This window comes from Paenarthrobacter sp. PAE-2 (assembly GCF_026013155.1).
Classification (GTDB): domain Bacteria; phylum Actinomycetota; class Actinomycetes; order Actinomycetales; family Micrococcaceae; genus Arthrobacter; species Arthrobacter ureafaciens.
The window spans coordinates 1-55755 of sequence record NZ_JAPDNV010000022.1; the positions used below are offsets into that span (position 1 = coordinate 1).

Here is a 55755-nt window from a genome sequence, read left to right on the forward strand (position 1 = left end):
TCACCGCAGCCTAACCCGCCCCTACTTTCGTATTAGGTCGCATTTGTGCGCGTTTTGAACGTTCAAAACGCGCACAAATGCGACCCAGTTGGGTAGCTATAGGGAGTAGATGCTCCAGGACGCCTCATGCGTTGCGCCGGGTTCCAGACGGATCAGGTCCGTGCCGCTGTTGACGGCATCCGGCGGGCACGTCATGGGCTCCACGGCCAGTCCGATCCGGTTGGGCAGGGGAGCCGGCTTGTCCGCCGTGTGAATCTGCAGCCACGGGCAGCGTTCGTCCCACGCCATTCCGACGCCGGTGCCCGCCGGGTCCCGTAGCGACAGGCGCGCCGACCCGCCGTCGAACGCTATGTCCGTGAACGCGTGGTCAATTTCGGTAGCGCCGATCGCGCGCGGCGAGCGGAAGTCGAACTCATGACCCTCCACCGATGCCAGCTCGACGGGGAGGAGCCGGTCCGGCGTCACCTCAAGGAACGTGGCGGCAGGTACCTCCAGGATCCATTCGTCCAGTGGCGATCTGCCGGCCACCAGGTACGGATGCGGACACACGCCGTAGGGGGCTGCGGACTCCCCGATGTTCGCGGCGCTGACCGTGCTGTGCAGCCCGTTTTCATCCAAGGCGTACTGGGCCGTGAGCTCCAGCACGAAGGGGTAGCCCTCGCTTGGTCCCACCACACACGTCAGGGTGACCGAACCGGCGTCGTGCTCCTTCGCAGCCCAGTCGAGCGGGAAGGCGAGGCCATGCAAAGAAGCGCCACGCTCGGGTTCATTGACGGGGAGCTGGTGGGCGACGCCGTCGAAGGAGTACCGGCCGTCTTCGATCCTGTTGGGCCACGGCGCAGCGATGATCCCGCGGTAATCGGGGATGGGACCACCCTGCGGGAACGGAACCACCAAATCCCGGCCACGGAACTGCAGGACGCGCAGAGCCGCGGCGCGTTCCGTTACGACCGCTTTGTAACCGCCGGCTTCGAGGATGAATTCCGTGCTCACAGGCCGCCTGCCAGTTTGTAGTACGCCGCGTTCCAAGCGAGTTCCTTCTTGAACTGTTTGATGGTGGTGCCTTCGTCGATGGTGAGGAGTTCGGTTTGGGCGATTTCGGCGAAGTCCTCGAACACGTCCATACCTACCTGCGTGGACAATACCGTGTGGTGCGCCGCTCCGGCGGTGAGCCACGCGGCGGCCGAGGTGGCGAAGTCCGGCTTGGGCTCCCACAGCGCGCGGGCCACCGGGAGGTTGGGCAGCGGCTGGTCAAGGTCGACGACGTCCACGGCGTTCGCGACCAGGCGGAACCGGTCGCGCATGTCGGACAGCGCAACGACGACGCCGGACGAGGCATTGGTGTCGAACACCATCCGGACGGGGTCTTCCTTGCCGCCGATCCCCAGCGGGTGGATCTCCACCCGCGGCTTCCTGGCCGTCAACGAGGGGCAAACTTCAAGCATGTGCGCGCCGAGGATCTTTTCGCTGCCCGGTTCCAGGTGGTAGGTGTAGTCCTCCATCAGCGAGGCGCCGCCGGGAAGCCCGGATCCCATGACCTTCGCGGCGCGGACCAGGATGGCGGTCTTCCAGTCGCCCTCTGCCCCGAACCCGTAGCCGTCGGCCATGAGCCGCTGGACTGCCATGCCCGGCAGCTGGCGGAGTTCGCCCAGATCCTCGAAGGAAGTGGTGAACGCGGCCGAGCCGTTGGCTTCCAGGAAGCTCCGCAGGCCAAGTTCAATGCGGGCGCTGTAGCGCAGCGACTCGTGACGGGCACCGCCCTCCTGCAGTTCGGCGGCCACCTCATAAAGGCGCGCATACTCCGCAACCAGGGCGTCGACGTCGGACTCTTCCGCGGTGTGGACAGCGTCGGCGAGTTCGTTGACAGACCAGGTGTTGACCGAGACGCCGAAGCGGAGCTCGGCCTCGGTCTTGTCCCCCTCGGTGACAGCCACGTTGCGCATGTTGTCGCCGAACCTCGTCAGCTTCAGGTTCCGGACCGCGGCCCAACCAGCGGAGGCGCGCTGCCACGCGGCTACCTGGCGTGCCACCTCAGGGTTGGAGACATGCCCGACGACGGTCTTCCGCGGCACGCCGAGACGGGACTGGATATACCCGAATTCGCGGTCGCCGTGGGCTGCCTGGTTGAGGTTCATGAAGTCAAAGTCGATATCCGCCCACGGCAGGTCCCGGTTGGCCTGAGTGTGCAGGTGAAGGAGGGGCTTGCGGAGGGCATCCAAGCCTTGGATCCACATCTTGGCCGGGCTGAACGTGTGCATCCACGCGGTCACGCCGATCACGGAGTCGTCCGAGTTGGCTTCAAGGGCTGTCCGGCGGATGGCGTCCGAGTCGGTGAGGACGGGCTTCCACACGAGCTTGACCGGAACGTTGGCATTCAGGGCGTCGGCAATGTCCCGGGACTGGGCTGCGACCTGCTTGAGGACGTCCTCCCCGTAGAGGTGCTGGCTGCCGGTGAGGAACCAGACTTCGTACTGGTCGAGGGAAGTGCTGTTGGCCGACGTGATGTTGGTGGCTGCGGGCATGGTGGGCTCCTGGGTTTGACGGTTCGTCGGGCCGGCGTGCGGCTCCGGTGTGAAGGATGCCGCGTCAGCGGCCGTAGACGTTCTGGTAGCGGTCGAACAGCGAGGCGATCTTGGCTTCATCAATCGGCAGCGGCTCGCCAAGTTGGCGCGAAACGTGGACGGTCTTGGCCACTTCCTCGCACATCACGGCTGCCTTCACCGCCGCACGGGCGTCCTTGCCGATGGTGAAAGGCCCGTGGTTCTGCATCAGCACCGCGGGGGAGTTCGAATTCTTGAGCGTCTCCACGATTCCCTTGCCAATGGAGTCGTCACCGATCAGCGCAAACGGCCCCACGGGGATGGGACCACCGAATTCGTCCCCCATCATGGTCAGCACGCAGGGGATGTCCTCCCCGCGGGCAGCCCACGCCGTGGCGTAGGTGGAATGCGTGTGGACAACCCCGCCCACCTCGGGCATGTTCCGGTACACGTAAGCATGTGCGGCGGTATCGGAGGACGGCGACAGGGCCGGATTGTGCCAGGTGATCGTTTCACCGGTGCCGGTGGTGATGCTGTTGACCGGCACGCCATGGAGGTCGGTGACCACCATCTGTTCAGGGGTGAGCTCATCATAGGAAACGCCGGACGGTTTGATGACCATGAGCTCGTGGCCGGGAATCCTGCCCGAGACGTTGCCAGCTGTCCACACCACCAGTTGGTAGCGGGTCAGTTCGGTGTGCAGCCCGCAGACTTCCTGCCGGACTGCGGCTATGGTGTCCAAAAGGGAGCTCATGCGGTGGCACCTTCCAGTGCTTGGCTTGCATGGGCTGCGGTGTTCGACGGCGGTGCGTCGCCGGCCCTCGCTGATGCTCCGCCCTTGGATGCGGCTTTCCGTTGGATGGCCTTGAGCCGATGCATCACGTCATTGGTGCCGCGACCGAAGTAGTCATGGAGGGTCCGGTACTCGTTGAACAGTGCCTGGTAGGCCTCGACGTTCTCGGGGATGGGCGTGTACACGGCACCCGGGGCTGCAGCCATGGCCGCGGCGGCTTCACGGATGTCCTTGTACTTGCCCGCAGCCACTGCCGCGTGGATGGCCGAGCCCAGGGCCGGGCCTTGTTCCGAACCGATCGTGGAGAGCTGCAGTCCGGTGACGTCGGCGTAGATCTGCATGAGGAGCTTGTTCTTGAGGAGCCCGCCTGCCACGATGAACTCCTTTACCGGAACGCCGGAGTCACGGAAGGCGTCCACGATTGTCCGGGTGCCGAATGCCGTGGCTTCGAGCAGCGCCCGGTAGGTGTCCTCCGGCTTGGTGGCCAACGTTTGGCCCACAACAACGCCGGACAGTTCGTGATCCACCAGCACCGAGCGGTTACCGGAGTGCCAGTCCAACGCAATCAGGCCGTGCTGGCCGATTTCCTGCCTTCCTGCGAGTTCGGTCAAGTACTCGTGGACGCTGACGCCTTGAGCCGAGGCAGCTTGGTGGTATTCCGGTGGAACGCCGTTCTTGGTGAACCAGCCGAAGATGTCCCCCACACCGGACTGCCCGGCTTCGTAACCCCACAGCCCATCCACGATTCCGCCGTCGACGACTCCGCACATGCCGGGGACCTCACACAAGGCATCCCCGTTCATGACGTGGCACGTCGACGTGCCCATGATGGCCACCAACTGGCCAGGTTCGACCGCATTCGCCGCTGGGGCACAGACATGGGCATCCACGTTGCCAACAGCCACGGCGATCCCGGCGGGTAATCCGGTCCAGGCTGCAGCTTCCTCCGTCAGGGTTCCCGCCGCTTCGCCAAGGCGCCCGATCCGGTGTTCCAGCTTCGCTGACACAAAGTCGCGGAATTCAGGGTTGAGTGCCGTGAGGAAGTCTTCGGACGGGTATTGCCCGTCCTGGAGAATGCCCTTGTACCCGGCCGTGCAGGCGTTCCGAACGTAGGTGCCGCACAGCTGCCAGACGATCCAATCCGCAGCCTCCACCCAGTGGTCCATCACGGCGTAGAGCTCCGGATCTTCTTCCAGCAACTGCAGGCCCTTGGCGAACTCCCATTCGGAGGAAATCAGCCCGCCGTACCGGGGAAGCCATGCTTCCGCCCGCTCTTCCGCAAGCTGGTTTATGCGGTCCGCCTGGGGCTGCGCGGCATGGTGACGCCAGAGCTTGACGTAGGCGTGCGGCCGGTTCGCGAAGCGGTCCAGTTCGTTCAGCGGAGTGCCGTCCGCCGTCGTCGGGACCATGGTGCAGGCCGTGAAGTCAGTGGCGATGCCCACCACGTTTTTTGGATCGATGCCCGCGTCGGCGACGGCGGCAGGTACTGCGTTGCGCAGGACGTCGCGATAGTCGTTGGGCACCTGGAGGGCCCAATCGGCGGGGAGGCGCTCGCCGGTAGCGGGGAGTACCTCGGACACCACGGCGTGCGGATACTCGAAGACGCCGCTGCCGAGTTCCAGCCCGTCTAAGACGCGGACTACTACTGCGCGTCCGGACAGCGTCCCGAAATCGACGCCGATGACGTACTGCTGATCCAAGGGTGAGTTTTCTGCGGGATTCATGGGATTCTCCATCCGGCTGGCCAAGGCCTCGGTGCCGGGGGTCGGGTGAAGTGGGGAGGGGTGAAGGGGCGGACAAAGGGTCTGCTGCAATTGTTAGCGCTAACAACAAGCAAGTCAAGACCCCACCGACCACCGCCCCCATCTAGGTCGCAGCAGTGCGCGTTTTCACGGCTCAAAACGCGCAGTGCTGCGACTCAGTTGGGAGGGGGAGGGGTGGACGTCGTGTTGCGCACCACCAGGCGGGGCCTGACCGTGACCGGGGCGCCGGGTTGGCCCGTCTCCAACCGGTCAAGCAGCAGCGAGATGCAACGCTGGCCGAGTTCTTCGAAGTCCTGCGCCACGGTGGTCAGTGGCGGGATGAAATAGGCGGCCTCGGGCTGGTCGTCAAAGCCCACCACGCTGATGTCCTCCGGTACCCGCACTCCGGCTTCGTGGAAAGCGCGCAGCACGCCCAGAGCCATTTGGTCGTTGGCGACGAAGAGGGCCGTGATGGAGCGTTCCGCAGCGATTTCGAGGCCCTGCCGGTAGCCGCATTCGGCTGTCCAGTCGCCCTCGATCAACGGTGCAGGGTCCAGTCCGGCTGCGGCTACCGCATCACGCCAACCCTCGATGCGGGCCGCCGCATCAATCCAACCGGCAGGCCCGGAGAGGTGGCCGATTTTTCGGTGTCCGAGGCTCACGAGGTGTTCCACCACCAGGCGCGCGCCCTCCTGCTGATCCACCGCAGCTCCCGTGAGCTGTTCATCGCCCGCTGCTCCCACGGCCACCAAAGGGACCTGCGTGGTGATGTCCTTGAGGACATCGAATGTTCCGGGATGGGGGACGGTGACTACGATGCCATCCACGCCTTGGTCCATGAAGTGGGCTACGGCGTCCTTGATGGACTCCGGGGTCACGTCCCGCAGCCCGGCGACACTGACGAAGTAGCCCGCATCCCTTGCCGCCTGCTGGAGGCCGAGCAGTGTGTGCGACGGCCCGTACTGGGCAAGTTCGCTGCCCAACACACCAATGGTCTGGGACCGGCGTGTCACCAAACTGCGGGCAGCGGTGTTCCGCCGGTACCCGAGCTCGGTGATCGCCTGCTCGACGCGCTCTTTGGTTTTCGCGCTGACGTTCGGGTGGTTGTTCAGGACCCGGGAAACTGTTTGGTGGGAAACGCCGGCCACGCGGGCGACGTCTTCCATGACCGGAGGCCGACTGGGGGCGGATTGTTCGGGGCTCACCCTGTCACGATAGAGCACCGGCAACGCCGATCAGTGGTTGGCTGCCTTCGCGGCGTAATGACGGTACCTGGCCAGGAACTCCGGGTCCGGGGAACCGGCGGCAACGTTGGTTCCCTTCATTTGCCAGTCCGGAAGCTCTCCGGTGAGGACTCCGGCGGCCTGACGTGCTGCGCCGTCGGCGACGTACTCTCCCGGTTCCGGCACGGACACCGGCAGCCCGAACGCCGCGGCGGCCACCTGCTGCACGGCCTCGGATTGCGCGCCTCCGCCCACCAAGATGACCCGCCGGGCGGCCACGCCTTGCGTCTGAAGCGCGGCAAGGCCGTCCGCCAGCGAACACAGGACACCCTCGACGGCGGCGCGCGCCAGGTTCGCGGGCGTGTAGTTGGACACCGTAAGCCCATGGAGGGAGCCGGTGGCATTGGGAAGGTTCGGAGTGCGTTCACCCTGAAAATAAGGAATGAGCGTCAGGCCGCCGGCACCCTCCGGAGCGGACATTGCCAGCCGGCCCAGTTCGGCAAGGTTGACCCCGAGCAACGATGCGGTGACATCGAAGATCCTGGTGGCGTTGAGGGTGCAGGCGAGGGGTAGGTAGTTGCCTGAGGCGTCGGCGAACCCCGCCACCAGGCCGCTGGCGTCCTTGGCCGGAACATCGGATACGGCAAAGACTGTCCCGGAGGTGCCGATCGACACCACAACATCTCCGACGGCGGCGCTGACGCCGAGTCCCGCTGCGGCGTTGTCCCCGGCGCCGGGTCCGATCAGGGCGCCGGCGGGAGTCTTGCCGCCCGCTTCCAGTGGTCCAAGGACTACGGGCAGCAGGGGCACATGACCCAGCGTGTTCTCAAGGACCTGCGGCAGGTATTCATTGCGTTCGGTGCAGAAGTAGCCTGTCCCGGAAGCATCGGAGCGGTCTGTGCGGAGCAGGCGCAGCGACTCGAGACCCGATCCCGGACCGTGACCGGCAAGCCGCCACGACAACCAGTCATGCGGCAGGCAAACCGCAGCGGTGCGTCGGGCATTTTCCGGCTCGATGCGTGCAAGCCAGCGCAGCTTGGTGGCTGTCAGGGATGCTACCGGGACAGTTCCGGTGAGCGCGGCCCACTGCGCTGCGCCGCCAACCGGATCTCCTTCGCCTGCCTCCATAACCATGGCTTCGGCGTCGGGAGCGGAGCGCGTGTCATTCCACAGAAGCGCCGGCCGCACCACCTCGCCGGACTCGTCGAGGCACACCATGCCGTGTTGCTGGCCGCCTACGGAAACGGCATCGACGTCGTCCAAGCAGCCCGCTTGGGCAATGGCTTCCTGCAGCGCGTTCCACCAATGGTCGGGGTGGACTTCGGTGCCTTCCGGGTGGGCTGCGCGGCCCTGGCGCACCAGGGCGCCGGTTGCTGCGTCCCTGATGACCACCTTGCAGGACTGTGTGGAACTGTCGATCCCGGCGACGAGGGGCATGGCTCTCTTATCTTTCGTGTAAATGGATCGGGTGCGGCGGCCGGCGCCGGGGTCAAAGCCGGACCGGCCACCGCACCTTCACTATGGAATGAATCAGCGGGCGCCGAGGAGGTGCTCGATGGCCAACTGGTTCAGCCTGATGAAGGCGAAGGAACGCTCCGCAGCCTTGTTGGCGTCGAAGGACTCGAAGGCTGATGCGTCAGCCAGGAGGTCCGCGGTGGTCTCGCCGGCGGCCAGGGTGGATTCGCCGAGTTCGAACACGCCGGAGGTTGCGAGTGCTTCCTGGACTTCGGGGTCCGCGCGGAAGGCGACGGCACGTTCCTTGAGGAGCAGGTACATGGCCATGTTGGACTTGGCCGACTCCCAGACGCCGTCGTAACCGTCGGTGCGTGAGGGCTTGTAATCAAAGTGACGGGGGCCGTCGTACTTGGGTCCGCCGTTCGGGAAGCCGTTCTCCAGGAGGTCGACGGTGAAGAAGGCGCTGGTGAGGTCGCCGTGGCCGAACACCAGGTCCTGGTCGTACTTGATGCCGCGCTGGCCGTTGAGGTCAATGTGGAAGAGCTTGCCGGCCCACAGTGCCTGGGCGATTCCGTGGGTGAAGTTCAGGCCTGCCATTTGCTCGTGGCCGGTCTCCGGGTTGAGGCCGACAATGTCGCCGTGTTCCAGCTGGGCAATAAATGCCAGGGCGTGGCCTACGGTCGGGAGGAAAATGTCGCCCCGGGGCTCGTTCGGCTTGGGTTCCAGCGCGATGCGCAGGCCATAGCCCTTCTCCTTGATGTAGCCCGCAGCGGTGTCCACGCCTTCCTTCATGCGGTCCAGCGCTGCGGAAAGGTCCTTGGAGCCGTCGTACTCGCTGCCTTCGCGGCCGCCCCACATGACGAACGTTTCTGCGCCGAGCTCAGCGGCGAGATCGATGTTCCGCAGGACCTTGCTCAGGGCGTAGCGGCGGATGGAGCGGTCGTTTGACGTGAAGCCGCCGTCCTTGAAGACAGGGTGGCTGAACAGGTTGGTGGTGACCATGGGCACCTTGAGTCCCGTTTCTGCGAGGGCACCCTTGAAGTTCTTGAGGATGAGGTCGCGTTCCGACGCGGTGGCGTCGAACGGGACCAGATCGTTGTCATGGAACGTAATGCCATAGGCGCCAAGCTCACTCAGCTTGTGGACGGCTTCCACCGGGTCCAGCGCCTCGCGGGTGGGAACACCGAATGGATCATTGCCTGTCCAGCCAACAGTCCAGAGGCCAAAGGTAAAACGATCCTGGGGTGTGGGTTGCGGGGACATTCTTGCTCCTTTGCAATGCGTGGACGGAGGCATCTGAGAAAAGCACTCCAATTAGTTTTCAATCTGAACTATATGGGTGATGATGGATCATGGTCAATGGAGTCCGACGAGAAACTTTCAAGCCGCGAGGAAGTCCCATGCCAGTGAATGAGAACGCCGCGCCAGGGCGGGTGGGTGACGTCCGCCGTCGTAATCTTTCGCTGGTCCTGGACTCCATAGCCCGGACGGGAGACGCCAAGCCAAGCCGGGCGCAGTTGGCTGCGGCAACCGGCCTCACCAAGGCGGCCGTGTCCAGCCTGGTCGCGGAGTTGGTGGAATCCGGGCTTGTTTCCGTGGTGGGCCTCTACCGGGACGGCGAACGCGGCCGGCCAGGCCAGGGCCTGGAGCTCAGCCCCAGGCGGGGCGTGGTGGGCATGGAAATCAACGTGGACTATCTCGCGGTGGGGCTGGTGGACCTCGGGGGAAACCTCCGCTTCACCACCACTGTGGAGTCGCACAACCGCGATCTCAAACCCGGCGAGGTCATGGCCAAGCTCGCGGAACTTGCCGGCGAGGCGAAGGATGCCGCGGCTGCCCAGGACATAGCCATCCTGGGTGGCGGGCTTGCCGTTCCGGGCCTCGTGGATGAGGCCCGCAGTGTTGTCCTGTCCGCTCCCAACTTGCATTGGGAGCATGAGCAATTGAACGTGGACACGCTGCTGGGTGATGTGCCGCTGGGTGTCCGGTTGTCCAATGAGGCCAACAGCGCTGCCTTGGGCGAGCTTTGGTACGGAGCGGGCCAGTCTGATTTCCTCTACGTCTCCGGCGAAGTAGGCGTAGGTGGCGGCGTCATCATCGGCTCCGGGCTCTACACGGGCCCCGGCGGTTCGGCCGGGGAGCTCGGCCATATTGTGGTGCACCCGGAGGGGTCCGGCTGTTCCTGCGGCGGCGTGGGATGCCTGGAAACTTTCGCGGGCCAGGAGGCTGTGTTCGAGGCTGCCGGGATTGCCCCCGGTCCACTCTCCGGACGGACGGCAGCTTTGCTGGCCGCCTTGGCGGACAAGGAGCCGCGCGCCGTCAAAGCAGTGGACGACGCCGGAAAGTACTTGGGCGTCGCGCTCGCCTCATCAGCCCGGTTGATGGATATTGAAGCCGTGGTCCTGGGCGGTCACTTCGCCGAACTCGCCGAGTGGCTGCGTCCCGCGGTGTTGGCCAGCGTGGAGCGCCACGCCCCGGGCCTTGTACGCCCCGAAGACCTTAAAGTGTCCGGTCTCAAGCACGCCGGTACCTTGCTTGGAGCTGCCGGGCAGGTGATCCGCTCCGTCATCGCGTCGCCACTGGGCCTGGTGGTGGCGGACCGCACCGCATAGGACGGCCCGGCAGGCTTAGGTCGGCCCGTGAGGGCGGGCCAGCCGGCGTGGGTCGGCCGGCTTGGCGCAGCCCGTGCAGCGGAAGCCGGCCCGTGGGCGCCGGCCTGATTGGGGCAACGGACTTCCCTTCTGATAATCAGCATGCTTAGTATTATTAGGTCAGTTGTTCGCGCAAGCTATCCCCCACGGACAGGTGCCTCATGAGTACTAGCGAAACCGATAAGACCAGCACCGCGAAGGCGGCTACAGCCCCTTCTCCCGAGGACTCCCGGAAGCCGGACAGTCCCAACGACCTCGTGAAGCCCACCTGGAAGTACATTGCCAAGCGCACGCTGCGTGAGTTCACCAAGGACCAGTGCCCCGACGCGGCAGCAGGGTTGACCTACTACGCCGTCCTTTCCATGTTCCCGGCGCTGCTCGCCCTGGTTTCCCTGATCGGCATCTTTGGCGATGCCGGGAAGACCACCGGGGCGCTTCTGGACATCGTCCAGCAATTCGCGCCGGGTCCGGGGGTGGACGCGATGCGCCAGCCCATCGAAGAACTGACGAAATCCAACACCGCAGGCTTGGCCTTGGTCTTCGGTATCTTGGTGGCCTTGTGGTCAGCCTCCGGCTACACCACGGCCTTTAGCCGGGCTATGAACCGCGTGTACGAGGTGGACGAAGGCCGCGGCTTCGTCAAGCTGCGCGGCACCATGCTCGCCGTGACCGTTGTGGCCGTGGTTGGCGCTGCCCTGGTGGCGGCCATGCTTGTCCTCAGCGGCCCGGTGGCTGAAGCCGTGGGCGGGGCCATCGGAATGTCGGAGTCGTTCCTGACCATCTGGAACATTGCCAAGTGGCCGGTCCTGATCCTGATCGTCGTTGCCATCATCGCGGTGCTTTACTACTTCACTCCCAACGTGAAGCAGCCCAAGTTCCGCTGGATGAGCATGGGCTCCCTGATCGCCCTGGTGATCTTTGCCCTGGCCTCGCTTGGCTTTGGGTTCTATGTTGCCAACTTCAGCAACTACAACAAGACCTATGGCGCCCTGGCGGGTGTGATCATCATGCTGCTGTGGCTCTGGATCCTGAACATGTCCCTCCTGTTCGGTGCCGAGTTCGACGCCGAGATGGAGCGGGGCCGTCAGTTGCAGGGCGGCATCGAAGCCGAAGAGACCATTCAACTGCCTCCGCGCGACACCAAGAAGAGCGACAAGATGCAGGAAAAGGAAGACGAATTGGTGCGCAGCGGTGAGGAAATCCGTGAAACCCAGAGCGACGAATCCGATGAACGCAGAGCATAGGAAGCTCAAGTCCACGCCCTGGATAAGGGCCGCAGTTTCGAAGTGGAGTTACAAGCGTCCGACGGCGGACTGGTCACCTTCATTGGCGTGCCGGGAGCTCGGCTCGCGGTCACCACGGCGGACCGGTAAGGTACCCTCAGCTGCGCCCCGCAACAATACGGCGGCAGCGAACTCATCCGTCGCCAGATACTCCAGTTGTGAAGCCATGGATCCGAAGAGTTCCCTCACTGACTCCGACGGGCAATTCGGATCGATGGAATCAGCGAAGCTGTCCCACACCACCCCCAAAGCCTGATACTTCCGGGCTACGTCTTCACAGGGGAGCCCGCATCCTGTGGCTGCCTCCCCAAGGAAATCTGCGTAGAGGGGTCGAAGGGCTCCGGAACCGGACCATTCATCCCCGGCCAGAAATTCCTGGACCTGCGTCAGGGCCTGCCGGCGGCGATGGTCATCGGCAAAGAGTGTGGCCCAACCCTTCTTGGTGCGCGTGTCCCGAAGCCTTTCGACCCACAAATTCATACCGCTGACACCGAAGTCTCCTGCCTTTGCCGTCGCCAGGTAAACCCGGCATCAGGCTTCCGCGGGAAAACCTTGATCAGCGTCATCCCACCAGCCCTCCCAGGCACTGGAGGTGAGGCGTTCCGTCGTAAAGGCAGGAGCGGGTTCGCTGGTGGAATCGTCGGACGGCCCGCTGTGGCTGCCGCTGGCATCGAGGAAGAAATTGAGGGTCTTCAAGAGCATCATGGTGGTGTCCTTTCAGTGGTTTCGTGGACGTCTTTGTCCAGATGGAACCAGCGTAGGTGGCCATTGTTTCCTCGCATCGACGCAATGTTTCAGCTATGTACCACTTACCTCACCTGCCTGTTCCAAGGAACATAGCGGACACAAACAGTACGCGACGGCGGCACTCTCCTGGGGGCCGTCGTCGGGGCTTTTCATGTGGTTGCCCGGGTTGGGTGTGTACCGTCGCCACCTGCTTTGGAGCCCAGCCTCGTCAGATACGCCGTCTTTTGCGGTGTGTCTGTTGGTTTCCGACTCAAAGTGGGTGGCGGCCGCACACCTCCAACGGCGGCGGCATCCGGGGCGCGCGAAAGAGCGGGCCCCCGCCGTGACCTTGGCAGGAGCCCGCTGGCTTTTGGAGCGATCCTCCCGCGGGGCTTAGGGCATCCGCGGGAGGATCACGTGGTTACGCGTACGGAAGCACGAGCTCCGCGTAGCGCTGCTTCATGGTTTCCAGGACCTCGTCCCCGTCCGCATCCCAAATCTCCTGGTTGAAGATTTCCACCTCGATGTCACCCGTGTATCCGGCGTCCCTGACCCAGGTGCCGATGGTCGCGAAGTCGATGACGCCGTCGCCCATCATTCCGCGCGACAGTAGCGCGTCGGCGGCGATCGGCAGGTTGAAGTCGCACACCTGGTAGGAAGCAATGCGGTTTTCGCGGCCGGCGCGTTCGATCTGCGCCTTCAGCTCCGGATCCCACCAGACATGGAAGGTGTCGACGGCGACGCCCACCGCCTTAGCGTCGTATGGCGCGGCAAGATCCAAGGCCTGGCCGAGGGTGGAAATGAGTGCCCGGTCCGCTGCGTACATGGGGTGCAGGGGTTCCAGCACCAGGCGCACGCCGTTTTCCGAGGCGAAGGGAACCAGTTCCTCGAGTCGGTCCGCGACGCGCTGGCGGGCAGCCACCACGTCCTTCTCCCCGGGTGCGAGCCCGCCGACTACCAGGAACAGCTCCCGGGTATCCAGTGCCACGGCCTCGCGGACAGCCTCGAAGTTGTCGGCCAGTGCTGCTGCCTGGCCCTCGGGATCGGCTGCCGTGAGGAAACCGCCGCGGCACAGTGATGAGACCCGAAGACCGGCGTCTTTGATCAGCTTGGCTGCCTTGTCCAGGCCCGCTTCCGCAACGCGGTCACGCCACGGGCCGATGGCCGGGATGCCCGCCCGTGCGCAACCGTCGACTGCTTCCGCGAGCGTCCACTTCTTGGTGGTGGCGCTGTTGAGGGAAAGACGCGAGAAGTCGCTCATGCGGCCACCCCGTTGATCCGCAGGTAATCGGACATACGGAAGGCTGCCAGGGACGGGTCCTTCAAGAGCCCGGCCTTGTCTGCCAGCTCGAAGGTCTTCGCGAGGTGCAGCACGGAACGTCCGGAGTGCAGTCCGCCCACCATCTGGAAGCCGGGCTGTTTGCCGTTGAGCCAGGACAGGAAGGCGATTCCGGTCTTGTAGTAGAACGTCGGTGCGCTGAAGATGTGCTTGCCGAGTTCGCGCGTCGAGTCAAGGATGGCGCGCCCCTCTGCACCGTTGCCGGCGTCGTACTTCTGGAGGGCGACCGAGGCGGCCGGATAGATGGCCGCGAAGATGCCCAGCAGGGCGTCCGAGTGGTGGGTGGCGTCGCCGTCGATCAATTCCGGGTAGTTGAAGTCGTCACCCGTGTAGAGGCGCACGCCTTCCGGAAGGGCTGCACGGAGGCCAACCTCATGGGAAGCATCCAGCAGGGAAACCTTCACGCCGTCCACCTTGTCCGCGTGTTCGCGGATCAGGCTGAGGAACGTTTCGGTAGCCAAGGAAACGTCGTCCGAGCCCCAATAGCCGGCCAGTGCGGGATCGAACATGGTGCCCAGCCAGTGCAGGATGACCGGCTGTTCGACTTCCTGGAGGAGCGTGGAGTAGACGTGCAGGTAATCGTCGGCGCTGGTGGCCACTTTGGCCAGCGCGCGGGATGCCATCAGGATCACCTTGGGACCGGCTTCGCTGACGACGGCGATCTGCTCGCGGTAGGCCTCGATCACGGCTTTGATGCCGGCTGCGCCGTCCGGAAGGGTGGCGATGTCCAGCTGATCGGTGCCCGCGCCGCAGGACACGAGGTCACGCACGGACTTTCCGGCGATTGCGGCGTTGTTGCCGCCCACCACCGAGGCGGCCTCGGCTCCGGTGCGCTTGATCAGTTGCTGGGTTGCGGCCCAGTCCAGGCCCATGCCGCGTTGAGCGGTGTCCATGGCATCGGCAACGCCCAGGCCGTAGGACCATAGTTCATGCCGGTAGGCAAGCGTGGCTTCCCAGTCGAGCTGGGCCGGGGCGCCGGGGGTGTTGTCAGCAGCGACCTCGGGGATGACGTGGGCTGCGGCATAAGCGCGCCGTGCGGTCAGGGGAGCAGCGGGTTTGGCCCATGAGGTGGCCGCCTGAAGGCGGTATTCGCGGGTACCGCCGTCGTCGGTGGGGAGGATAAGGGACGTCATTAGAGGCTGATCTCCGGGATGTCGATGGTGCGGCGCTCGGCCGAGGACTGAAGGCCGAGTTCGGCCAGCTGCACTCCGCGGGCGGCGGAAAGCAGGCCGAAACGGTGCTCGCGTCCCGCTACGACGTCGCGCAGGAACTCTTCCCACTGCAACTTGAAGCCGTTGTCCAGTTCGGCGTTGGCGGGGACTTCCTGCCACTGGCTGCGGAAGGATTCGGTGACGGGAAGGTCCGGGTTCCAGACGGGCTTGGGGGTGTGGGCGCGCTGCTGCGCGACGCACTTGTTCAAACCTGCGACGGCGGAACCGTGCGTGCCGTCGATCTGGAACTCAACCAGTTCGTCGCGGTACACGCGCACGGCCCAGGAAGAGTTGATCTGGCCGATGACGTCGTCGCCGCCCGGGGTCTCCAGCTCGAAAATGCCGTAAGAAGCGTCATCAGCCGTTGCCTTGTACTCCTTGCCGGCTTCGTCCCAGCGGGTGGGGATGTGCGTGGCGGTCTTGGCGTTGACGCTCTTGACCTTGCCGATGATGCCTTCAAGGACGTAGTTCCAGTGGCAGAACATGTCCGTGGTCATTCCACCGCCGTCTTCCTTGCGGTAGTTCCAGGACGGGCGCTGTGCTGCCTGAACGTCACCTTCAAAGACCCAGTAGCCGAACTCGCCGCGGATGGAGAGGATGCGGCCAAAGAACCCTTCATCAACCAGGCGGCGCAGCTTCACCAGTCCCGGGAGGTACAGCTTGTCGTGGACAACGCCTGCCGTGACGCCGGCTTCCTTGCCGATCCTGGCCAGTTCGATGGCTTCTTCAAGCGTTTCGGCCGTGGGCTTTTCAGTGAAGATGTGCTTGCCAGCCTGCATGGCCTTCTTCAGTGTGGCTGCGCGGAGGCTGGTCATGGAGGCATCGAAGATGATGTCCACGGTGGGATCGTTGATCACGGCGTCGAGGTCCGTTGTCCACTCGGAAACCTTGTGCAGCTCGGCGAGTTCACGGATCTTGGCTTCGTTTCGGCCCACCAGGATGGGCTCCACCTGGACCTTGGTGCCGTCCTCCAGGGTGAAGCCGCCCGCGTCACGAATGGGGAGGATGGAACGCAGCAAGTGCTGGCGGTATCCCATTCGGCCGGTGATGCCGTTCATGGCGATGCGGATCGTCTTTGTTTCGAAGCCCATGTTTTCTCCAGGTGCCTTAAGTTGCCTGCCGCGACGGTGCGGGCAGTGGATGTCTGCAGGATGGGAAAGCGCATTCCCACTGAATCGATAATGCCTTATGGCGCGGCTGCTTGGCAAGCGCTTTCCGGGAATTGGAGGAATGCTGCCATAATTTCCCTAGCGCCAGTCCCGGGCGCACGCAGAGAAGGAGGGCCGCCGTGGCCGCCAGCACACTGAGCGAAGTAGCGCGCCTGGCAGGGGTTTCCCTGGCAACGGCGTCGCGCGTCCTGAACGGATCCTCCCGCAAGCCGGCGGAGGACATCGCCGACCGGGTTCGCCAGGCTGCGGACAAGCTCGGTTATGTCCCCAACGCGCAGGCCCAGGCGCTGGCCAAGTCCAGCTCGGGTTTGATCGGCCTCATCGTGCACGACATTGCCGACCCCTATTTCTCGGCGATTGCCCGCGGAGTACAGGGCGCGGCCCGCGAGCAAAACCGCATGGTCCTGCTGGCCAGCACCTCCGGATCGCCCGCAGAAGAACGTGAAGCAGTGGCCGCGTTTGCGGCGCGGCGGGCTGATTCGATCGTGATCGCCGGTTCACGCTCTGCCCGGGACGAAGACGCTCTGGCCAATGCCGGGCTCGCCGCGGAATTGGACCGCTATTGCCGCAATGGTGGCCATGTAGGGGTGGTGGGCCATCCCGTGGTGGGTGCTTCAACAACCGAGGGCTACCGCGTAGTGGAGGTACCCAACGAAGAACTCGCTGCCGACCTGGCCCGGGAACTTGCAGGCTCCCACGACGCTGGGTTCGTGGTGGTGGCGGGACCGGAAGGGCTCTTTACCTCGGACGACCGTGTCCGCGGATTTCAGCGTGGACTTGCGGAAGCCGGCAGGCCTGCCGCCGAGGTTATCCGGACCGGCTTCAACCGTGCAGGTGGTTACGACGCCGGGCTGGCGTTGGCCGAACGGATCACCTCAGCCAAGGACCGGCTCTGCATTTTCGCTGTCAACGACGTCATGGCCATTGGCGTTACCGCGGCCCTCCGTTCCAAGGGGGTGTGGATCCCGAGGGACGCCACCATTGCCGGGTTCGACGACATTGAAACCCTCCGCGACTTCCGTCCGGCCCTGTCCACCGTGTTCCTGCCGTTGGAGGAGATCGGACGCCTGGCTGCCGGTGCAACGGAAGGCGGTTCTGTCACAGGGTCCGTCAAGCTTCGACGCAGCACTGAGGTCCCTGCCGGCGACCCCGCCTGAGGTCGGCCGGGCGATGCTTTTTACCGCGTTCGCCGGAAACCTGCAATGACACCCCAAGCTTTCCCACGAACCGCAGCGTTGCGGCTAACTCGGCCGCTGTGCCCGGGCTTAGTCCTCGCCGAGGGTGATGCTGTGCAGGAACATGGCGTCGTTGAGCACGTTTTCCGGGAGGTCGTCCGCGACGAATTCGATCATCACGTCCATGTCTTTCCCATTGCCCCTCAGCACATCGGAGACTGCCTGCCACAGCTGCTTCCGCGACCGCAGAGGTTGGCGTTCAGCTTCCGGGCCCCAGGAGAAGCAGTGGACGCCCGCCACGTGCGGCAGGACCTTGTGGAGTGACTCCAGGGCTTGTTGGTCGGAAAGCCCGACGGCGGGCTGCCAGTAAGTGCCCACGTTGCCTTGGCCGACGCGATCCAAGAGGTCAAGGGTGGCCTCGGGGGAGTCGGTGAGGGTGTTGGCGTGGTACTCAAAAGCGATGGAGATTCCGCGTTCGGCAGCGAGCCCTGCAACCCGCCGGGCATCACGGATGACGGCGTCCCGGAGTTCGGCGTCCGCGTCGGCTGAGCTGGACCCGCCTGCCCAGATCCGGATCCTCGGTGCGCCCAGGATCTCCGCAAGCTTGAGCTCTTGCTCGAAGTCCCCGAAGGAGCCCGCGCCATAGTAGGAGCCGAGGGAAAGCGCGGTCAGGCCGGCTTCCTCCGAGGCCTCCCGGGCTTTCTCCGCGGCAGCGGTATCTGTGACATGCACGTCCGTTCCCCACTCAATGCCCGCCAGTCCCGCCTCGGCGGCAACGCTGACCACCTCTTCGATACTCGCGGAGCGGAGTGTGACGGAACAGATGCCGGGCGTGAGGTCCGCCAGCGTTGTGAGGTCGATCATCGGCCAAGGCTACCGGGAAGGCGCTTACCGGGATAGGCCTGACTGCTATGTGGACTTGTTCAGCGTTCTGCCCATGATCGCCTGGGTCAGCGCATCAATGACTTCTGCGTTGGCCAAGGGATTCCGGATCAACGTGAAGTCGACGTCCCCCACAGGTGGCAGCCCGAAGCGCTGGGTGATGACTTTGAGGTCTTCCGGAACCAAGGAGGCGGGCATGACGGCTACTCCGATGCCGGCCCGCACCGCTGCGAGGACGCCGCTGATCTGCTTGGTGCTGCACGTGATCCGCCAGGTCCGGCCCGCCGCCTCCAATGCGTCAATCGCAAGCTTCCGGCTCAGGCTCGGAGCGGGGTAGGCGATCAGCGGCACCGGAGCGCCCGGTTCCAGGACAGTCTGCTCAAGGCCTACCCAGGCGAAGTTGTCATGCCGGACCACCGTTCCGTCCTTGGCTCCTGCCACCCATTTGACGAACACCAGATCAAGTTGCCCGGCGTTGAGGCGTTTGTACAGCTGGTCGCTCTGGCTCACGGTGAGTTCGAGGTTGATTTGCGGGTAAAGCTGCCTGAACTCGCGGAGGATGCGGGGCAGGCCGGTGATGGCCAGATCGTCGGCAGTTCCGAAACGCAGGCGGCCCCTCATCGCGGAGCCTGAGAAGTAGCGGGCAGCGGAGTCGTGTGCTGCCAGAATGTTGCGTGCGAACCCGGCCATGGCGTCACCGTTGTCGGTCAGCCGGACCTCGCGGGTATCCCGGGCCACCAGCACTCGCTTCGCGGCGGTCTCAAGCTTGCGGACGTGCTGGCTCACGGTGGGTTGCGCCAGGCCCAAGCGTTCTGCGGCCTTGGTGAAGCTCAGTGTTTCCGCCACGGCGAGGAAAGAACGGAGTTGGGCAGGTTCAAACACGGATCTCCTCGAGGCCTGGTGGAAGGCGGAGTGGCGGCCGCTCCATTGCGATCCGCAATCTTAGTTATCACCGCAATACGCTTCCACAATTACTGCTGGCAACCCTAGCGTTAATGGCATTCCACTAAAACCCCTGATCCGAGGACTTCCTTTGGCACCCCCTCCGCCTTCTGCGGCAAACGTCAGCCAGCCCGTCGTCGATTCCCTCTCTGCTGGTCCCATGCCGGCCACGAACCAGCCGGGCACGAACCAGCCGGGCACGAACCAGCCGGCCACGAACCAGCCGGACACCAGCACCCAGCCACTCGCCGTCGTGAGCGAGAAGCTGCCCTGGCGCCACACATTCATTTCACTGAAGGTTCCGAACTTCCGGATCTTCGCCATCGGCCACTTCATTGCCGTCATCGCCGTATGGATGCAGCGCATCGCGCAGGACTGGATGGTGCTTCAGCTCTCCGGCTCCGTCACCGCCGTCGGAATAACCGTGGCCCTGCAGTTCCTGCCGTCGCTGTTCCTGGGACCGTGGGGCGGCATGATTGCCGACCGCTTCGCAAAGCGGAAGATCCTGATCATCTGCCAGTCCGCCGCCGCGATCCTGGCGGCAGCGCTGGCCGTCCTCTCCCTGACGCACGTGGTGGAGGTGTGGCACGTCTACGTAATCGCTCTCCTGCTGGGCTTCGTGACCGTGCTGGACCAGCCCGCACGCCAAGTGTTCGTCAACGAGCTGGTCGGTCCCAAGTACTTGCGCAACGCCATCAGCGTGAACTCCACAACGTTCCAATTGGGCGGGCTGATCGGTCCGGCCCTGGCAGGCTGGCTCCTGACCGCCGTCGGAGCCGGTTGGGCCTTCGCCGGGAACGCCGTGGCGTGCTGTTCCACGGTGACCATGCTCTTCATCCTTCGCAAGGACCAGCTCCACATCAGCCAGCCCACGCCCCGCCGGAAGGGCATGCTGCGCGAAGGATTGAACTACGCGCTCAGCAAGCCGACCATTTACTGGCCGTGGTTGATGGCCGGGTTCGTGGCAGTTTTCGCGATGAGCCTGCCCGTGCTGCTGGCCGCGTTCGCGGACCACGTGTACGACGCCGGCGCCGGAGGCTACGGCCTGCTGAACGCCATGGTTGCGCTCGGTGCGCTGACGGGGGCAGTGGCGTCAGCGCGCCGTCGCCAGCTCCGGCTGCGTTCGGTGGTGGTATCCGCGGGCCTCTACGGACTGATGCTGGTCCTGTCGGCGGCCATGCCCTCCATGGTGTGGTTCTGCGTGGCCATGGTCCTTGCAGGGTTCTGGTGCCTCATGTTCCTCACTGCCGCCAACCAAATGGTCCAGACAAGTTCGAACATGGGCATCCGTGGTCGCGTCATGAGCCTCTACCTGGTGGTGCTCATTGGCGGGCAGGCAATTGGGGGTCCGGTGATGGGCTGGCTCGCCGAACACCTCGGACCGCAGCTGGGCATCCTGATAGCAGGCGGCGTTCCGGCAACGGCAGCTGCGGTGGTCGCCGTCGTCCTCGCCCGCAGGTCCTCCCTGCAGCTGAAAGTGGACCTGCGCGACCGTCGCCGCGTGGTGCGGATCGTGGAGAGGACACAGACCGCCTGAGGCCTGGCCGGCGTCGGTGGATTACCGTGCCGCTTCAGCCGGTGCTTCCCGGGTTGCCGGCCGGCCATGCGTTACCCGGTGGCTGACCCTGTCCGCGGTGTCGACGACGCGGGGGAGATGCTCCACAGGCTCCATGTAGAAGCGGGCGCTGTTGCTGGCATGCTCTTCCACACCGAAGATCACTACGCCCGTCAGCTCGTGGGGTGTTCCGTCGCGCCAGGCACCCTGCATGTGCAGTTCCGTCCACACCTGGTCTGCGGAAACACTGTGCGAGACCATGCGGACCTTGATGTCCGGAACTCCGGTGAAGAGCTGCTCCCAGTTGCTGCGGATAGTGTCGCGGCCCGTGAATCCGCGGGTGGGGTGGGCCGGGGTTTCGTTGACGTAGCCCGGAGCGAAACACTCCGCCAGGCTTTCCAGATCGTGTTTGTTCGTGGCTTCCAACAGGCGGTGGATGACGGCGAGCGGACCCGCCCCAGCATCGTCGGTGAGAGTCATGGGGGACCTCCCGGGTAGGTGATGTACCTACGATTTTAGGCTCAGGGCGGCACAAGAAAAGACCCCTTGCCCGTGGAACCACAGGCAAGGGGTCTTCGTCTGAGCGGGCGACGGGAATCGAACCCGCGTATCGAGCTTGGGAAGCTAGCGCTCTACCATTGAGCTACGCCCGCATTCGTCCCGGTTGATGACCGGAGCGAATCCCAGCTTAGCGCAGTTCAAGAGCTGTTCCGGACAGACGCGCGAGCTACTTGAAGAGCTTCAGGCTGTTCCACCCGGAGCCGACCTGTGCATACGTCGTCCACTGCCCGCGGCCCAGTCCGTAGTTGTACAGGTTGCCTTCCATGGTCTGGGCCGTGATGCCCCGCGTTCCCGCGCCTGTCAGACCAAAGCTCGGCGTCAGAACCCGCATGTATTGCCACCCGGTGCCGACCGTCATCGCAGGCCCGTAAAACCCGGCCCAGCCATCACCGCGATAGTTGATGAGTGCTCCCGATGACCTGCGGGCAATGATGTCGTTGGCGCCATCGCCCTCCCAATCGGCCATGGTGAGTTCGAGGCCGTTCCACCCCGTGCCGATGACCTGCGGGCCGCTGAGTGCTCCACCGAACGTGTTGGGGTAATAGCGCAGGACGCCGTCGGGGAAGTACCCAACCACGGAAGGCCGGGGATGGGCGTGCGACCACTTGCCCACGGTGATGGTCATGCGGTCCCAACCGCCGTTGCCCACCACAACCTGCCCGGCGAAGCCACCTCCGGGAAGTCCCCGGTAGACGCCCAGGACACCGTTGTTCCACTGGGCCAGGATGTCGTACACGCCGTCAATATCCCAGTCCACCACGAAGCCTTGTTTCAGCCCCGTCCAGCCCGAACCGATCTGAACCGGCGCCGCGTAGCTGCCCACCGCCGTCGCCGGGTAACGCAGCAAACGGCCGGAAGAATCGGCAGCCACCAGGTCCGCTCCGGACTTGATGCTGGCCGCAGCGGCCGGGTTGCCCGCAAAGTACTGCTCCATGGTGGCGTAGCCGCGGCGGTTCATGTCCGTCGCCAGCGCCACCCCCACGTACCGCAAATGCCACGGCTCGTAGCTGTAGCCCGTGGTTCCGGTGTAGCCGTTGGGGTAGCGCACTATGAACCCGTACTTGTGCGCGTTGGCAGCCACCCACCGTCCGGCCACAGTGTCCCCGAAGCACGTGCTCAGGCCGCAGGAACCGTTCTGGTTGCCGACGTCCACCGCCAGGCCGGTCTGGTGCTCGCTGTAGCCCGGCCTCGCGGAAATGGTGTCCGCATATGCCTGGCCGTAGATGCTGACGTAGTAGGCATAGACCTGCTGCTGTTGGGCGTAGGACCGGTAGCCGCTCACGATCGACAGCCCGCCCGTACCGGCGTCCGCTGCCCCCTGGAACAGGCCGTTCAGCCACGCCGCTGCTTCGGCCCTTAGGTACTGCCCTGAGCCGCGCGCATTGATGAGGTCAGCCGGCGCGTAGCTTGCGGGGTTCAGCGGACGGGACTTGTTCACCAGCACGGAGAAACTTGCGGGGTCGCTGATGGGGTCCACGCTCGGCAACGGGTTCACGGTGGCGGGCAGGGCCGCCTTGGTAACCGACGACGGCGGTGCGGAGTTGGGCGTTGCACCCACCCGCGCCGGGGTCATGTGGGCTGCGCTTGCCGATGCGGCGGCTGTTGCGTTTGCCGGTGCGGCGACTGCTGCGCTGCCCGTCACCATGGCGAGGCCGGCAGCGAGCCCGACCAGCCGTCGTCGTACTTTTGCCGCCCGAGCGCGGTGATCGTGAAGCTGCATGTTTCCCCCAACATCTGTTTTTGCCAGCGGCACGCACTCTACCGCGCCCCGGGGTGCCATGTCAGGTAACCATTCGATCAAGGCTCGCCCGAGTGCGTGTTGGAGGCAGGTCCGGCTGATTATTCTGAAGGTGTTAGCTGCAGTGTATGGGGAACCGGGCTACGACCATTCGACCGTACGCCGAAAGAAGTTTCCGTGGCACTCGCAGCCTATGAAGTGGTGATCAACAGGGACGCCATGACCGTTTACGGGTTCCTCATGGATGGCCTTAACAATTCCCTCTGGCGTTCCGGCGTGCGCAGCATTTCGCTGCAATCAGGGGAGCGCGGCCAAAAAGGTGCCGTGTACCAGCAGACGCTGACAGGCCCCGGCGGCCGGTCGATCGCCGCAGACTTCCGGATCACTGACGCGCGGCCCGGAGCGGAAGTCCGTTTCGAAGTCATCGCCGGCCCCGCACGCCCCACGGGCGGCTACTACCTCAGCACCGAGGGGCCTGCAACGCGCCTACGGTTTGCCCTCGAATACCACCCCAAAGGCCTGCAAAAGCTGATGGTTGGCATGGTCCAAAAAACCATGGAGGCCGAGGTTGCCCAGCTGGAACAGCTCAAGGCAGTGATCGAATCGCGGCCTGCCGCCTGACGTTCGTTGCCGGCCCGGCCCCGGCTGGCTGCGCCGGTCTGCTACTGCGCAGGCCTGCTACTGCGCCAGTTTGAAGCCGGTCCAGCCGCCGCCCACGGACACGGGCGTTGTGAGTCGTCCCGAGGTGAGGTCCCAGTACTCCAGAACGCCGTTGGTGCCCAAGCCCGCGACGCCCGTGCTGCCGGGCCCGTCCACTCCCTGAAGGGAACGCAAGCCGGTGTAGTCGGTCCAGGCCGCACCGACAATCGGCCGTGCTTCCTGGCGCGGAGTGGCAAGCCCGCTGCCGCGGTACAGGCGAAGGTAACCGTTGGGCTCCACCGTGAGGAGGTCCTGGAAACCATCGGCGTTGTAGTCCACCATGCTGAGCCGCACCGCAGGATTGCCTGTGGCGATGGCGGCCTGGCTTCGGATGTACGTCATGCCGGAGTTCTTGTAGAGCCATAACCCGCCCGAACCGTCCATGGCCACGATCTGCGGCAGGCGGTTGGTCGCGCACCACTGACCCACTGCCAGGGTCAGCGATTGCCACCCATGGCCCAGGACGCCGGGCGAGCCAAACCCGCCCGAAGCCCTGCCCGGGTACACCAGGAGCTGTCCATCCGTTCGCTGGGCGATGAGGTCGAACACCCCGTCACGGTCCCAGTCCGAAACGAAGAGTTCCTTGAGCCCGGTGAAACCCTGGGCGATCTTCCGGGCCGCCCCGTACTTGGCGTTGCCCAGGGAAGGGTACGAGTACACCGAACCGTCGGCTGCGACGGACACGAGGTCCGCTCCGCTGCGGATGGCGGCTGACTTCAGGTCCACCGTGGGCGGCTGGTATTTGTCGCCGGGCTCGCAGGCGGCCACCGGATCAGCCGGAGGGGTGACCGTTCCCGGAGGCGTGACTGTTCCGCCCGGTTTGGTCACCGTTCCCGCCGGCAAGGTGGTGTAGCCGAAGAAGTTGACCACGCCCCACATGGTGAAGCGGTTGGGCGTGGTCTGCCAGTTACCGTCGGTGTACGTGATGCCGATGCCGATCACGTTGAACCGGGGATCCCTCAATACGGCATCGTGGCCGGGAGAACCCTTCCACCACTCCACCAACTGTGCGGCGTCGCGGTCCCAACGGACTGCGATCACCTCGCCGGCACCGTTGTTCGGGTTCAAAGCGCGGGGATCCGTCCAGAAGTTGGCCCTGTGCTGGATCACTTCCCGGCTGGCAATGTTGTTGGACCACTCCTGCGCGAGGCCTGCCACGGTTGCGTGGTACTTCACCGGGGCCAGGCCGAGGGAAGCCCGGTAGCTGTTGATGGAATTGAAAACAGTGAGGATCGCTGCCGTGTTGCTGTCGGGAAGCAGGGCGAGGGCGCCGTTGTCAGCGTTGGCGTCGCCGCTGGGGGTCTTGCCGGGGAACGGTGTTGGAGGGCTCGTCGGCGTTGGAGTTGCGCTGGGTCCCGTTGCCTTGGTGGGGGTCGGGGTGGCCGTTGCAGTCGGCTTGGGTGACGGGGTGGCTGTGGCCGTCGGGGTGGCTGTGGGTGTTGCCGTTGGGATTGCTGTTGCGGTGGGCTTGGGTGACGGGGTCACCGTTGCGGTGGGCGCTTCCGACGGCGGCGCGGAAGGTGCGGGTCCAGCGGCGGGTGCAGTCGGCGTCGGGACTGCGGACGCTGACGGTTCGCTCGGTGCCGGTCCTGAAGCACCAGCCCCTGCGCTTTCCGATGGCGTACCAACCGTGCCCGGGGCGTCCGGACCCCATGACGGTCCGATCGTCGGCACCGGCGGCGGGCTCTCAATGGTCGGCTCGACGGCGACTGGCCGGGTTGGTCCTGCAGGTGCCGGAATTGATCCCGGGTCCGTCGCCGGGCTGGACGTGGCATCCCCGCCAACCGCGGGCGTGTCCACCGCAGGTGAGGGTACCGGCGTCGTACTTGGTTCGGGAGCCTGAAAAGCGGAAGGTGCGCTGCTGGAGGGGGTGGTCCCGCCGCCCGGCGTGGATTCCGTCGCTGGAAGCAGCTGGCTGGATCCGACTATGACCAATGCCACTGTTCCGGCCACGACCATAGCCGCGGGCGCTGCCCATTTCCCCACAATTACCCCGCGAATGCTCGTTGCCCCCAAACCACGGGCGCGGCTTAACTTGTCCGGGAACTATCGTCCCACGGGAGCCGGAACAATCAATACTGTATTTTTGATGCTGTGCTGATCTCTGACCGCGATATTCGTGCCGAAATTGACTCCCAACGGATTGTCCTTGAACCGTACGATCCCGCGATGGTTCAGCCGTCTTCCGTGGACGTGCGGATTGACCGCTTTTTCCGGCTGTTCGACAACCACAAATACGCCCACATCGACCCCGCCGAGGAGCAGCCCGAGCTGACCCGGCTGGTGGAGGTCGAGGGCGACGAGCCGTTCATCCTGCACCCGGGTGAATTCGTCCTCGGTTCCACGTATGAAACCGTGAGCCTTCCGGATGACATCGCGGCGCGGCTGGAGGGAAAATCTTCCCTTGGCCGGCTTGGTCTTTTGACCCACTCCACCGCCGGGTTCATTGACCCGGGATTCTCCGGCCACGTCACGCTGGAGCTGTCCAACGTGGCAACCCTGCCCATCAAGCTCTGGCCCGGAATGAAGATCGGCCAGTTGTGCTTCTTCCGGCTCACGTCGGCAGCGGAGCACCCCTATGGGTCCGGCGAGTACGGCAACCGCTACCAAGGCCAGCGTGGCCCGACCGCCAGCCGCAGCCACCTGAACTTCCATAGGACGTCCATTTAGCACTTTCTGCCCGCCGAGGGGTTAGCTCTCTGGGCTTAGGTGGGGGCTTAGTGCCGGGAACTCACCCCTCGGCGTAGGGTTCTGACCGGGACTGCTCCTCCACACTGTGGGTAACCCGATCGGGGCCCTTTGGTCGTGCCAAAAATAGTTCATGAGGAAACCTGCGGCCCTGCCTTTCGACATCCAAGGACGTTCGTTCACGCTGTCCCAGCAGAGGGATGCAGGCGTTCCCGAGCACCGCGCGTGGGCCAGTGACTTGCTGGTTCCCAGCCGGGGCATCCGGGTTCCGTGGGGCCAAGCCCAGGACATCCGGCACACAGCACGTGTTCTGACGTCGGTCTGTGAGGGGACCGTTTGCGTTCGTGAAACCGCTGCAATGCTGTGGCTGTGTCCGTTGCCCTTGGCCACCCAGCGCGACTTCCTGGTGCACCTCTCCCGGCGTGATGGAACGCATCGGCCGCAACGGCGTGGAGTCCGCGGACATCGTATGGTCCTGCCCGACGCGGATGTCTGCGAGCTGGACGGCGTGCCGCTGACCACCCCGGCCCGTACGTGGTTGGACCTGGCAAACGTGCTGCCGTTCGAAGACCTGGTGGCGGCGGCCGACCATTTTATCTGCAGCCAGACCAGGAGTTTTGGACACAACAGCACCGCCCTGTGTTCGCTCGCCGACTTGGCTGCACAGATCGAAGCAAACGCTGGTCAGCGGGGAATTCGCAAGGCACGGGCCGCTTTGGAACTCGCGAGGGTAGGTGCCGACTCAGTGCCCGAGACCAAGCTTCGCCTGGCCCTGGACCGTGCATTCCTCCCCGAGCCGGTGCTTAGTTATGTGGTGTGCACTCCGGAGGGGCGGGAAATAGCGTGGCCCGACCTCGCCTTTCGGGAGTTCAAGGTGGCTGTCCACTACGACGGCGGTCATCACCTGACTGCCGAGCAGAAGGAATCCGATATTCGCCGGGACGAAGCCTTGGCCGAAAACGGATGGACGTCCATAACGGTGACGGCAAAGCACATCCGGTCCGGTGGGTATGACGCCGCGGCAAGGCGTGTGCGGGATGCCCTGATCCGCAAAGGCTGGTCGCCGAGGGGTTAGTTCTCTGGGCTTAGGCAAGGGGTTAGTGCCGGGAGCTCACTCCTCGGCGAGCGGGGCGGCGTTAGACCGGGGTGGGCTCGGTTCTCCGGGGAGGGGCCTTGGGGCTCTTGCGGATCATCTTGACCAAGGGCTCCACGAACCGGGCCGCGAGTGGGCCAAGGATGGCCATGATGAGCACGTAAGCCGTTGCGAGAGCCGCGAGCTCGCCCGGAACGGCGCCGGACGCAAGGGCAAGCCCGGCAATGACGATCGAGAATTCGCCGCGGGCAATCAAGGCCGCCCCTGCCCTGAAACGACCGGGAACTGCGATACCCGCGCGCTTGGCTGCCCAGACGCCGGTAATCACCTTGGTTGCGGCTGTGAGGACCGCCAGGACAAGCGCCCAGCCGAGGACCGGCGGAATAGATGCCGGATCGGTGTTGAGCCCGAACGCTACGAAGAAAATAGCCGCGAAAAGGTCCCGCAGGGGTTCCAGGATGCGGGTGGCGTTGTGGGCGGTTGCACCGGAGATGGCGATGCCCAGCATGAAGGCACCCACTGCGGCCGAGACCTGCAACGCCGAGGCAAGGCCCGCAACCAGGAGCGCCAGGCCGAGGACGTTGAGCAGGAACACCTCGGAGTTCTCGCTGTGGATCGCCTTCGACACCCGATGTCCGTGCCGCAGCGCCACCACCAGGACCACCGTGACAACGGCCAGTGCTATGCCCACGGTTTGCAGCCCGCCGAGGAAGCCGACGCCGGCAAGGATGGCGGTGAGGATCGGGAGGTAGACGGCCATGGCGAGGTCCTCGAAAACAAGGATCGACAACACTACGGGTGTTTCACGGTTACCGATCCGGCCAAGGTCCGTAATGACCTTCGCGGCGATGCCCGAGGACGAAATGTAGGTGACGCCGCCCATCACGATTGCCCCCACGAGTCCCCATCCCAGGAGCATGGCGATGCCCGCGCCGGGGATGAAGTTGAGGACAAGGTCCATAATTCCGGCTTGCCATGAGCGCTTGAGCCCGGTGACAAGTTCGGATGCGGTGTATTCCAGCCCGAGCATCAGCAGGAGCAGGATCACCCCGATCTCGCCGGACAGGTGCGCGAACTCATGCAGGCCATCCAAATCCACCAGTCCGCCTGCCCCAAAGGCCAGTCCGCCAACCAAGTACAGCGGAATCGGGGACATGCCGATCCTGCCGGCCAACCTGGCAAGCAGCCCCAGGCAGAAGACTACGGCGCCCAGTTCCACCAGGGTCACTGCTAAAGGATCCATGCGGGTCAGCCGTTACGGAAGATGGCGGCGGCCAGGTCAAGGCCTTCCTGCGTGCCGACCGCTACGAGCAAATCACCGGGATGAAGGACGTCTTCGGGTGACGGTGACGGGATCACCTCGCCTTCGCGCATGAGGGCCACGATGGAAACCCCGCTTCGCGTCCTGATCTGTGCCTTCCCCATGGGCTGGTTGGCAAAGGGGGAACTGGACTTGATGGAGAACTGCCGCGTGATGATGCCCGGAAGTTCCTTGTGATCTTCCGCAAGCCGCATGGCAATGTGCTGTCCGCCCAGGAGGTTGCCCAAGGTTGCAGCTTCATCGGCCGTCAGCGGGATGGAAGCCTGGCAAGTGTCAGGATCGTCCCATGTGGAAACGAATAGTTCGGTCTCACCCTCACGGTGCTCAACCACGCCGATGCGACGACCCGACGCTGTGACGAAGTCCTTGCGGACACCGAGGCCCGGGAGTTCGGTCTCTTCCACGTTCATCTCTCAACCTTAACTCTGTAGAAAATCTTCGATAGTCCGCTGGGGAGCGGCATTCGTACCCGGTTTCCGCCGGGCCTTTATTTGCTGGGGACCACGGCAATCGCGGTCTTGTTCGGCGGCCTCACCGGCAGGATCACCAGCAGGCCTGCCAGCAGGACCACCATGATCCCGAGGATGCCCCAACGTTGGGCCCCACCTTCTTCAACAAACGGAGCGGCGATTGTGATGCACAAGGTGAAAAGACTGGGAGCGAGGAAGCTGACAGCCCGGCCCGTAGTGGCGTAAAGACCAAAGAGTTCGCCCGATTCGCCCTCCGGAGCCAGCCTGGCAAGGTAAGCCCGGGATGACGATTGCGCCGGTCCTACGAACAGGCAGAGGAGGAGTCCGAAAACCCAGAAGGTGGTGGAGCCGGCCCATTGGTATCCGAAGAAATCATAGTCCCCGTTGCCGAGGACCAGGATGACCGTTCCGGCGATGAGCAACCCGATCAACGACAGGACGATGACGGCCTTGGGCCCGATCCTGTCATCCAGGAAGCCGCCCACGATGGCGCCGGCGGCTGCGACCACGTTGCCGAAGATTGCGAAGAAGATGACGTCCTTCAGTTCAAAGCCGAACGTGCCTGCGGCAATCACCCCGCCAAAAGTAAAGACGGCGGCCAGCCCGTCCCGGAAGATCGCGCTGGAGAGAAGGAAGAAGATCGTGTGCGGGCTGGTGCGGTAGATGGCTGCGATGCGCCGCAGCAGCAAGCGATATGAGGCGAAGAAACCCAGCGCGGCAGTGTCCTTGCGAATCCGCACTTCCGGCACCGTCAAGAGGACCGGCAGGGCAAAGACAAAGAACCACAAAGCCGAGAAGACAGCCACCAGGCGGATATTAAGGGAGTCTTCCGTGGACGAACCGAACCACTCGAAAGACGGCTGGACAAACAGTTGCAGGACCAGCAGGAGGGCGACAATCCCGCCGAGGTACCCCATGCCCCACCCGAAGCCACTGACCTTGCCGATGTTTTTGGGCGTGGAGATCTGGGCGAGCATCGCGTTGTAGTTGACCCCCGCGAACTCGAAGAAGACATTCCCCAGCGCGATCAGGCTGACGCCCAGCAGAAGGAAACCCGGTTCCGGGAACACGAAGAAACACAACGCGGTCAGAACTGCCGTCGCTGCAGTGTTGACGCCCAGCCAGAGCTTCCGGCTTCCTCCGGCATCCGAGCGTTGGCCGGTGACCGGGGCAAGGAGGGCAATGGCGAGGCCGGCGACGGCCAGGGCGGCGCCAAGGGCAGCAGATGCAGTATCTTCCCCGCCGAAAGCATTCGACGTGAGGTACACGGTGAACACGAAAGTGGTCATCACGGCGTTGAACGCAGCCGAACCCCAGTCCCATGCAGCCCACGCCAGTATTTGGCCTTTCTTGGAAGAGGCAGGACCCGAGGCAAGCTCGGACGACGGTGGGGAAGTTTCGGGAACTGCAGCCGCGTTCATAGCCTGAATGCTATCCGGAGCAGGGGAAAAACTGTCGGTTCGCCTTGATAAACTAGACAGACTGAACCCAACGTATGTACCGCCTGCTCCAACTTTTGATAATTCATTCCTGACTTTGCGGAGACACCTTTGATCACAGTTCTCGCCATCACCTTTGTAGCGGCAACTGTGGCGCCCTTGATCTTCAGCAAACTTGGTAGGAACGCTTTTTATGCCCTGGCGGCCATACCTGCCGGCGCGTTCGCTTGGCTGGTCCTTCAGCATGACGCTGTATATTCCGCCGGTGGCATAGAAGAGATCGTCCCCTGGATTCCGGACCTGAAACTGGAATTCGCGTTCAGGATGGACGCCCTGTCCTGGGTGATGTCGCTGTTGATCCTTGGCGTGGGCACGCTGGTGCTGGTTTATTGCGCGCGGTACTTCAAGGACTCAGACCACAGTCTTGGCGGATTCGGCGCCCAACTGCTGGCTTTTGCAGGCGCGATGTTCGGTTTGGTGACGTCCGATGACCTGCTGATGCTGTTCATCTTCTGGGAACTGACCACCATCCTCTCCTACCTCCTGATCGGCTACGCGCGGACCAGGCTGGCAGCCCGCCGCTCGGCCCTGCAGGCATTGATGGTCACCACCGCAGGCGGGCTGGCGATGCTCGTGGGCCTCATCATCCTCGGCCAGGCAGCCGGAAGCTACCGGATCTCGGCGATCCTCGAGCAAGCCGGGGCGCTCATGGGCGGCCCCATGCAGGATGCCGTGACCGCCGCCGTCGTGCTTGTCCTGGTTGGTGCCATCACCAAATCGGCCCTCGTCCCGTTCCACTTCTGGCTGCCCGGTGCCATGGCGGCGCCCACGCCAGTGAGTGCATACCTCCACGCTGCGGCGATGGTGAAGGCCGGCATCTACATTGTTGCCAGGCTTGCTCCCGGCTTCGCCGAGTCTGCGTTCTGGCTGCCGCTGGTCCTCGGATTGGGCCTGGCGACCATGCTCATAGGCGGCTACCGGGCGCTGCGGCAGACCGATATCAAGCTCATCCTCGCCTACGGCACTGTCAGCCAGCTCGGCTTCCTCACCATGGTGGTTGGCTTGGGCAGGCCGGACGCGGCCCTTGCCGGACTGGCACTGTTGCTGGCCCACGGTTTGTTCAAGGCCACGCTGTTCCTGGTGGTGGGCATCATCGATCACCAGTCGGGTACGCGAGATATCCGCAAGCTGTCCGGCGTATTCCGTTCCTCCCGGGCTTTGGGCGTAGTGGCTGCCATCGCCGCGGCATCGATGGCCGGCGTGCCGCCGTTGGCGGGTTTCGTGGCCAAGGAGTCTGTGTTCGAGACGTTCGTGCATTACGCCACCGAGCCCGATGCGCCCGCCTGGGGCATCTGGATCCTGGTGGGGCTGGTGATCGGCTCCATCCTCACATTCGCTTACAGTGCGCGGTTCATGTGGGGTGCTTTCGCCACCAAGCCCGGTGTGGAACCCACTCCCTTCAAGGCCATCAAGCCGGCCTTCCTCGCAGCCCCCGCTATCCTTGCCGCGCTGTCGATCGTCTACGGCCTCTGGCCGGTTCCTGTGGACGCATGGATCCAGCCTTACGCCGCGCTCTTCGCAGGCAAGGAAAACGCCGTCGACGCCGGGCACCTGGCTTTGTGGCATGGCGTCACTCCCGCGTTAGGTCTGACAGCACTGACTTTCGCGGTGGGCGCGGCCATGTTCTACGGCCGGAACCTTGTGTCGCGGGCACAGGCCCTGGTACCGGACTGGGTGGATGGCGACCGCGCCTACCAGCACACCATCGGTGCGTTGGACGACGTCGCAGTCTGGATCACCGGCCGCACGCAGCGTGGTTCCCTGTACTTCTACCTGACGGTCATCCTCAGTGTCGCTTTCGCGGTTCCCCTGACGGCACTGCTCGTTTCCAACAAGCCGTTGCCCGGCAACGTGTACTTCATTGATCCCAATTCGCCGCTCCAGCTGATTGTGGGAATCGGCATTGTGGTGGGTGCGTTGGCGGCCGTCCGGGCCAACAAACGTTTCCTCGCTGTACTCATGGTGTCCGTCACCGGTTACGGGATCGCCCTGGTCTTCGCCCTCCAAGGCGCTCCTGACCTCGCCTTGACCCAGATGCTTGTGGAAACAATCGTCCTGGTTGCTTTCGTGCTGGCCATGCGCAGCCTTCCTGCAGAGCTGCGGGACCGCACCGGCGGCAGGCTGCGGGTTATCCGCGTCATTATCGGTGCAGCCTTTGGCGCCACCATGATCTTCGTTGCCATGTTCGCGATGGGTGCTCGGGTGGCCACGCCGGTCTCCCTGGAATTCCCGAAGCTTGCCTACGAAGGCGGGGGGGGACTGAACGTCGTCAACGTGACCCTCGTGGACATACGGGCATGGGACACGTTCGGTGAGATCTCGGTGCTGGCCGTTGCAGCCACCGGTGTGGCCAGCTTGATCTTCGTGCGCAGCCGGGGCGACCGGATCCGCACGTCTGCGGCAGTACCTGAAGGCAGTGTGGGCCGGCGGGTGGAGCGCGATTCCCGCGACAGTGCCACGCTGGCCGTCGCCCGGAAGTTCAGCGACGTGACACGCGATGCCTGGCTTGTGGCAGGCCGTACCCTGGCCCCCGAGCGCAGGTCCATCATCTTCGAAGTTGTCACCAGGTTGATCTTCCACTCCATGATTGTTTTCTCGATCTACCTGCTTTTGGCCGGACACAACCTGCCCGGCGGCGGCTTTGCGGGAGGCCTGACAGCAGGCCTGGCCCTCACCATTCGTTATCTGGCCGGCGGCCGGTTCGAGCTCAGTGAGGCAGCTACAGTCAGCGCCGGTACGCTCCTGGGAACTGGCCTGGCCACGGCGGCTGCGTCCGGCGTCGTACCGCTGTTCCTTGGCGGCCAGGTGTTCCAGAGCGCCATCATCGAGTTCTGGCTCCCGGTGTTCGGAGACGTCAAGTTCGTCACCTCCACCATCTTCGATATCGGCGTGTACGTCGTGGTGGTGGGCCTGGCCTTGGACGTGCTCCGCAGCCTTGGTGCCGAGATCGATGAGCACTTTGAAGGAAAGGGAGCCCCCATCGCCGAGGAAGACGCCGCCGAGACCGCCTCTGCAGGGAAGGGCAACGCATGAGCATCAACCTGACCTTGCTGATCGTCATGGGCGTTCTCTACGCCTGCGGGATCTACCTCATCCTGGAACGCAGCCTCACGCGCGTCCTGCTGGGACTGATGCTGTTGGCAAATGCCACCAACATCCTCATCCTCGCGACCGGCGGCTACGCGGGCCTGGCTCCCTTGTACAGCAAGGAAACAGATCCGGGAGCCTACAACGACCCCCTGCCGCAGGCTTTGATCCTGACCTCGATCGTCATCTCCTTCGCTGTCACGGCGTTCATGCTCGGCATCATCTACCGCACTTGGGCGCTGGCGCGGCAAGACGAAATCCAGGATGACGTTGAAGACCGCCGCGTGGCCAAGACACCGAGCTATGACGCTGAAGACGATGCGATCGTTCCCTTGGAAACGTCCGAGTTCGCCATTACGCCGTCCACCCCCGAGGAACGCCTGGATCCGGAAGAAACCGAAACCCCCAAAACGGCAAAGAGCCGGGAAGGAGGCAGCGCGTGAATCTCGCTAACCTGTCACCGCTCGCTGTCCTTCTCCCCATCCTGGGCGCTGCGCTGGCGTTCGTGTTGATCCGGCACACTGCGGCGCAGCGTGCCGTCAGCATCGGGATCCTGAGCCTCACACTGATTCTGGAATCCTTCCTCCTTTTCTCCGTCTGGAACGGCGGCACGACGTCCGTCACGCTGGGCGGTTGGCTGCCTCCGTGGGGCGTGGTCCTGGTGGTGGATCAGTTCTCCTCGCTCATGCTGGTGGTCTCCACGGTGGTGAGTCTGGCGGTGTTGATCTACGCAACCGGCCAGGGCATGGCCGACGGCGACCAGGAAGCTCCCGTCTCGATCTTCCACCCCACCTACTTGATCCTCGTGGCCGGTGTGTCCAATGCCTTCCTCACCGGTGACCTTTTCAACCTCTACGTGGGCTTCGAGATCCTCCTGACCGCGAGTTACGTTCTCATGACCCTGGGAGGTACCGGACCGCGCATCCGCGCCGGCGTCACCTACGTGGTGGTCTCCGTTGTCTCCTCGGTCCTGTTCCTGATCGCCATCGCCATGATTTACGGCGCCACCGGCACCATCACCATGGCGGACCTGGCCATCAAACTGGCCGAGCTGGACGACGGGACCCGGAATCTCCTGCACGTGATGCTCCTGGTCGCCTTTGGGATCAAGGCAGCTGTCTTCCCGTTGTCGTTCTGGCTGCCGGACTCCTATCCGACGGCCCCGGCGCCGGTCACGGCCGTGTTCGCCGGCCTGTTGACCAAAGTGGGGGTGTACGCCATGGTCCGGACGGAGACGCTCCTGTTCCCGGGGGACACGCTCAACACCCCGCTCATGGTGGTGGCCCTGCTGACGATGGTGGTGGGCATCCTCGGTGCTCTGGCGCAGAGCGACATCAAACGTCTGCTCTCCTTCACGTTGGTCAGCCACATCGGTTACATGGTGTTCGGCCTGGCGATGTCTTCCGTGACGGGGCTGGGAGCAGCGGTCTTCTACGTGGCCCACCACATTACGGTGCAGACGAGCCTGTTCTTGGTCACTGGCCTCATTGAGCGTCGCGGTGGATCGTCATCCATCGACAGGTTGGGCGGGCTGGCCAAGCTCTCCCCGCTGCTGGCCCTGCTGTTCTTCGTACCGGCCATGAACCTTGCCGGCATCCCGCCCTTCTCAGGCTTCCTGGGCAAACTTGGCCTTCTGCAGGCCGGCGTGGACCTGGGAACACCGCTGGCCATCACGCTTGTAGTGGGCGGGGTTGTCACAAGCCTCTTGACGCTGCTGGCGATCGCCCGCGTCTGGAACAGGGCCTTCTGGCGCAAGCCCGAGGACGCCGACTTCCCGGACCCCGTCCTTCAATCTCCCGGCAGCGTCGGAGTCCTCCCGCGAAGCATGGTGGGTTCTACCGCAGCGCTGGTGGTCTTCGGCGTGGCACTGACAGTCTTCGCCGGACCGCTCTTCAAACTCGCCGGCGGGTCTGCGGAAATCATGCTGGACCGGGGTGCGTACATCCACTCCGTCCTGGGTGACACCGCTCCCGTGCCCGCGCAGGCGCAGCCGGGTGATGCCAAATGAGCCGTAAACCCATATCCTTCCGGACCGAACTGCCGCTGCTCGTATGGCTCGTCATCGTGTGGGGTGCCCTCTGGCGGGACTTCAGCCCGGGCAACCTGCTGTTCGGTGCGTTGATTGCGATCATTGTGGCCAAGCTGTTCTACCTTCCGCCCGTGGAGCTCAGTGGGCGGTTCAATGTGCTCCGGGCATTCCGCTTCGCCCTCATGTTCCTCGGCAAAGTGGCGGCAGCGAGCTTCCTGGTCCTCTACTTGGCCGTGGTCAAAGGGCCCAGCGTGCGCAGCGCCATCGTAGCTGTTCCGTTGCGGAGCCATTCCGACCTCATGGTGACGGCCACCGGCCACGTCATTTCGCTGATTCCGGGCTCGCTGGTGGTGGAAGTGGACCGCTCTACGTCCACCCTGTACCTGCACGCCCTGAACATGAAAACCGAAGAGGACATCCAGAAGATCCGCCGGGAGGTCCAGGACATCGAAGCCAGACTGATCCGGATCATGGGAACCCGTGAGGAACTGGATGCGCTGCAAAGCGAGCAGCGGCCAGGCGTGAAAGGGGCAGCGCTATGAAGGAACTTGTACTGGTGGTTACGGCGGTGATCCTGAGCCTGGCGGCTGCCGGGGCCATCATCCGGATCGCGGTCGGCCCGTCACTCCTGGACCGCGTGTTGGCTTCGGACGTCCTGCTGGCCATCCTTGGCGCGGCGCTGGCTATCGACATGGCCGTGAACCGCCACTTGAACAACCTCATGTTGCTGGTTGCCTTGGCCGTCATTGGATTCATTGGATCCGTAACGGTTGCCCGCTTCGTGGCCGACAGAAGGGGTCAAAGCAATGAGTCCTGATGCGACAGGCATGGACGCAGTCATTGATGGCGTGACCGCCGTCTTTCTGGTGGTGGGCGCGTTGATGTCCCTGGGCGCCGCTATTGGCTTGCTGCGTTTTCCCGACCTGATGAGCCGCATGCACGCCGCCACCAAGCCCCAGGTCCTGGGGCTGTTCCTGATGCTGGCCTCCATAGGGCTGCAGATGAGGACGTGGTGGGTGTGGCCGGTCCTGCTGGTGGCCTGGATCTTCCAGCTGCTCACCGCGCCAGTCTCCGCGCACATGGTGGGCCGCTCCGCGTACCGCACCAAGCATGGACACCGGGAACTGCTGACCAAGGATGAACTGGAAGCAGTGGTCCAGCGGGCAGCCGAAAGCCAGAAGGAGAACTGACACCCGTTCCCTGCGTACCCTGACGGGTGCCAAGGACGGGTGTCAGCGACGCGTGTCAGGAAACCGGGAACTCCTAGATGATGTCCTGTGACTTCGCGAAGCGGGCAATGGCACGCTGGGTTCCGCGGCTGGTGAGCACCTGGATGAGCGTGCTGACGAAAGCCGACACCAACGCGAAGGTCAGGGCTGAGCGGAGGCTCGTCTCGACGTCGTCGTGGCCTGTGGGCGGCTTGTGGCCTGTGGCCTTTTCCCAACCCTTGTTCACCAGTTTGGTGCCAAGGAAACCCGCGCCGAGGCTCACGCCGGCACCCAGAAGCTTGAAGAAGAAGTTCATGACCTCAGCCTAGCGGCACGGCAGTGGCGGTCGCGTGCGGAAGCCGTGGCATTCAGGGGGACCGCGGTTTACTGCTTGTTCCCGCGTTCCTTCAGGAACGCAGCCATGGAGCCCGGAGGTGACAGGACGGGCCGCACTTGGTGCTCGGCCTGCCACACGGCCTCCACGCTGTGGAACTCCGAGATCTCCTTGAGCAGGAAATAGGTTGGCGGCATGAGCTGAAGCTTGCCCTCTGCCTCGGCCGCCAGGATGCCTTCCACCGGCATCCAGAGTGACTGCCAGGCCTCCGTGGTTTGGTGCTGCGGTTCGGCTCCGGGGGCGGGCCTGGCCACGTAGAAGTAGGTGTCGAAGCGCTTGGGCATGTCCGTGGGCGTCACCCAGTTGGCCCAAGGGCGGAGCTGGGAGGCGTCGAGGGTCAGCCCTGCTTCCTCGAACACTTCGCGGATGGCAGCCGCCAACACCGTGCCGGCTTGCGCATACGGGTCGGAGGCTGCGATCGAGCTCATCGCCCAATCGGCCGCATGCCTTTCCAGCAGTTCGGAGGAGTAGTCCCAGCCCTCCGCGTCCGAGGCATCGACGCGACCGCCGGGGAACACCACCATGCCTGCTGCAAAGTCCATGGAAGAGACCCTGTGCTGGACAAAGGCTTCCAGTCCCGCCGCCGCATCCCGGAGCAGGATCACGCTGGCGGCAAGACGGGGTTCGGCCACGGGGGTGTCCTTGGCTGGCTGTTCTGTCATGGGATGGGCGCCCCTCTTGCTGCTGTGAATCCGGTGTGCTGAACCTGCTGGCCCCATTCTCTCAGGTGTGCAGCGCAGCCGGTCGCGGCTGTGCGCCCGTGAAACAGCAAAAAGGTTTATGACCGGGCCCATAACCCGGCGCACCCCTTCCGGTGTAAACTGGGCACGCCCACAAGGGCAGATTGATAACGACAGGGGAGCGCCGCCGTCGAACCTGCAGGCATGCAGGAGACGCGAGGGCGCTGAGAGTGCGGACAGCCGCAGACCCTCGAACCTGATCCGGTTAGTACCGGCGCAAGGGAGTCGAGCTTCTCAGAGTGTCCGGAACCGGATGGCAGCAGGCCGCCGGGAATACCGGGGAGCACTTTCCCCTCCTGTAACCTCAGGAGGCTAAGAATGACCACGTCAAGCGTGAAGAAGGCCGGCAACAGCTGGCGCGTTGTAGACATTGTGGTGGCGGCGCTGATTGCCATCGCAGGCGGAGTGATCTTCTGGGCCTGGTCCCAGGGCGCCGCACTCGTATCCGTTCCCATGAATGCTGCTTATCCGCCCCTCACCGGCCTGATCGCCGGTGGGTGGATGATCCCGGCCGTGCTGGGCATGCTCATCATCCGCAAACCGGGAGCAGCGCTGTTCTGCGAAGCCGTCGCAGCAACGGGTGAGCTCATCATGGGGTCCCAGTACGGCACCACGGTCCTGATCTCCGGTGTCCTTCAGGGCCTCGGCGCGGAACTGATCTTCGCCGCCTTCCGCTACAAGAAGTTCAACCTCCCGGTGGCCCTCCTCGCGGGTGCCGGGGCAGGACTGTTCTGCGGCCTCAACGATTCCTTCATGCCGTGGGGCTGGAACATCGCCTACGAAGCCGTCGACAAGCTGGCCTACATCGCCTTCACCACCATTTCGGGTGCAATCATCGCCGGGGCACTGTCCTGGGTGGCCACCCGCGGGCTCGCGTCCACGGGCGTCCTGAGCTCCTTCGCGTCCCGGAAAGCCGCGTCAGAGCCAGTCTTCAACTGATGGGACCGGCACAGGTACGGCCCGCCGCCATCTCCGCCAACGGCTGGGGCTGGCGGCATTCCGGCCGGACGGTACCAGCCATCCAGGGGCTGGACCTGCAGATCGAACCCGGGGAACGGGTTCTGCTGCTGGGGCCGTCCGGCGCCGGCAAATCGACGTTCCTGCACGCCCTCGCCGGGGTGCTGGGCGATGAGGAAGACGACGCGGACGAGACCGGTTCCCTCCTCATTGACGGTGCGGCACCTCGCGAACAGCGGGGCCGGGCCGGGCTCATGCAGCAGGACCCGGAAACGCAAGTAGTCCTGTCGCGCGTGGGCGACGACGTCGCTTTCGGCGCCGAGAACCTTGCCGTGCCCCGGGACGACATTTGGGCCCGGGTCCATGAAGCGCTCGACGACGTCGGGTTGCGTACCGCTGTCGGCGACGGCCTCGCGTTGGACCACCCGACGGCGGCTCTTTCCGGCGGACAGAAGCAGCGCCTGGCGCTGGCCGGGATCCTGGCGATGCGGCCGGGGCTGATCCTGCTCGATGAACCAACGGCGAATCTGGACCCGGCCGGCGTGCTGGAAGTCCGGGACGCAGTTCGCCGCTGCCTGGAGAAGACCGGTGCCACGCTGGTGGTTGTAGAACACCGGGTGTCCGTATGGAAGGACTTGGTTGACCGCATCGTGGTCCTCCAGCCGGGCTCGGCCGGTGGCGGAGTGCTGTTGGACGGCCCTCCCGATCAGGTGCTCGCCGAAGCCCGGAGCATGCTCATCACAGCCGGAGTCTGGGTCCCGGGATATGTGCCCCGTACCCGTACCAGGACCACCGCCGAGGGGCCGGCGGAGTTGCTCCTCGCAGCAGAGCACGTGGCCGTTTCCCGCGAAAAGCCCCGACGGAGGGGTTTCAAGAGCATCCCGCCCATCCCGGTCCAAGCCGGTGTGTCCGCTCAGGTGCGGGCAGGACGGGCGTTGACCATCACTGGCCCCAACGGTGCGGGGAAGTCCACCTTTGCGCTCACGATGGCCGGCCTTCTGGCGCCGGTGGCAGGAAAGGTCTCAGCCGCCGTCGAGCTTTCCGAAGGCGCCGGAATCGATCCCTTCAAGTGGAAGGCGGATCAACTGATTTCGCGCATCGGGACGGTGTTCCAGGAGCCCGAGCATCAGTTCGTCACGGGCAAAGTGATGGATGAGTTGATGTTTGGGCCCCGCCACCTCGGCAGGGGTGAGGAGCGGGTGGATGAACTTCTGGAGAGGCTCCGCTTGACGCACTTGGTGGACGCGAATCCCTACACCCTGTCCGGCGGCGAGAAGCGGCGGCTTTCCGTTGCGACCGTCCTTGCCGCCCACCCGCAGGTCCTGGTGCTCGATGAGCCCACCTTCGGGCAGGATGCCAACACCTGGGCGGAACTCGCGTCGTTCCTGTCCGAGTTGCTGGACCAGGGCACGGCCGTTGTGTCCGTCACCCACGACGAGGAATTCAGCGCAGTGCTGGGCGGCATGGAGTTGCGGCTGGACCCGGCCACTGAAGCTGCCAGGCAGGAAGCGGGTGCGGCATGAGGGATGCGCTAAGCCTCACCGGAAACAACGCGGTGCTGACCAAGGCCAACCCTCTGGCGAAGTTCGTTGCGGTGTTCCTTATTTCAATGGTCCTGGCCCTGTCCATCGACTGGGTATCGGCGTCCATCGCCCTTGCCGCCGAACTCGCACTGTTCCCCCTCGCCGGGCTGACCTTGCGGCTCTTGTGGGTGCGGGCGTGGCCGCTCATCATCGCAGCTGCAATTGGCGGTTGGAGCACGGCGATTGTCGCCGCGGACAGCGGGGCTGTACTGCTCGACGTCGGACTGTGGTCCATCAGCGAAGGCTCCCTTGAGTTGGGGCTGGGTTTCATGCTCCGCGGTTTGGCGATCGCCCTTCCGGCGATCCTCCTGATGACCTGCACGGACCCCACGGACCTTGCCGATGCGTTGGCTCAGAAGGCCCGCCTCCCGCACCGGTTCGTGTTGGGATCGTTGGCTGCGATGCGGCTTGTGGGGCTGATGGCGGAGGAATGGCAAACCATCGGCATGGCCCGGCGCGCCCGCGGCGTGGGTTCGCAGGGGAGCCCGGTGCAGCGGCTCAAAGCGACCCTGGGCCAGAGCTTCGGGCTGCTGGTCCAGGCTGTCCGGCGGGCGTCGCGGCTGGCTGTGACCATGGAGGCCCGGGGCTTCGGGGGAGCGCAGCGCACGTGGGCCCGGGAGTCCACCTACTCCTTGCTGGACGCTTGGGTCCTGCTGGGAGGGGTGCTGATCGCCGCCGCTGCCGTGCTGGCCGCTTTGGGCGCCGGGACGTGGAGCTTCGTCTGGCGCTAGGGGTTCAGCGAGTGGATTGCTCCGCTTGGATTTGTTCGAAGCCGGCCCGCGTGAGGAAGCCGAGCTGGGCTTCCTTTTCTTCGAGCTGGATGATCGGACCCAGCTCGAAGCAGGTCGCCTCCAGCCGTCGAAGCGCTTTGGCGTTCCTGGCATCGGGCTCAACTATGATCCGGTCCTTTCCGGGCACCGAGAACATGTACTTGATGAGGGACGTCGCAAGCCGCGGGGTGAAGTGCGGAATCGGTCGCGTCGCGGGAGCGAGCAGCAGGTGCATGCCGATGTCCTCCTCCCGCGCAGGGTAGGCCTCACCCACGGGATCGTGCAGCGGCTCGTACGTCTGGAACAAAGCCAGCGGCTCCCCGTCCAGGATCACCAGGAAGGCATGGTGCGTGTCCAGGGAATCCAGGAACTCGTAGATTTCCTGGACTTCCTCGCGTGATTTTTCGGTCATGCCCCAGAACCTTGCCCTTGGCTGCGAGACCCACTCGTGGACCAGCTCGATGTCTTCCGCAGGAATGAGCGGGACAATCCGCAACGAACCCCAGCCCGTGAGTTCTTCTGCGTAGATGGTCCGGCGGACGGCAAAGTCTTCTGTTGAGGTGGTCATTCATTCTCCTTTTGGTTTGTGTGGTGTGCGTGCCGGAAGCAGCTGTCAGCGCGTTTCCTTGCGAAGACGGCCCCAATCCGTGATCACGGGAATGAGTTCACCCTCGGCCCAGAGGGGGAGTTGGTCGGCAAAATGGGGGCTGTCCGGTCTGCCGGAGGCGCCGAAAGGGACCACCCAGCGGCTGTTGCTTCGCTCGGCAAGGTCCCAGACATAACGGGCGACAGGTCCCCGGAAGCTGCGGTCGTCAACACCGGGAAGGCTCTCCGTGCAGAGGACGCATCCGGTGTCCCCGCTGAGCGCACGTGTTGGTGCCGAACCGGCGAGGTCTCCGGGCAGCACATGGACCGCCAGAAGCTGGTGCCGGTCACCCCACGTGCCGCGGTTCTTGCTTGAATCCTCCAAGGCCCTATCCTGCGCCGCATCCTCAAGGGCCGCAGTAGCCTCAGCAGGCACCGATATCCCCAGTTCGCCGGCGCGGACCGCCAGGGTTTCGAGCGCGAACCCCACCCGGGAAGCTATGGAGAGCCACGGTGCGAACAAGGGCGAAAATCCCGTCGGCCCGGCAAGGGCAGATAAGGCAGGATGCCTGACCATCCTTTGGACCAGGGCACCCCGCCACGCTGCAAAGCACGCCGCCAGATGGCTCCCGGCGTCCATCCGGCCATCCCATTCGAGAAGTTGGACGCGGAGGGAGGCGGCTTCCGGGGAAAGGCCGCCCGGGTCAAGGGTCGCCAAGAGTTTCCGGAAGTGTGGCCACGGCCCCAGGTACGTGTCCGAGTGAATGCCCCGCATGTGGTCCGCTGTCAAGGGTTCCGAGGCGGCTTCCAAGAGCTCGCGAATCCTCCGCGCCCTGTGTTCCGGTGCGAACTCCAAAGCTACGGAGTCTCCACCGCCGGCTGCGCGATCGTTGGCGCTGACGGCGAAATGCCGGACCTCGGTGCGGGGAAGAGCCACGTACTGCTTGTCCCATCCGTGGCGGGAGGAGAAGCCCGGAACAGGCAAGCGACGGTTCGCAGGATTGCGTTGCGGAACCAGGCCGGCCACGAATTGTCGTACGGAGCCATGGATGTCTGCTGTTATGACACTGTTGACGGGTTCCACCCATGAATCGAAAGCAGCCTCCACATCTGCCACGCTCCGGCTCCGCAACAGCGGAAGGAGGGATTCGAAACCCAGCCGCCCTTCAACCGACGCGGGGAAGCGCAAGCTCAGCGCGCCGCCGTCGGGCGTTTGTGAAATAACGGGACCGCGGGGCGTCTGGAGGACTTCCACACGGACCGGCTCGCCGCCCCGCACGGTGATGGTTTCGACCCCGGCCTCAACGACGTCCCAACCCCTGGGGCCCCGCGCGAGCACCCGCTCGGCGGAGTCCCCACGGCCGGGGAGCCGGCGGAGGTGTTCTTCAAAGAGATCCTGGTAGTCGGCCATGGCATTGGTGATGGCCCAGGCGGTGTGACCTGTGTGCGCAAAATGCGGCAGCCCGGGGACACCCGGGAAAGCGAACCCGACGGCGTCGAACTCCGGGCAGGCCAGGCGCACTTGCTGGTACACGCCGGGCAGTTCCATGAGGCGATGGGGGTCGCCGGCCACCAGCGGAAGCCCGCTTTCAGTGACGGATCCATGCGCAGCCCACGCGTTGCTGCCCGACCACACCGGTGCCTCGATGCTGAACATGTCCACTGCCTTGTCGCCAAGGGTACGGGCAACGTGGGCACGGAACAGCTTGTTGGGAAAGGTGGAGAACAGGATGTGGTGAACGAGGAAAACTCCCAGCGGGGTCCAGGGCTTCCACGGTTCGGCCGCAGCGCCGGCCTGGTCGAATTCCGCGCCGCCCCGCAGGCCGTCCGCCAAAGCCTGGTTCACGCCGTCCACATATTTCCCACACCAGCGGCGGGTAGCCTCGTCCAACCCTTCAAAACAGCGCCGCGCAGTATGGTCCAGCCGGGCCTGCCTGGCGAAACGGTCCCACTCAAGGACTGCGGATCCCAGGAGCTCGGCCGTCCGTCCTTCAGAGCGCCAGCGTTCCAGCTCGATCTGCCAAGACCTGTCCGCTGCCGCGTTGAAGCCTTGGAGGAAAGCCAGGTCATCGGCACTGTCAGCCCACAGGTGGGGGATGCCCCACTCGTCCCGGTAGATCCCGGAACCTTCTGCGGGCGGGTTGTACGTCGACGCTGGCGTCATAGTTTTGGGACCGCTTTCGAGCTTAGGTTAGGCTTACTTAAGTTCAAGATAGGCGGTGCGGCCGCCACCTCAAAATCCCTGCCATTCATGAAGGAGTGTTGCTTGAAGCGGAGCTGGGAAGGCATCGTCCTTAAGGCGATGGGTGCCAAGGACTTCATGTTGGAGGTCATCGGGCGGGAAGAAATTAGCCCTGACTTCCTCCGCATCAACGTCAAAGACGGTGGGCTGCTGATGGTCTCCGAGCTGCACCCCACCATGTGGATCAGGCTGTGGTTCGACGACGGCGGAAAGGGTCATCAGCGTGCCTACACCCTGGTGGATCCGGATGTGCGGGCCGGAACTTTCAGCATGGACTTCGCCATGCACGCAGGTATCGCGGCTGACTGGGCCCGTACGGTGCAGCCCGGCGCCACCATCGAAGCGACCGTCCAAGGCAGCGCCTTCAATTTCCCGCAGCCGGCGCGGCGCCTGTGGATCGTTGGCGATCCCGCCTCGATCCCGGCCATCAACTCGCTCTTGGACGCACGTTCCGACGTGGGATCCACGGCGCCGGCGCACCTTTGGCTCGAATTCCAGCACGACGCCGATCCTTCCCTTGAGGTCCGGACGTCGCCGGGCGATGCTGTTAGCTGGATTCCCCGCAAGCGTGACGGAGCGGCCCTGGCGGAAGAAGTCTGCTCGTCGCTGACTGCAGAAGCTGTTTCGCCTGAGGAGGACTTTTTCTGGGTTGCCTGCGAGGCCTCCAGTGCACGCGCCATTGCCAAACACCTGCGCAAGGTTGTGGGAGTGGATAGACGGCGGATCGACGTCCTGGGGTACTGGAAGGCCTGACGCTGCACCTTGGCCGACAGTCCGCCGTCGAGCTCTATATCGCACCGACCGGGTACGGTGTGACCTTAACCGCTGAAACGGCGTTTTGCACAAGCCTTCTAACTCACTTGTGATATTTCTTGGGTTATGACCCAACCTACTGCCGAACACGTTGGCCTTCTGCTTCGAGACGCCCGCAGCGAGAAGGGCTGGACCCAAGGCCAGCTGGCCGCCGAGCTGGGAACCAGCCAGAGCGCCGTGGCCCGCATGGAGCAGGGCAAACAGAACCTGAGCCTTCGAATGATTGAACGGCTTGAGGCCATTTTTGGCCGTTCCATCGTCAAAGTAGGCCGTCCCCAGATGACCCACCTTAGGGTTGAAGGCGGGCGGACTTTGTCCGGTGCCGTTGACGTCAACAGCAGCAAGAATGCCGGCGTGGCCCTGCTGTGTGCCAGCCTGATCAACCGGGGAACAACCACCCTGCGTCGTTTGGCAAGGATTGAAGAGGTCAACCGGATCGTCGAGGTCCTGACGTCCATCGGCGTTGAGTGCACGTGGCTTAACAACAGCGATCTGCGCATCCGCCGTCCCGAAGTGCTGGATCTCGGCACCATGGACGTCGATGCAGCGCGCCGGACCCGCAGTGTCATCATGCTGTTGGGACCGCTCCTGGACGAGACCGACGAATACCTGCTGCCGTATGCCGGTGGCTGCGATCTGGGGACCCGCACCGTTGAGCCCCACATGCAGGCGCTGCGCGAATTCGGGCTGAGGGTCGAGGCGAAGTCCGGGTTCTATTCCGTAGCAGCCCCGCCGGCCGACGGCGAAGACCGCTCGTTCGTGCTGACCGAACGCGGCGATACAGTGACCGAGAACGCCATCATGGCTGCCGCGCACCGCGAAGGCACCACCGTCATCCGCAATGCCAGCCCCAACTACATGGTCCAGGACCTGTGCTTCTACCTGCAGGGCCTGGGCGTGGGGATCGAAGGCATTGGCACCACCACGCTGCGCATCACCGGCCGGTCCAGCATCGACGTGGACATCGAGTACTTCCCCTCCGAGGACCCCATCGAGGCGATGTCCCTTATTACTGCCGGCATCGTCACCAACTCCGAGGTGACCATCCGGCGGGTGCCCATCGAGTTCATGGAGATCGAGTTGGCCACCTTGCAGCAGATGGGCCAGGAGCTGGAGATTTCCGGCGAATACAAAGCGCGCAACGGACGTACCCGTTTGGTGGACGTCACCACCAAGCCATCCGAGCTCCGCGCCCCGCAGGACAAGATCCACCCCATGCCGTTCCCGGGGCTGAACATCGACAACCTGCCCTTCTTCGCCGTGATCGCCGGCAATGCCGAGGGCCAGACCATGATCCACGACTGGGTCTACGAGAACCGCGCCATCTACTTGACCGAGCTCAACAAGCTCGGCGCCCAGGTCCAGCTCCTGGATCCGCATCGGATCTACGTCAACGGCCCCACCAAGTGGCGTGCCGCCGAGATTGGCTGCCCTCCGGCCCTCCGTCCGGCGGCGTGCCTGCTCCTTGCGATGCTTGCCGCCCGCGGAACGTCGGAGCTCCGCAACATCTACGTCATTGAACGTGGCTATGAGGACCTCGCCGAGCGGCTGAACACCATCGGCGCCAAGGTGGAGTACTTCCAGGACTAGGCCGGGTCCTTCAAATTTTGCTGGATCATTCCGGCCTTGGCCCTCGGGGACCCCGCCATTCCGGGGCTTCGCCAACGGTCAGGTGCGAATGATCCAGCAAATTTTTGTTCGTCACCCCAAATGGCGGGGTCTTCCCCTGGCCAGGAAGCCCCGGATTTCCGCCATGACGTGCTCCGGCGAGTTCCAGATCTGCTCAGGCGCGTAGCTCAAGAGATGGTAGCCACGCGCCTGCGCAGCGTTAAGCCGCGCCATGTCCTTCCGCCATGCTGAACGGGAGCTGTGGAATTGGTAACCGTTGACCTCCACAATCAGCCATTCGTCGATCAGGGTGTCCACCCTTCCTACGCCTTCTATCCGTACCTGTCGCCGGAATCTCAGCCCTTCTGCCTCGAAGAGAAGGCGGGCGCTGATTTCCGGCACGGACTCTGAGACCCCGTCTGCCATCTCCAAGCGACGCCGTGCCGTGCCGAAATACCGGGCTTGGAGCTCGCTGCGAAGCAGGTCCCGCGACAAACCAAACTTCTTGATGGCCGACTGGGCTACGGCGATGGCATCTTCGGCGCAGAGGCACGTCAAAGCATGCAGGACTGTATCTTCCACGGAGGCAAGGGGAAGATTGGCCTCCGGACCGAAGCGGAGACCGCCGTGCCTCACGAAGCCGTGCCCTCTGCCGTGCCTGGTGGCTAAGTGAAGCTTTGCCGGTGTGGTCTTGAGCCAGAGACCGTACCTGAGTGCTGCGCTTGCACATGTCAGGTAGCCGTTGTTGGAAACCGCTTTAAGGACAGCAGGGTCAGCCGACGGTATGGCCCACAGACCATGCCTGGGCTGATAAGCACCTGCGAGCTTCCGGATATCGGCGGGGGTGTACCCGTTGGCCCTGAGCAGCCCGATCTTGGCGACTCCGCCCACCGATGTGAGGAATTCAAACGCATCCATAGAGCCAGCAAGCCACGATCGACGCCCGCCCAGGAGCGGTCGGGGGCCTTATGTGGATAGCCCGACGAGAAATTTGCTGGATCATTCCGGCCTCGGCCCTCGGGGACCCCGCCATTCCGGGGCTTCGCCTGCGGTCAGGGGCGAATGATCCAGCAAAATTTGACGGACCAGATGGCGGCGGGGTTTGTTGCCGCGGCCATCGTGGGGCGCAAAATGGAGCATGCGTACTTTCGGGGTGGAGGAGGAGCTGCTCATCGTCGATCCCGTGACGGGTCAACCTCTGGCCCTCGCGGATGCGTTGATCAGCGGAAAAGCGCCACAGGACGGGACTTCCGAAGCAGAGGGTTCAGAGCTCACCCATGAATTGAAGCTCGAACAGATCGAGACCCGCACCCGGCCCTGCCATTCCTACGACGAGTTGCTGCATCAGATCAGGCGGGGCCGGGCCATGGCAGGCCAGGCCGCCCGCAAGCACGGGGCCCGCGTAGCCGCACTTGCCACTTCGCCCCTCGCTTCCACCCCGCACACGACGCCCAACCCCAGGTACGCGGAGATGCTGGAGCGTTTTGGACTCACGGCGTACGAGCAGCTGACGTGCGGCTTCCACGTGCACACCTCGGTGGAATCGCCTGAGGAAGGCGTCGTAGTCCTGGACCACATCCGGGACAAGCTCGCTGTCCTGACCGCCATCAGCGCCAATTCTCCCTACTGGCGCGGACAGGCCACCGGCTTTGACAGCTACCGGACCCAGGCCTGGAATCGCTGGCCAACGTCCGGGCCGTCCGCTGTGTTCGGTTCGCTGACCTCATACCGGCGCATGGTCAAGCGGCTGTTGGAGACAGGCGTGCTGCTGGATGAGGGCATGATCTACTTTGACGCCCGCCTCTCCCGGGACCACCCCACAGTGGAGGTCCGGGTTGCCGACGTCTGCCTGCGTTCGGAGGATGCGGCCTTGATCGCCGTGCTGGTGCGGGCTTTGGTGGAGACGGCCACCCGGGAGATGCTCGACGGTGTTGAACCCGCCTCGGTGCCGACGGCGTTGTTGCGCATGGCCAGTTTCCAAGCCAGCAACATGGGTTTGCGCGGTGACCTTCTTGACTTTGGCGAATTCCGTCCCGAACCGGCCACAAGCGTGGTGTGGGCGTTGGTGGAGTACCTGGCCCCTGTCTTGACGGAACAGAACGAACTGGAACTGGTGAAAGCAGGATTAGCCGACATCCTGGAGCGCGGAAACGGCGCCCACCAGCAACGGGAAGCTGCGGTACGCTTCAACAGCCGCCAACGGGACGGCCAAAGCCCCGCAGGCAGTCCGCCCAGTGTAGAGGCGCTGGGTGCTGTGGTGGGGCATGCCGTCAAAGTCACCGCCTCCGGCACACCGGGAGGTGCCATCAAGGATCCCGACCCCGTGCTGGCACGCGTCCGCCGGGCCTAGGAACCCAGCACTGCGGGAACTCAGCCAACCGCGGGATCGCCCCCGGGAGGCTCCGGATCCCACACCATCAAGTACCCTCCCACAGTCGCCTCCGTGACGTAGAAGACGAACGGCGGAATGTCCTTGGCCTTGAGCAGGATGCCGGCAAAAATTACGGCAGCGCTGCTGGCCGTCAGCCCCACCCAGCGTTTTGCCGGAGATCGCAGCAGGCCAGTGCCAAGAGCGGCCAGGCCGGCGATGTGCAGCCATGAGTAGCCCAGGAACGGAACATTCGAGCCGCAACGGTACGCAAACCGTTCAAGGTCCGACGCCCTCCGGGACAGGCTGTACACAAACAGCGGAGCTCCGGCCAGGAGCGCGGCAGCCGAGGCCTCTACCCAGTGCTTGGCCTTGGCGTCAGGCACGGCCCGTGCCAAGGCGGCGAATCCCATCGGCACGGCCGCGGTCCCGGCTGCGGCCACGTGGTGGCCGGTCACCCATCCCCGCTCACCCCGCAGAAGCAGCCTCAAACGCTCGGCCGGATCGTGGGTGGTATAGACGCGGGGCACGGGAGAAATTCCCGCCAGCCACACGACCGAACCCGCAACAATGACAGCCCCCGCGCGGCGGTATGGATGCCTCATGGCATGAGATTAGACCTGTTTGAGGGCCTTCTCCAGATCCAGGATGAGGTCGTTGACGTCCTCGAGCCCAACGGACAACCGGACCACGCCGTCGGAAAGCCCGATGGCTGCACGGCCTTCGGGTCCCATGGCCCTGTGGGTGGTGGTAGCCGGATGGGTAATGAGCGACTTCGAGTCGCCCAGGTTGTTGGAGATGTCGATGACCCGCAACCCGTCGAGCAAGGCGAACGCGGCTTCCTTGGCGGAGCGGCCGGACGACGGCGAAAGCTCGAACGTCAGCACGGTACCGCCGGCCTTCATCTGTTTGGCGGCCAGCTCATACTGCGGGTGGGACGTGAGCAAGGGGTATTTGACCCAGTTGATCGCGGGCTGGTCTTCCAGCCATTCGGCAATCTTCAGCGCAGAGGCGGAACTGTGGTTCACCCGCAGGCCCATGGTCTCCAGGCCCTTGGTAAGCACCCACGCGTTGAACGCGGACAATGACGGCCCGGTGTGCCGCATGAGCTGCTTGACCGGGCCATCGATGAATTCCTTGGTGCCGAGGATCGCGCCGCCCAGCACCCGGCCTTGGCCGTCGATGTGTTTGGTGCCCGAGTACACAATGACGTCGGCGCCGAGCTCGCCGCAGCGCTGGAGCAGGGGAGTGGCAAAGACGTTGTCCACCACCACTGTTGCCCCGGCGGCGTGCGCGAGTTCGCTGACGGCTGCGATGTCCACGATCTCCTGCATCGGGTTGGAGGGGGACTCGAAGAACACCGCGGTGGTGGGCTCGGAGAGGGCAGCGCGCCACTGGTCAAGGTCGGGGCCGTCCACGAACACGGTCTCCACGCCCCACCGAGGCAGGATCTCGTTGAGGATCACAAAGCAGGAACCAAAGAGCGAACGGGCGGCAACCACCCGGTCGCCGGCGCCCAGCAAGGCACCAAGGGCGGTGAAGACTGCGGACATGCCCGACGCCGTCGCGAAGCAGGCTTCGGTGCCTTCAAGGAGACGCAGCCGCTCCTGGAAGGTGGCAACGGAGGGGTTGCCGTAGCGCGAGTAGACGAAGCGTTCGTCTTCCCCGGTGAAGGCGCGCTCGGCAGCTGCCGCCGACTCGTAGACGAAGCCGGAGTTGAGGAAGACGGGCTCCGCCGTTTCCTGAAAATTGGTACGGTCGAGGCCACCGCGAACGGCTTGGGTGTCTGCATTCCAGCCGGCGGCGTCAGGGTTGAATGTCACTTCTTATTCGTTTCCAAGGTTGGTTGGCAGGCCGCGGTTTTTCCAGCCGTTGACGGTTCGTTCGCCGTAACGGTCCGGTTCACCTTCGAAGCCTTCGAGGACGTTGTAGGCGGTGAAACCTGCCCGGGTTGCGGCGATGGCCGCAGCAATGGAGCGCTGTCCGGACCGGCAGAGGAACACGAGCTCAACGCCGTCTCCCTCGGGTGCCTGTTGCTGCAAGTCCTCGATGAAGCGGGAGTTCGGGACGCCGCCTGCAAGGTTCCACTGGATGAACAGGGGATCGTTTTCCGTGGCCTTGGTGTCGGGGATGCCGATGTGGGCCCATTCGCCCTCGGTGCGGACGTCCACCAGGATGGCACCGTCCTGCAGCTTCGCCCAGGCATCCTGCGGGGTCAGGTCTCCGGCGTAGCTCATGCGTGGCCCTCGAATGCTGCCTCGTCCTCGTAGTTCTCCAGCTCATCCACGGCATTGGCCACGGCGGCATCCGCGCTGGCGACGGCTGCAGGCAATACCACTGCTTGGGCCACAATGACGTCCGTGCCGTTGTAGGTGGCCGACGGGCTGCCATGCAGGACATAGCCTTCAGCGAGGGCGTTGCTGATCCGTTCGCAGAAGTCCCGGGTGTCCGGGCCCGTGATCAATCGGTAGGAAAGTCTCTCTTCGGTGGGTTCAGGCATTAATGTGCTCCTCAGTCACGCTTGCAGTTCGAAGTGTCGAATACGCCGAGTAGTCACCTGAGGCACCCCGCCGCGGGAGAGGGTTGCCGACCAGCAAGTCAGGGCTTGGCACTGGTGCTCATTACTCAAGAAAAAAATATCACCCGCGGCCGCCGCGATGCATGTGGCGGGTGTCCCGCCGTCGTCATGTTGCGTAACCGGACCAGCCGCCGGGACTGGCCCATTTACGGCGTCACGGGAGCATAATTGACGCAATACGACCCCCTGTAACTTCGCATGAAATCAGGTCGCGGTGAGCGGACAGAGCAGTTCTACACTCAAGCCCATGCTGCATTTCGGATGGTTCGTGGGCCATGGATTCGGTGTCCAGGGCTGGGGGACTCCCGGCTACAGCCTTGGCTACGACTGGAAGAAGCCTGCGCTCTACCAGGAGGCCGTCAGGGCCTTTGAACGGTCGGGCCTGGACCTGTTCATCATCGAAGATTCACTCACCGTCCCGGACACGTACGGCGGCACGGCGGAAGTGTCGCTTGCGCACGCGTCCTTCGCTCCCAAGCACGATCCCCTCGCACTGGTGCCGTACCTGCTGTCCGTGACCGAACACCTCGGCATTGTGCCCACCATCAGCGCGTCCTTCTACCCGCCTTTCACCGCGGCCAGGCTCCTTGCCACCCTGCAGCATTTCTCCGAGGGCCAACTCGGCTGGAACGTGGTGACCTCCGGCAGCGACCTCGCCGCGCAGAATTACGGACTGGACCAGCAGATCGAGCACGACCTGCGTTACGAGAAAGCGGAGGAATTCGTCGACGTCGTCCGGCGGCTTTGGCGGAGCTGGGAACCGGACGCCGTGCTGGAGGACGCGGAGGCAGGCCGGTTTGCGGACCACACCAAAGTCCATCCCATCAACCACGACGGACAGTTTTTCAAGGTTCGGGGTCCGCTGAATACGGCACCCCTTCCCGAGGAACCCGTACTGGTGCAGGCCGGTGCTTCGCCCCGGGGCAAGGCGTTCGCGGGTGGCCACGCCGACGTCGCCATCGCCCTGGCCCGCGGCGTCGACGGGATGAAGGCCTACCGCGATTCCATCCGTGCCGAAGCCGCACATGCCGGGCGGATTCCCGACGACGTCAAGGTTCTTTTTGTCCTCAAGCCCACCGTGGTGGGGTCTGCTGCGGAGGGGGAGGAACTGCGGTCACGGCGCAGGGAGCTGACCCAGCGCGACATCGACAGCCAGCTCAACTCGATCTCCTACCTTTCGGTGATCGACTTCAAACAATTCGACCTCGATCAGCCCCTCCCCGAGCTGAGCACCAACAGCAACCAAGGAACGCTGGAACACTTCGCCAAAGCGGCTCCTCCCGGGTCCACGCTGCGGCAGATCCTGCAGGCCCGCAGCGGCGGCGCAGGTGATTCGATCATCGGGACCGCCGGAGAGATCGCCGACTACCTCGAGGAGACGGGCGAGGCCGTGGGCGGAGACGGCTTCCTGTTTTCCGGGTTCGTCGATCCGGTGACGGTGCATGGGGTCCTGGACAAGCTGACTCCCGAACTTCGTCGCCGCGGCCTCCTGAGGAAGAGCTACGGCAACGGCGGTTTCCGGCAGAATCTCCTGGATTTCTAACAATGTCCCCGGAGTCGAAGGTGCTGCTGATAGGGACGGCGCCCGTGCATGCCGAAAGCATCGCGATGGCGGCGGCGGACGACTCCTGCCACGTGAAACTCAACCACGATGCCCTGACGTTGATCGGCCGTTCACGGGAAGTCGTGGAGCAAGTGGCGGCCTCCGGCGAGCGGGTTTACGGCCTCAACACCCTCCTGGGATCCGGCCGCGATACCGCTGTTGAGGACGGCTCCATCCTCGCCTACCAAGTGCAGGTGGTCAGGTACCACAACAGCGGGGTGGGACCCTATCTGAGCCGCGCCGAAGCACGCGCCGTGATCCTCGCCCGCCTGGTCGGATTCAGTCGCGGCGGTTCAGGCGTCCGGCCCGAAACGGCCCGCTTCTACGCCGACCTCCTGAACCGCGGCGTCCACCCCGCCATCCCGGCCGAGGGTTCGGTGGGCTCTTCCGACCTCACCCAACTGGCCGCCGTCGCCGCCGTCGCGATCGGTGAAGGAGAAGCGCTCGACGCGTCCGGCGTCCTGGTGCCCGGCGCCAAGGCCCTCGCGGACGCCGGACTTCAGCCCCTTACGCTCCACGCCGGTGAGGCCTTGGCCCTCGTCAGCGCGAATGCCTATTCGGTAGGTGCCGGCACCCTCGCCTTGCTGAGGTTGCGGCATGTGGCCCGGCTTGCGGACGTCGCGCTCGCCCTCTCCCTGGAAACCATCGCGAGGTACGACGGCGGCGGCAACCTCAGCCCCTTCTCGCCGGCTATCCAATCGGCCAAGGCCGTGGACGGCCAACGGGAATCGGCCGCCGCCGTCCGCCGCCTGTTGAGCGGCGGGTGGCTGGAAGACGTACGCCCGGAAGTTTCCGTGCAGGACGCCCTGTCCTTCAGGGCTGCGCCTCAGACGCACGGGGCGTTCAGGGCCGCGGTGGGGCAGTTGGCGGCAGCGTTGGACGTGGAGTTGAACGGCAGGGGAGATAATCCGCTGGTGGACCTCGAATCGGGGCAGATGGTCTCCGGGGGCAATTTCCAGCCGATGCAGTTGGCGTTGGCCTTCGAAGGCTTGCGCTTGGCGCTCGCCCACGTGGGCATTCCGAGTGAACGCAGGATCGCCAAGCTCTACCCGCCGCAGCGTGCCATCCGGGCGAAGCACCTTGCCGCAGCGGCCGGGTCCGGCTTGGTGCAGGAAGAGTTGCCGGGGCTGCTGTGGTACTCGGCGGCCGGGCTCCTCGCCGAACTGAAATTCCTGGCAGTGCCGGCCACCCTTGGCGCACCCACCTTGTCTGCCGACGTCGAAGACCATTCAACCCTCGCGCCGCTCGCCCTGCAGCAACTTGAAAAGTCCGTCGACGCCGTGGAGAAGCTGCTCGCCATTGAGGCCCTGACGGCGTCCTATCTGCTGCTCGAAGCGGGAGCTGCGCAGCCGCTGGGCAAGGGGACTGCAGCCGTCGTTGGCCGCCTTGCCGACGTCCTTGCAGACCGGCCGTCCGCCCCGGAACTGGTGGAGCACGCGCGGCGGGAGCTTCGGATTGTTGTTGACGGACTCCGGCAAGGTGGAAACGAATGGTGACGACGGCACATCGGAAGCACGGCGCGCATGCTGCAACTGTCCCTGCCGATGCGCTGGACGCCTCCGTGCTGGAGAGGGTAGGGAACACCCCGCTGGTGAAGCTCGAGGCCCTGGGCCGCGGGTTGGGCAGCAGCATCCACATCAAGCTTGAGTCGGAGAACCCCGGCGGATCCATCAAGGACCGGACGGCCTTGAGCATGGTCCGGGTGGCCGAACAGGCCGGCGAGTTGAAGCCCGGGGCCACGATCGTGGAGAGTACGTCGGGCAATACGGGGATTGGCCTCGCGCTGATTGGGCGGCTCACCGGGCATCCGGTGGTGGTGGTCACCGGCGACACCATTTCCTCGGAAAAGCTCGCTGCCTTGCACAGCTACGGTGCGCGGGTGATCCTGACCGATTGGAGCGCGCCGTCCGAATCCCCGGAGAATGCCCGGGCAGTGGCTGCACGCATTGTGGAGGGGACTCCCGGAGCTTGGCGTCCCATGCAGTTCGACAACCCGGCCAACCCCCTGGCGCATTACCGGACCACGGGACCGGAAATCTGGGAGCAGACCGGGGGCGCCGTAACCCACTTCGTGGCGGGCATCGGCACGGGCGGGACCATCAGCGGTAACGGGCGGTACCTGAAGGAACGGGCGGCGAAGGAACGGCCGGGCGGGCACGTGGAAGTGGTGGGCGCCGATCCCTACGGCTCCGCGTATAGCGGTGGCCATCCCGGCGAAATCCTGGTGGATGGCGTAGGCAACTCATGGCCGGCGGCGGAGTGGCCCAAGATCTTCGACCGCTCGATCGTTGACCGCTTCCTCCGCATCCCCAACGACGAGGTCTACACCGTGGTGCACCGGCTTCTTGACGAAGAGGGCCTGTCCTTGGGGCCGTCGTCGGGACTCACTGTGGCAGCGGCCTTGCGGGTGGCCAGGGCGGCGCCCCACGGTTCGG

The 55755-nt window shown here is 64.5% G+C and carries 52 protein-coding genes, 1 tRNA gene and 2 riboswitches (1 of these 55 only partly in view); of the genes, 23 read left to right on the forward strand and 30 right to left on the reverse strand.

The window, feature by feature from the left end:
* Positions 1–96: 96 nt before the first annotated feature.
* From OCL88_RS13865 to xylA, 7 genes are all read right to left on the reverse strand, one after another.
* Entirely contained in the window at positions 97–993 is an 897-nt protein-coding gene (locus tag OCL88_RS13865; RefSeq protein ID WP_264962884.1) for an aldose 1-epimerase family protein, read from the reverse strand.
* Complete coding sequence (gene araA / locus OCL88_RS13870) at positions 990–2522, reverse strand: L-arabinose isomerase (RefSeq protein ID WP_264962885.1); 1533 nt, start codon at positions 2520–2522, stop codon at positions 990–992. The genes OCL88_RS13865 and araA overlap by 4 nt, the downstream gene beginning before the upstream one ends.
* Positions 2523–2586: 64 nt before the next feature.
* Positions 2587–3294 (reverse strand): L-ribulose-5-phosphate 4-epimerase, encoded by a 708-nt coding sequence (locus tag OCL88_RS13875; protein ID WP_264962886.1) that lies wholly within the window; start codon positions 3292–3294, stop codon positions 2587–2589.
* Positions 3291–5057 carry a ribulokinase gene (gene araB / locus OCL88_RS13880; protein WP_264962887.1) on the reverse strand — a complete coding sequence of 589 codons (1767 nt, stop codon included), beginning with the start codon at positions 5055–5057 and terminating at the stop codon, positions 3291–3293. Before araB ends, OCL88_RS13875 begins: the two co-directional genes overlap by 4 nt.
* A gap of 194 nt (positions 5058–5251) precedes the next feature.
* Entirely contained in the window at positions 5252–6241 is a 990-nt protein-coding gene (locus OCL88_RS13885) for a LacI family DNA-binding transcriptional regulator (RefSeq protein WP_264962918.1), read from the reverse strand.
* A 69-nt stretch (positions 6242–6310) separates the two neighbouring features.
* Positions 6311–7735: a xylulokinase gene (locus OCL88_RS13890; RefSeq protein ID WP_264962888.1), complete on the reverse strand. Its 1425-nt coding sequence runs from the start codon at positions 7733–7735 to the stop codon at positions 6311–6313.
* A 93-nt stretch (positions 7736–7828) separates the two neighbouring features.
* Positions 7829–9016 carry a xylose isomerase gene (gene xylA, locus OCL88_RS13895; protein ID WP_021474150.1) on the reverse strand — a complete coding sequence of 396 codons (1188 nt, stop codon included), beginning with the start codon at positions 9014–9016 and terminating at the stop codon, positions 7829–7831.
* 137 nt (positions 9017–9153) lie between these two features.
* On the opposite strand from xylA, the gene OCL88_RS13900 reads away from it, so the two are divergent.
* On the forward strand, positions 9154–10365 hold the full coding sequence (locus OCL88_RS13900) for an ROK family transcriptional regulator (protein ID WP_264962889.1): 1212 nt from the start codon (positions 9154–9156) through the stop codon (positions 10363–10365).
* 200 nt (positions 10366–10565) lie between these two features.
* Positions 10566–11648, forward strand: coding sequence for a YihY/virulence factor BrkB family protein (locus tag OCL88_RS13905; protein WP_264962890.1), 1083 nt, complete (start codon positions 10566–10568; stop codon positions 11646–11648).
* Between the two features lie 48 nt (positions 11649–11696).
* Here OCL88_RS13905 and OCL88_RS13910 read toward each other — a convergent pair whose 3' ends face one another.
* The 5 genes from OCL88_RS13910 to OCL88_RS13930 form a co-directional block, all read right to left on the reverse strand.
* A complete protein-coding gene (locus OCL88_RS13910) occupies positions 11697–12206 on the reverse strand; it encodes a DUF4872 domain-containing protein (RefSeq protein ID WP_264962919.1) in 510 nt (169 codons plus the stop codon).
* Between the two features lie 12 nt (positions 12207–12218).
* A complete protein-coding gene (locus OCL88_RS13915; RefSeq protein WP_264962891.1) occupies positions 12219–12392 on the reverse strand; it encodes a hypothetical protein in 174 nt (57 codons plus the stop codon).
* A 442-nt stretch (positions 12393–12834) separates the two neighbouring features.
* Positions 12835–13674 carry a sugar phosphate isomerase/epimerase family protein gene (locus OCL88_RS13920; protein WP_264962892.1) on the reverse strand — a complete coding sequence of 280 codons (840 nt, stop codon included), beginning with the start codon at positions 13672–13674 and terminating at the stop codon, positions 12835–12837.
* Entirely contained in the window at positions 13671–14885 is a 1215-nt protein-coding gene (locus tag OCL88_RS13925; RefSeq protein ID WP_264962893.1) for a dihydrodipicolinate synthase family protein, read from the reverse strand. The genes OCL88_RS13920 and OCL88_RS13925 overlap by 4 nt, the downstream gene beginning before the upstream one ends.
* Entirely contained in the window at positions 14885–16054 is a 1170-nt protein-coding gene (locus OCL88_RS13930) for a Gfo/Idh/MocA family protein (RefSeq protein ID WP_166187601.1), read from the reverse strand. The genes OCL88_RS13925 and OCL88_RS13930 overlap by 1 nt, the downstream gene beginning before the upstream one ends.
* A gap of 197 nt (positions 16055–16251) precedes the next feature.
* On the opposite strand from OCL88_RS13930, the gene OCL88_RS13935 reads away from it, so the two are divergent.
* Positions 16252–17289: a LacI family DNA-binding transcriptional regulator gene (locus tag OCL88_RS13935; protein ID WP_166187599.1), complete on the forward strand. Its 1038-nt coding sequence runs from the start codon at positions 16252–16254 to the stop codon at positions 17287–17289.
* Between the two features lie 108 nt (positions 17290–17397).
* On the opposite strand, the gene OCL88_RS13940 is transcribed toward OCL88_RS13935, so the two are convergent.
* Positions 17398–18171, reverse strand: a complete 774-nt coding sequence (locus OCL88_RS13940) for a sugar phosphate isomerase/epimerase family protein (protein ID WP_264962894.1) — start codon at positions 18169–18171, stop codon at positions 17398–17400.
* 45 nt (positions 18172–18216) lie between these two features.
* Positions 18217–19071: a LysR substrate-binding domain-containing protein gene (locus OCL88_RS13945; protein WP_264962895.1), complete on the reverse strand. Its 855-nt coding sequence runs from the start codon at positions 19069–19071 to the stop codon at positions 18217–18219.
* A 151-nt stretch (positions 19072–19222) separates the two neighbouring features.
* Between OCL88_RS13945 and OCL88_RS13950 the strand changes: the two genes are divergently transcribed.
* Complete coding sequence (locus OCL88_RS13950) at positions 19223–20668, forward strand: MFS transporter (protein ID WP_264962896.1); 1446 nt, start codon at positions 19223–19225, stop codon at positions 20666–20668.
* Between the two features lie 21 nt (positions 20669–20689).
* On the opposite strand, the gene OCL88_RS13955 is transcribed toward OCL88_RS13950, so the two are convergent.
* The 3 genes from OCL88_RS13955 to OCL88_RS13965 all read right to left on the reverse strand — a co-directional run bounded on the left by OCL88_RS13955 (position 20690) and on the right by OCL88_RS13965 (position 22967).
* The gene (locus OCL88_RS13955) at positions 20690–21166 is read right to left on the reverse strand and encodes a nuclear transport factor 2 family protein (RefSeq protein WP_264962897.1); all 477 of its coding nucleotides are present in this window, start codon (positions 21164–21166) and stop codon (positions 20690–20692) included.
* 102 nt (positions 21167–21268) lie between these two features.
* Positions 21269–21339 (reverse strand) — tRNA-Gly (locus tag OCL88_RS13960).
* Positions 21340–21413: 74 nt separating this feature from the next.
* Positions 21414–22967 carry a D-alanyl-D-alanine carboxypeptidase family protein gene (locus OCL88_RS13965; protein WP_166187592.1) on the reverse strand — a complete coding sequence of 518 codons (1554 nt, stop codon included), beginning with the start codon at positions 22965–22967 and terminating at the stop codon, positions 21414–21416.
* Between the two features lie 195 nt (positions 22968–23162).
* Between OCL88_RS13965 and OCL88_RS13970 the strand changes: the two genes are divergently transcribed.
* Complete coding sequence (locus OCL88_RS13970; RefSeq protein WP_021474045.1) at positions 23163–23606, forward strand: SRPBCC family protein; 444 nt, start codon at positions 23163–23165, stop codon at positions 23604–23606.
* 57 nt (positions 23607–23663) lie between these two features.
* Here OCL88_RS13970 and OCL88_RS13975 read toward each other — a convergent pair whose 3' ends face one another.
* On the reverse strand, positions 23664–24944 hold the full coding sequence (locus tag OCL88_RS13975) for a CAP domain-containing protein (protein ID WP_264962920.1): 1281 nt from the start codon (positions 24942–24944) through the stop codon (positions 23664–23666).
* Here OCL88_RS13975 and OCL88_RS13980 point away from each other — a divergent pair.
* The 3 genes from OCL88_RS13980 to OCL88_RS13990 all read left to right on the forward strand — a co-directional run bounded on the left by OCL88_RS13980 (position 24910) and on the right by OCL88_RS13990 (position 27447).
* The gene (locus OCL88_RS13980; RefSeq protein WP_264962921.1) at positions 24910–25527 is read left to right on the forward strand and encodes a hypothetical protein; all 618 of its coding nucleotides are present in this window, start codon (positions 24910–24912) and stop codon (positions 25525–25527) included. The genes OCL88_RS13975 and OCL88_RS13980 overlap by 35 nt on opposite strands.
* A gap of 251 nt (positions 25528–25778) precedes the next feature.
* The gene (gene dcd / locus OCL88_RS13985) at positions 25779–26354 is read left to right on the forward strand and encodes a dCTP deaminase (RefSeq protein WP_021474048.1); all 576 of its coding nucleotides are present in this window, start codon (positions 25779–25781) and stop codon (positions 26352–26354) included.
* A 151-nt stretch (positions 26355–26505) separates the two neighbouring features.
* Complete coding sequence (locus OCL88_RS13990) at positions 26506–27447, forward strand: endonuclease domain-containing protein (protein ID WP_062098248.1); 942 nt, start codon at positions 26506–26508, stop codon at positions 27445–27447.
* A gap of 61 nt (positions 27448–27508) precedes the next feature.
* On the opposite strand, the gene OCL88_RS13995 is transcribed toward OCL88_RS13990, so the two are convergent.
* The 3 genes from OCL88_RS13995 to OCL88_RS14005 all read right to left on the reverse strand — a co-directional run bounded on the left by OCL88_RS13995 (position 27509) and on the right by OCL88_RS14005 (position 30677).
* Positions 27509–28708, reverse strand: a complete 1200-nt coding sequence (locus OCL88_RS13995) for a cation:proton antiporter (RefSeq protein WP_062098247.1) — start codon at positions 28706–28708, stop codon at positions 27509–27511.
* A gap of 5 nt (positions 28709–28713) precedes the next feature.
* Positions 28714–29196: a cation:proton antiporter regulatory subunit gene (locus OCL88_RS14000; RefSeq protein WP_021474051.1), complete on the reverse strand. Its 483-nt coding sequence runs from the start codon at positions 29194–29196 to the stop codon at positions 28714–28716.
* Positions 29197–29273: 77 nt separating this feature from the next.
* On the reverse strand, positions 29274–30677 hold the full coding sequence (locus OCL88_RS14005; RefSeq protein ID WP_062098245.1) for an MFS transporter: 1404 nt from the start codon (positions 30675–30677) through the stop codon (positions 29274–29276).
* 129 nt (positions 30678–30806) lie between these two features.
* Here OCL88_RS14005 and OCL88_RS14010 point away from each other — a divergent pair, with 129 nt between their 5' ends.
* Genes OCL88_RS14010 through mnhG form a run of 6 tightly spaced genes read left to right on the forward strand, consistent with a single transcriptional unit; the run spans position 30807 to position 37061 of the window.
* Positions 30807–33788, forward strand: coding sequence for a Na+/H+ antiporter subunit A (locus OCL88_RS14010; protein ID WP_062098243.1), 2982 nt, complete (start codon positions 30807–30809; stop codon positions 33786–33788).
* Positions 33785–34285 (forward strand): Na(+)/H(+) antiporter subunit C, encoded by a 501-nt coding sequence (locus tag OCL88_RS14015; protein WP_021474054.1) that lies wholly within the window; start codon positions 33785–33787, stop codon positions 34283–34285. The genes OCL88_RS14010 and OCL88_RS14015 overlap by 4 nt, the downstream gene beginning before the upstream one ends.
* Positions 34282–35850, forward strand: coding sequence for a Na+/H+ antiporter subunit D (locus OCL88_RS14020; RefSeq protein ID WP_062098241.1), 1569 nt, complete (start codon positions 34282–34284; stop codon positions 35848–35850). Before OCL88_RS14015 ends, OCL88_RS14020 begins: the two co-directional genes overlap by 4 nt.
* On the forward strand, positions 35847–36413 hold the full coding sequence (locus OCL88_RS14025) for a Na+/H+ antiporter subunit E (RefSeq protein ID WP_264962898.1): 567 nt from the start codon (positions 35847–35849) through the stop codon (positions 36411–36413). Before OCL88_RS14020 ends, OCL88_RS14025 begins: the two co-directional genes overlap by 4 nt.
* A complete protein-coding gene (locus OCL88_RS14030; RefSeq protein ID WP_062098237.1) occupies positions 36410–36688 on the forward strand; it encodes a monovalent cation/H+ antiporter complex subunit F in 279 nt (92 codons plus the stop codon). The genes OCL88_RS14025 and OCL88_RS14030 overlap by 4 nt, the downstream gene beginning before the upstream one ends.
* The gene (gene mnhG, locus OCL88_RS14035) at positions 36678–37061 is read left to right on the forward strand and encodes a monovalent cation/H(+) antiporter subunit G (RefSeq protein WP_062098235.1); all 384 of its coding nucleotides are present in this window, start codon (positions 36678–36680) and stop codon (positions 37059–37061) included. Before OCL88_RS14030 ends, mnhG begins: the two co-directional genes overlap by 11 nt.
* Positions 37062–37134: 73 nt before the next feature.
* On the opposite strand, the gene OCL88_RS14040 is transcribed toward mnhG, so the two are convergent.
* Together OCL88_RS14040 and OCL88_RS14045 are read right to left on the reverse strand one after the other, a co-directional pair.
* Positions 37135–37395, reverse strand: coding sequence for a DUF4235 domain-containing protein (locus OCL88_RS14040; RefSeq protein ID WP_021474059.1), 261 nt, complete (start codon positions 37393–37395; stop codon positions 37135–37137).
* Positions 37396–37463: 68 nt separating this feature from the next.
* Positions 37464–38135 (reverse strand): NUDIX hydrolase, encoded by a 672-nt coding sequence (locus OCL88_RS14045; protein ID WP_062098233.1) that lies wholly within the window; start codon positions 38133–38135, stop codon positions 37464–37466.
* A gap of 183 nt (positions 38136–38318) precedes the next feature.
* A riboswitch (TPP riboswitch) is annotated at positions 38319–38454 on the forward strand.
* 77 nt (positions 38455–38531) lie between these two features.
* Between OCL88_RS14045 and OCL88_RS14050 the strand changes: the two genes are divergently transcribed.
* The 3 genes from OCL88_RS14050 to OCL88_RS14060 are packed head-to-tail and all read left to right on the forward strand — an operon-like array spanning position 38532 to position 41484.
* Positions 38532–39152: an ECF transporter S component gene (locus tag OCL88_RS14050; protein ID WP_062098231.1), complete on the forward strand. Its 621-nt coding sequence runs from the start codon at positions 38532–38534 to the stop codon at positions 39150–39152.
* Positions 39152–40693, forward strand: coding sequence for an ABC transporter ATP-binding protein (locus OCL88_RS14055; protein ID WP_264962899.1), 1542 nt, complete (start codon positions 39152–39154; stop codon positions 40691–40693). Before OCL88_RS14050 ends, OCL88_RS14055 begins: the two co-directional genes overlap by 1 nt.
* Positions 40690–41484, forward strand: a complete 795-nt coding sequence (locus OCL88_RS14060) for an energy-coupling factor transporter transmembrane component T family protein (protein WP_264962900.1) — start codon at positions 40690–40692, stop codon at positions 41482–41484. The genes OCL88_RS14055 and OCL88_RS14060 overlap by 4 nt, the downstream gene beginning before the upstream one ends.
* A gap of 4 nt (positions 41485–41488) precedes the next feature.
* Here the strand turns inward: OCL88_RS14060 and OCL88_RS14065 are convergent, their stop codons facing one another.
* On the reverse strand, positions 41489–42091 hold the full coding sequence (locus tag OCL88_RS14065) for a GNAT family N-acetyltransferase (protein ID WP_062098225.1): 603 nt from the start codon (positions 42089–42091) through the stop codon (positions 41489–41491).
* A gap of 45 nt (positions 42092–42136) precedes the next feature.
* On the reverse strand, positions 42137–44272 hold the full coding sequence (locus tag OCL88_RS14070) for a penicillin acylase family protein (RefSeq protein ID WP_264962901.1): 2136 nt from the start codon (positions 44270–44272) through the stop codon (positions 42137–42139).
* Between the two features lie 102 nt (positions 44273–44374).
* Between OCL88_RS14070 and OCL88_RS14075 the strand changes: the two genes are divergently transcribed.
* A complete protein-coding gene (locus tag OCL88_RS14075) occupies positions 44375–45103 on the forward strand; it encodes a siderophore-interacting protein (RefSeq protein ID WP_264962902.1) in 729 nt (242 codons plus the stop codon).
* 126 nt (positions 45104–45229) lie between these two features.
* On the forward strand, positions 45230–46753 hold the full coding sequence (locus tag OCL88_RS14080) for a UDP-N-acetylglucosamine 1-carboxyvinyltransferase (protein ID WP_069696794.1): 1524 nt from the start codon (positions 45230–45232) through the stop codon (positions 46751–46753).
* 111 nt (positions 46754–46864) lie between these two features.
* Here OCL88_RS14080 and OCL88_RS14085 read toward each other — a convergent pair whose 3' ends face one another.
* On the reverse strand, positions 46865–47689 hold the full coding sequence (locus OCL88_RS14085; protein WP_264962903.1) for an endonuclease domain-containing protein: 825 nt from the start codon (positions 47687–47689) through the stop codon (positions 46865–46867).
* A gap of 220 nt (positions 47690–47909) precedes the next feature.
* Here OCL88_RS14085 and OCL88_RS14090 point away from each other — a divergent pair, with 220 nt between their 5' ends.
* Positions 47910–49121: a glutamate--cysteine ligase gene (locus OCL88_RS14090; RefSeq protein ID WP_264962904.1), complete on the forward strand. Its 1212-nt coding sequence runs from the start codon at positions 47910–47912 to the stop codon at positions 49119–49121.
* 20 nt (positions 49122–49141) lie between these two features.
* Here OCL88_RS14090 and OCL88_RS14095 read toward each other — a convergent pair whose 3' ends face one another.
* From OCL88_RS14095 to OCL88_RS14110, 4 genes are read right to left on the reverse strand one after another with little or no spacing between them, the layout of a single operon-like run.
* The gene (locus OCL88_RS14095) at positions 49142–49744 is read right to left on the reverse strand and encodes a hypothetical protein (protein WP_264962905.1); all 603 of its coding nucleotides are present in this window, start codon (positions 49742–49744) and stop codon (positions 49142–49144) included.
* A 9-nt stretch (positions 49745–49753) separates the two neighbouring features.
* A complete protein-coding gene (locus OCL88_RS14100; protein WP_264962906.1) occupies positions 49754–50962 on the reverse strand; it encodes an O-succinylhomoserine sulfhydrylase in 1209 nt (402 codons plus the stop codon).
* Between the two features lie 3 nt (positions 50963–50965).
* Positions 50966–51376 (reverse strand): rhodanese-like domain-containing protein, encoded by a 411-nt coding sequence (locus OCL88_RS14105; protein ID WP_264962907.1) that lies wholly within the window; start codon positions 51374–51376, stop codon positions 50966–50968.
* A complete protein-coding gene (locus OCL88_RS14110) occupies positions 51373–51639 on the reverse strand; it encodes a DUF1737 domain-containing protein (protein WP_264962908.1) in 267 nt (88 codons plus the stop codon). Before OCL88_RS14110 ends, OCL88_RS14105 begins: the two co-directional genes overlap by 4 nt.
* A 12-nt stretch (positions 51640–51651) precedes the next feature.
* A riboswitch (SAM riboswitch) is annotated at positions 51652–51765 on the reverse strand.
* 166 nt (positions 51766–51931) lie between these two features.
* Between OCL88_RS14110 and OCL88_RS14115 the strand changes: the two genes are divergently transcribed.
* The 3 genes in view from OCL88_RS14115 to OCL88_RS14125 are tightly spaced (at most 2 nt apart) and all read left to right on the forward strand, a layout consistent with a single transcriptional unit that may run on beyond the window.
* Entirely contained in the window at positions 51932–53260 is a 1329-nt protein-coding gene (locus OCL88_RS14115) for an NtaA/DmoA family FMN-dependent monooxygenase (protein ID WP_319951660.1), read from the forward strand.
* A gap of 2 nt (positions 53261–53262) precedes the next feature.
* Positions 53263–54816, forward strand: coding sequence for an aromatic amino acid ammonia-lyase (locus tag OCL88_RS14120; RefSeq protein WP_264962910.1), 1554 nt, complete (start codon positions 53263–53265; stop codon positions 54814–54816).
* Positions 54810–55755 carry the 5' portion of a PLP-dependent cysteine synthase family protein gene (locus OCL88_RS14125; RefSeq protein WP_264962911.1) on the forward strand. Its footprint extends 116 nt past the window's final position, so only the first 946 of its 1062 coding nucleotides appear in the window; its start codon is at positions 54810–54812; its stop codon lies beyond the right edge, outside the window. The genes OCL88_RS14120 and OCL88_RS14125 overlap by 7 nt, the downstream gene beginning before the upstream one ends.

Bases quoted from the DNA above. Each gene is read 5' to 3' on its own strand.
- araA (WP_264962885.1), bottom strand. From the start codon at position 2,522: ATGCCCGCAGCCACCAACATCACGTCGGCCAACAGCACTTCCCTCGAC.
- OCL88_RS13875 (WP_264962886.1), bottom strand. From the start codon at position 3,294: ATGAGCTCCCTTTTGGACACCATAGCCGCAGTCCGGCAGGAAGTCTGC.
- araB (WP_264962887.1), bottom strand. From the start codon at position 5,057: ATGAATCCCGCAGAAAACTCACCCTTGGATCAGCAGTACGTCATCGGC.
- OCL88_RS13885 (WP_264962918.1), bottom strand. From the start codon at position 6,241: ATGGAAGACGTCGCCCGCGTGGCCGGCGTTTCCCACCAAACAGTTTCC.
- OCL88_RS13890 (WP_264962888.1), bottom strand. From the start codon at position 7,735: ATGCCCCTCGTCGCCGGGATCGACAGTTCCACACAGTCCTGCAAGGTG.
- xylA (WP_021474150.1), bottom strand. From the start codon at position 9,016: ATGTCCCCGCAACCCACACCCCAGGATCGTTTTACCTTTGGCCTCTGG.
- OCL88_RS13900 (WP_264962889.1), top strand. From the start codon at position 9,154: ATGCCAGTGAATGAGAACGCCGCGCCAGGGCGGGTGGGTGACGTCCGC.
- OCL88_RS13905 (WP_264962890.1), top strand. From the start codon at position 10,566: ATGAGTACTAGCGAAACCGATAAGACCAGCACCGCGAAGGCGGCTACA.
- OCL88_RS13915 (WP_264962891.1), bottom strand. From the start codon at position 12,392: ATGATGCTCTTGAAGACCCTCAATTTCTTCCTCGATGCCAGCGGCAGC.
- OCL88_RS13920 (WP_264962892.1), bottom strand. From the start codon at position 13,674: ATGAGCGACTTCTCGCGTCTTTCCCTCAACAGCGCCACCACCAAGAAG.
- OCL88_RS13925 (WP_264962893.1), bottom strand. From the start codon at position 14,885: ATGACGTCCCTTATCCTCCCCACCGACGACGGCGGTACCCGCGAATAC.
- OCL88_RS13930 (WP_166187601.1), bottom strand. From the start codon at position 16,054: ATGGGCTTCGAAACAAAGACGATCCGCATCGCCATGAACGGCATCACC.
- OCL88_RS13940 (WP_264962894.1), bottom strand. From the start codon at position 18,171: ATGATCGACCTCACAACGCTGGCGGACCTCACGCCCGGCATCTGTTCC.
- OCL88_RS13955 (WP_264962897.1), bottom strand. From the start codon at position 21,166: ATGACTCTCACCGACGATGCTGGGGCGGGTCCGCTCGCCGTCATCCAC.
- OCL88_RS13965 (WP_166187592.1), bottom strand. From the start codon at position 22,967: ATGCAGCTTCACGATCACCGCGCTCGGGCGGCAAAAGTACGACGACGG.
- OCL88_RS13990 (WP_062098248.1), top strand. From the start codon at position 26,506: ATGAGGAAACCTGCGGCCCTGCCTTTCGACATCCAAGGACGTTCGTTC.
- OCL88_RS13995 (WP_062098247.1), bottom strand. From the start codon at position 28,708: ATGGATCCTTTAGCAGTGACCCTGGTGGAACTGGGCGCCGTAGTCTTC.
- OCL88_RS14000 (WP_021474051.1), bottom strand. From the start codon at position 29,196: ATGAACGTGGAAGAGACCGAACTCCCGGGCCTCGGTGTCCGCAAGGAC.
- OCL88_RS14005 (WP_062098245.1), bottom strand. From the start codon at position 30,677: ATGAACGCGGCTGCAGTTCCCGAAACTTCCCCACCGTCGTCCGAGCTT.
- OCL88_RS14015 (WP_021474054.1), top strand. From the start codon at position 33,785: ATGAGCATCAACCTGACCTTGCTGATCGTCATGGGCGTTCTCTACGCC.
- OCL88_RS14025 (WP_264962898.1), top strand. From the start codon at position 35,847: ATGAGCCGTAAACCCATATCCTTCCGGACCGAACTGCCGCTGCTCGTA.
- OCL88_RS14030 (WP_062098237.1), top strand. From the start codon at position 36,410: ATGAAGGAACTTGTACTGGTGGTTACGGCGGTGATCCTGAGCCTGGCG.
- mnhG (WP_062098235.1), top strand. From the start codon at position 36,678: ATGAGTCCTGATGCGACAGGCATGGACGCAGTCATTGATGGCGTGACC.
- OCL88_RS14040 (WP_021474059.1), bottom strand. From the start codon at position 37,395: ATGAACTTCTTCTTCAAGCTTCTGGGTGCCGGCGTGAGCCTCGGCGCG.
- OCL88_RS14045 (WP_062098233.1), bottom strand. From the start codon at position 38,135: ATGACAGAACAGCCAGCCAAGGACACCCCCGTGGCCGAACCCCGTCTT.
- OCL88_RS14050 (WP_062098231.1), top strand. From the start codon at position 38,532: ATGACCACGTCAAGCGTGAAGAAGGCCGGCAACAGCTGGCGCGTTGTA.
- OCL88_RS14055 (WP_264962899.1), top strand. From the start codon at position 39,152: ATGGGACCGGCACAGGTACGGCCCGCCGCCATCTCCGCCAACGGCTGG.
- OCL88_RS14060 (WP_264962900.1), top strand. From the start codon at position 40,690: ATGAGGGATGCGCTAAGCCTCACCGGAAACAACGCGGTGCTGACCAAG.
- OCL88_RS14065 (WP_062098225.1), bottom strand. From the start codon at position 42,091: ATGACCACCTCAACAGAAGACTTTGCCGTCCGCCGGACCATCTACGCA.
- OCL88_RS14070 (WP_264962901.1), bottom strand. From the start codon at position 44,272: ATGACGCCAGCGTCGACGTACAACCCGCCCGCAGAAGGTTCCGGGATC.
- OCL88_RS14080 (WP_069696794.1), top strand. From the start codon at position 45,230: ATGACCCAACCTACTGCCGAACACGTTGGCCTTCTGCTTCGAGACGCC.
- OCL88_RS14085 (WP_264962903.1), bottom strand. From the start codon at position 47,689: ATGGATGCGTTTGAATTCCTCACATCGGTGGGCGGAGTCGCCAAGATC.
- OCL88_RS14090 (WP_264962904.1), top strand. From the start codon at position 47,910: ATGCGTACTTTCGGGGTGGAGGAGGAGCTGCTCATCGTCGATCCCGTG.
- OCL88_RS14095 (WP_264962905.1), bottom strand. From the start codon at position 49,744: ATGAGGCATCCATACCGCCGCGCGGGGGCTGTCATTGTTGCGGGTTCG.
- OCL88_RS14105 (WP_264962907.1), bottom strand. From the start codon at position 51,376: ATGAGCTACGCCGGAGACCTGACCCCGCAGGATGCCTGGGCGAAGCTG.
- OCL88_RS14110 (WP_264962908.1), bottom strand. From the start codon at position 51,639: ATGCCTGAACCCACCGAAGAGAGACTTTCCTACCGATTGATCACGGGC.
- OCL88_RS14120 (WP_264962910.1), top strand. From the start codon at position 53,263: ATGTCCCCGGAGTCGAAGGTGCTGCTGATAGGGACGGCGCCCGTGCAT.